Annotated in this window: 49 protein-coding genes and 1 tRNA gene (1 of these 50 only partly in view); 15 read left to right on the forward strand and 35 right to left on the reverse strand. The window is 61.5% G+C overall.

Going from position 1 to position 45,156, the window contains the following annotated elements:
- The 4 genes in view from ACSQ3I_RS17760 to ACSQ3I_RS17775 are tightly spaced (at most 46 nt apart) and all read right to left on the reverse strand, a layout consistent with a single transcriptional unit that may run on beyond the window.
- Window positions 1–466: the 5' portion of a lysophospholipid acyltransferase family protein gene (locus ACSQ3I_RS17760; protein ID WP_436001086.1), read on the reverse strand. The gene continues 194 nt to the left of window position 1, outside the view; 466 of the gene's 660 nt are visible here — the first part of the coding sequence; it begins with the start codon at window positions 464–466; its stop codon lies off the left edge, out of view.
- Window positions 460–897, reverse strand: coding sequence for a hypothetical protein (locus ACSQ3I_RS17765; RefSeq protein ID WP_436001088.1), 438 nt, complete (start codon window positions 895–897; stop codon window positions 460–462). Before ACSQ3I_RS17765 ends, ACSQ3I_RS17760 begins: the two co-directional genes overlap by 7 nt.
- Before the next feature lie 10 nt (window positions 898–907).
- Window positions 908–2,185, reverse strand: a complete 1,278-nt coding sequence (locus ACSQ3I_RS17770) for a phosphatase PAP2/dual specificity phosphatase family protein (protein WP_436001202.1) — start codon at window positions 2,183–2,185, stop codon at window positions 908–910.
- A 46-nt stretch (window positions 2,186–2,231) separates the two neighbouring features.
- Complete coding sequence (locus ACSQ3I_RS17775) at window positions 2,232–4,013, reverse strand: bifunctional alpha/beta hydrolase/class I SAM-dependent methyltransferase (protein WP_436001090.1); 1,782 nt, start codon at window positions 4,011–4,013, stop codon at window positions 2,232–2,234.
- Window positions 4,014–4,172: 159 nt separating this feature from the next.
- On the opposite strand from ACSQ3I_RS17775, the gene ACSQ3I_RS17780 reads away from it, so the two are divergent.
- From ACSQ3I_RS17780 to ACSQ3I_RS17790, 3 genes are all read left to right on the forward strand, one after another.
- Complete coding sequence (locus ACSQ3I_RS17780) at window positions 4,173–4,784, forward strand: CDP-alcohol phosphatidyltransferase family protein (protein ID WP_436001092.1); 612 nt, start codon at window positions 4,173–4,175, stop codon at window positions 4,782–4,784.
- Window positions 4,785–4,970: 186 nt separating this feature from the next.
- On the forward strand, window positions 4,971–5,414 hold the full coding sequence (locus ACSQ3I_RS17785; RefSeq protein ID WP_436001094.1) for a hypothetical protein: 444 nt from the start codon (window positions 4,971–4,973) through the stop codon (window positions 5,412–5,414).
- Window positions 5,415–5,605: 191 nt separating this feature from the next.
- Entirely contained in the window at window positions 5,606–5,824 is a 219-nt protein-coding gene (locus ACSQ3I_RS17790; RefSeq protein ID WP_436001096.1) for a hypothetical protein, read from the forward strand.
- A 13-nt stretch (window positions 5,825–5,837) separates the two neighbouring features.
- On the opposite strand, the gene ACSQ3I_RS17795 is transcribed toward ACSQ3I_RS17790, so the two are convergent.
- From ACSQ3I_RS17795 to ACSQ3I_RS17820, 6 genes are all read right to left on the reverse strand, one after another.
- Window positions 5,838–6,572 carry an SURF1 family protein gene (locus ACSQ3I_RS17795; protein WP_436001098.1) on the reverse strand — a complete coding sequence of 245 codons (735 nt, stop codon included), beginning with the start codon at window positions 6,570–6,572 and terminating at the stop codon, window positions 5,838–5,840.
- A gap of 15 nt (window positions 6,573–6,587) precedes the next feature.
- On the reverse strand, window positions 6,588–6,989 hold the full coding sequence (gene cyoD / locus ACSQ3I_RS17800) for a cytochrome o ubiquinol oxidase subunit IV (RefSeq protein ID WP_436001099.1): 402 nt from the start codon (window positions 6,987–6,989) through the stop codon (window positions 6,588–6,590).
- The gene (gene cyoC / locus ACSQ3I_RS17805) at window positions 6,989–7,606 is read right to left on the reverse strand and encodes a cytochrome o ubiquinol oxidase subunit III (protein WP_436001101.1); all 618 of its coding nucleotides are present in this window, start codon (window positions 7,604–7,606) and stop codon (window positions 6,989–6,991) included. The genes cyoD and cyoC overlap by 1 nt, the downstream gene beginning before the upstream one ends.
- A 4-nt stretch (window positions 7,607–7,610) precedes the next feature.
- Window positions 7,611–9,614 (reverse strand): cytochrome o ubiquinol oxidase subunit I, encoded by a 2,004-nt coding sequence (gene cyoB, locus ACSQ3I_RS17810; protein WP_436001102.1) that lies wholly within the window; start codon window positions 9,612–9,614, stop codon window positions 7,611–7,613.
- Between the two features lie 50 nt (window positions 9,615–9,664).
- Window positions 9,665–10,762: a ubiquinol oxidase subunit II gene (cyoA, locus tag ACSQ3I_RS17815; protein WP_436001204.1), complete on the reverse strand. Its 1,098-nt coding sequence runs from the start codon at window positions 10,760–10,762 to the stop codon at window positions 9,665–9,667.
- 81 nt (window positions 10,763–10,843) lie between these two features.
- The gene (locus ACSQ3I_RS17820) at window positions 10,844–11,170 is read right to left on the reverse strand and encodes a hypothetical protein (protein ID WP_436001104.1); all 327 of its coding nucleotides are present in this window, start codon (window positions 11,168–11,170) and stop codon (window positions 10,844–10,846) included.
- Window positions 11,171–11,225: 55 nt separating this feature from the next.
- Here ACSQ3I_RS17820 and ACSQ3I_RS17825 point away from each other — a divergent pair, with 55 nt between their 5' ends.
- Window positions 11,226–12,560, forward strand: a complete 1,335-nt coding sequence (locus tag ACSQ3I_RS17825) for an MFS transporter (RefSeq protein ID WP_436001105.1) — start codon at window positions 11,226–11,228, stop codon at window positions 12,558–12,560.
- Between the two features lie 201 nt (window positions 12,561–12,761).
- Here ACSQ3I_RS17825 and ACSQ3I_RS17830 read toward each other — a convergent pair whose 3' ends face one another.
- On the reverse strand, window positions 12,762–13,682 hold the full coding sequence (locus ACSQ3I_RS17830) for an FCD domain-containing protein (protein ID WP_436001107.1): 921 nt from the start codon (window positions 13,680–13,682) through the stop codon (window positions 12,762–12,764).
- 130 nt (window positions 13,683–13,812) lie between these two features.
- On the opposite strand from ACSQ3I_RS17830, the gene ACSQ3I_RS17835 reads away from it, so the two are divergent.
- The 6 genes from ACSQ3I_RS17835 to ACSQ3I_RS17860 are packed head-to-tail and all read left to right on the forward strand — an operon-like array spanning window position 13,813 to window position 20,022.
- A complete protein-coding gene (locus ACSQ3I_RS17835; RefSeq protein WP_436001108.1) occupies window positions 13,813–14,997 on the forward strand; it encodes a C45 family autoproteolytic acyltransferase/hydolase in 1,185 nt (394 codons plus the stop codon).
- Window positions 14,979–15,920: an ABC transporter permease gene (locus tag ACSQ3I_RS17840; protein WP_436001110.1), complete on the forward strand. Its 942-nt coding sequence runs from the start codon at window positions 14,979–14,981 to the stop codon at window positions 15,918–15,920. The genes ACSQ3I_RS17835 and ACSQ3I_RS17840 overlap by 19 nt, the downstream gene beginning before the upstream one ends.
- On the forward strand, window positions 15,917–16,750 hold the full coding sequence (locus tag ACSQ3I_RS17845; RefSeq protein WP_436001112.1) for an ABC transporter permease: 834 nt from the start codon (window positions 15,917–15,919) through the stop codon (window positions 16,748–16,750). The genes ACSQ3I_RS17840 and ACSQ3I_RS17845 overlap by 4 nt, the downstream gene beginning before the upstream one ends.
- A gap of 3 nt (window positions 16,751–16,753) precedes the next feature.
- Window positions 16,754–18,415 (forward strand): ABC transporter ATP-binding protein, encoded by a 1,662-nt coding sequence (locus ACSQ3I_RS17850; RefSeq protein WP_436001113.1) that lies wholly within the window; start codon window positions 16,754–16,756, stop codon window positions 18,413–18,415.
- Entirely contained in the window at window positions 18,412–19,281 is an 870-nt protein-coding gene (locus tag ACSQ3I_RS17855; RefSeq protein ID WP_436001114.1) for an alpha/beta hydrolase, read from the forward strand. The genes ACSQ3I_RS17850 and ACSQ3I_RS17855 overlap by 4 nt, the downstream gene beginning before the upstream one ends.
- 3 nt (window positions 19,282–19,284) lie before the next feature.
- The gene (locus tag ACSQ3I_RS17860; RefSeq protein ID WP_436001116.1) at window positions 19,285–20,022 is read left to right on the forward strand and encodes an MOSC domain-containing protein; all 738 of its coding nucleotides are present in this window, start codon (window positions 19,285–19,287) and stop codon (window positions 20,020–20,022) included.
- Here ACSQ3I_RS17860 and ACSQ3I_RS17865 read toward each other — a convergent pair.
- The 10 genes from ACSQ3I_RS17865 to chvE form a co-directional block, all read right to left on the reverse strand.
- Entirely contained in the window at window positions 20,003–21,097 is a 1,095-nt protein-coding gene (locus tag ACSQ3I_RS17865) for a C45 family autoproteolytic acyltransferase/hydolase (protein WP_436001118.1), read from the reverse strand. The genes ACSQ3I_RS17860 and ACSQ3I_RS17865 overlap by 20 nt on opposite strands.
- 277 nt (window positions 21,098–21,374) lie before the next feature.
- The gene (locus ACSQ3I_RS17870; protein WP_436001120.1) at window positions 21,375–22,919 is read right to left on the reverse strand and encodes an ABC transporter substrate-binding protein; all 1,545 of its coding nucleotides are present in this window, start codon (window positions 22,917–22,919) and stop codon (window positions 21,375–21,377) included.
- A gap of 33 nt (window positions 22,920–22,952) precedes the next feature.
- The gene (locus ACSQ3I_RS17875; RefSeq protein ID WP_436001122.1) at window positions 22,953–23,804 is read right to left on the reverse strand and encodes an alpha/beta hydrolase; all 852 of its coding nucleotides are present in this window, start codon (window positions 23,802–23,804) and stop codon (window positions 22,953–22,955) included.
- Window positions 23,805–23,996: 192 nt separating this feature from the next.
- On the reverse strand, window positions 23,997–25,589 hold the full coding sequence (locus tag ACSQ3I_RS17880) for a PAS domain S-box protein (protein WP_436001124.1): 1,593 nt from the start codon (window positions 25,587–25,589) through the stop codon (window positions 23,997–23,999).
- A gap of 193 nt (window positions 25,590–25,782) precedes the next feature.
- On the reverse strand, window positions 25,783–27,522 hold the full coding sequence (gene araD / locus ACSQ3I_RS17885) for an L-arabinonate dehydratase (protein ID WP_436001126.1): 1,740 nt from the start codon (window positions 27,520–27,522) through the stop codon (window positions 25,783–25,785).
- Between the two features lie 59 nt (window positions 27,523–27,581).
- Window positions 27,582–29,015, reverse strand: coding sequence for an aldehyde dehydrogenase family protein (locus tag ACSQ3I_RS17890; protein WP_436001128.1), 1,434 nt, complete (start codon window positions 29,013–29,015; stop codon window positions 27,582–27,584).
- A 76-nt stretch (window positions 29,016–29,091) separates the two neighbouring features.
- The gene (gene araD1 / locus ACSQ3I_RS17895) at window positions 29,092–30,087 is read right to left on the reverse strand and encodes an AraD1 family protein (RefSeq protein ID WP_436001130.1); all 996 of its coding nucleotides are present in this window, start codon (window positions 30,085–30,087) and stop codon (window positions 29,092–29,094) included.
- A 100-nt stretch (window positions 30,088–30,187) separates the two neighbouring features.
- Window positions 30,188–31,393: a multiple monosaccharide ABC transporter permease gene (gene mmsB, locus ACSQ3I_RS17900; RefSeq protein WP_436001132.1), complete on the reverse strand. Its 1,206-nt coding sequence runs from the start codon at window positions 31,391–31,393 to the stop codon at window positions 30,188–30,190.
- The gene (gene mmsA / locus ACSQ3I_RS17905; protein ID WP_436001133.1) at window positions 31,393–32,928 is read right to left on the reverse strand and encodes a multiple monosaccharide ABC transporter ATP-binding protein; all 1,536 of its coding nucleotides are present in this window, start codon (window positions 32,926–32,928) and stop codon (window positions 31,393–31,395) included. Before mmsA ends, mmsB begins: the two co-directional genes overlap by 1 nt.
- Window positions 32,929–33,044: 116 nt before the next feature.
- A complete protein-coding gene (gene chvE, locus ACSQ3I_RS17910) occupies window positions 33,045–34,115 on the reverse strand; it encodes a multiple monosaccharide ABC transporter substrate-binding protein (protein WP_436001134.1) in 1,071 nt (356 codons plus the stop codon).
- 261 nt (window positions 34,116–34,376) lie between these two features.
- Here chvE and ACSQ3I_RS17915 point away from each other — a divergent pair, with 261 nt between their 5' ends.
- Both ACSQ3I_RS17915 and ACSQ3I_RS17920 read left to right on the forward strand, forming a co-directional pair.
- Entirely contained in the window at window positions 34,377–35,381 is a 1,005-nt protein-coding gene (locus tag ACSQ3I_RS17915) for a LysR family transcriptional regulator (protein ID WP_436001135.1), read from the forward strand.
- 53 nt (window positions 35,382–35,434) lie between these two features.
- Entirely contained in the window at window positions 35,435–35,878 is a 444-nt protein-coding gene (locus ACSQ3I_RS17920; protein WP_436001136.1) for a hypothetical protein, read from the forward strand.
- A 144-nt stretch (window positions 35,879–36,022) separates the two neighbouring features.
- On the opposite strand, the gene ACSQ3I_RS17925 is transcribed toward ACSQ3I_RS17920, so the two are convergent.
- Window positions 36,023–36,286, reverse strand: coding sequence for a hypothetical protein (locus ACSQ3I_RS17925; RefSeq protein WP_436001137.1), 264 nt, complete (start codon window positions 36,284–36,286; stop codon window positions 36,023–36,025).
- Between the two features lie 234 nt (window positions 36,287–36,520).
- Between ACSQ3I_RS17925 and ACSQ3I_RS17930 the strand changes: the two genes are divergently transcribed.
- Window positions 36,521–36,597, forward strand: a tRNA-Arg gene (locus tag ACSQ3I_RS17930).
- Between the two features lie 1,535 nt (window positions 36,598–38,132).
- Here ACSQ3I_RS17930 and ACSQ3I_RS17935 read toward each other — a convergent pair.
- From ACSQ3I_RS17935 to ACSQ3I_RS17975, 9 genes are read right to left on the reverse strand one after another with little or no spacing between them, the layout of a single operon-like run.
- On the reverse strand, window positions 38,133–38,519 hold the full coding sequence (locus ACSQ3I_RS17935) for a hypothetical protein (RefSeq protein ID WP_436001138.1): 387 nt from the start codon (window positions 38,517–38,519) through the stop codon (window positions 38,133–38,135).
- A complete protein-coding gene (locus tag ACSQ3I_RS17940; RefSeq protein ID WP_436001139.1) occupies window positions 38,516–38,755 on the reverse strand; it encodes a hypothetical protein in 240 nt (79 codons plus the stop codon). Before ACSQ3I_RS17940 ends, ACSQ3I_RS17935 begins: the two co-directional genes overlap by 4 nt.
- Window positions 38,756–38,760: 5 nt before the next feature.
- The gene (locus ACSQ3I_RS17945) at window positions 38,761–39,084 is read right to left on the reverse strand and encodes a hypothetical protein (protein WP_436001140.1); all 324 of its coding nucleotides are present in this window, start codon (window positions 39,082–39,084) and stop codon (window positions 38,761–38,763) included.
- The gene (locus ACSQ3I_RS17950; protein ID WP_436001141.1) at window positions 39,081–39,317 is read right to left on the reverse strand and encodes a hypothetical protein; all 237 of its coding nucleotides are present in this window, start codon (window positions 39,315–39,317) and stop codon (window positions 39,081–39,083) included. Before ACSQ3I_RS17950 ends, ACSQ3I_RS17945 begins: the two co-directional genes overlap by 4 nt.
- Complete coding sequence (locus tag ACSQ3I_RS17955; protein WP_436001142.1) at window positions 39,314–39,637, reverse strand: hypothetical protein; 324 nt, start codon at window positions 39,635–39,637, stop codon at window positions 39,314–39,316. Before ACSQ3I_RS17955 ends, ACSQ3I_RS17950 begins: the two co-directional genes overlap by 4 nt.
- Complete coding sequence (locus ACSQ3I_RS17960) at window positions 39,634–40,407, reverse strand: hypothetical protein (protein ID WP_436001143.1); 774 nt, start codon at window positions 40,405–40,407, stop codon at window positions 39,634–39,636. The genes ACSQ3I_RS17955 and ACSQ3I_RS17960 overlap by 4 nt, the downstream gene beginning before the upstream one ends.
- Complete coding sequence (locus tag ACSQ3I_RS17965; protein ID WP_436001144.1) at window positions 40,404–40,967, reverse strand: hypothetical protein; 564 nt, start codon at window positions 40,965–40,967, stop codon at window positions 40,404–40,406. The genes ACSQ3I_RS17960 and ACSQ3I_RS17965 overlap by 4 nt, the downstream gene beginning before the upstream one ends.
- A 44-nt stretch (window positions 40,968–41,011) precedes the next feature.
- Entirely contained in the window at window positions 41,012–41,401 is a 390-nt protein-coding gene (locus ACSQ3I_RS17970) for a hypothetical protein (protein ID WP_436001145.1), read from the reverse strand.
- 58 nt (window positions 41,402–41,459) lie between these two features.
- Window positions 41,460–41,819 (reverse strand): hypothetical protein, encoded by a 360-nt coding sequence (locus ACSQ3I_RS17975; RefSeq protein ID WP_436001146.1) that lies wholly within the window; start codon window positions 41,817–41,819, stop codon window positions 41,460–41,462.
- A 107-nt stretch (window positions 41,820–41,926) separates the two neighbouring features.
- On the opposite strand from ACSQ3I_RS17975, the gene ACSQ3I_RS17980 reads away from it, so the two are divergent.
- Both ACSQ3I_RS17980 and ACSQ3I_RS17985 read left to right on the forward strand, forming a co-directional pair.
- On the forward strand, window positions 41,927–42,169 hold the full coding sequence (locus ACSQ3I_RS17980; protein WP_436001148.1) for a helix-turn-helix domain-containing protein: 243 nt from the start codon (window positions 41,927–41,929) through the stop codon (window positions 42,167–42,169).
- A 5-nt stretch (window positions 42,170–42,174) separates the two neighbouring features.
- Window positions 42,175–42,582, forward strand: a complete 408-nt coding sequence (locus ACSQ3I_RS17985) for a hypothetical protein (RefSeq protein ID WP_436001150.1) — start codon at window positions 42,175–42,177, stop codon at window positions 42,580–42,582.
- Between the two features lie 332 nt (window positions 42,583–42,914).
- Here ACSQ3I_RS17985 and ACSQ3I_RS17990 read toward each other — a convergent pair whose 3' ends face one another.
- The 4 genes from ACSQ3I_RS17990 to ACSQ3I_RS18005 form a co-directional block, all read right to left on the reverse strand.
- Window positions 42,915–43,316: a DUF5615 family PIN-like protein gene (locus ACSQ3I_RS17990; protein ID WP_436001152.1), complete on the reverse strand. Its 402-nt coding sequence runs from the start codon at window positions 43,314–43,316 to the stop codon at window positions 42,915–42,917.
- Complete coding sequence (locus ACSQ3I_RS17995) at window positions 43,313–43,957, reverse strand: DUF433 domain-containing protein (RefSeq protein WP_436001154.1); 645 nt, start codon at window positions 43,955–43,957, stop codon at window positions 43,313–43,315. Before ACSQ3I_RS17995 ends, ACSQ3I_RS17990 begins: the two co-directional genes overlap by 4 nt.
- 121 nt (window positions 43,958–44,078) lie before the next feature.
- Window positions 44,079–44,372: a hypothetical protein gene (locus ACSQ3I_RS18000; protein WP_436001156.1), complete on the reverse strand. Its 294-nt coding sequence runs from the start codon at window positions 44,370–44,372 to the stop codon at window positions 44,079–44,081.
- A gap of 313 nt (window positions 44,373–44,685) precedes the next feature.
- The coding region (locus tag ACSQ3I_RS18005; protein ID WP_436001158.1) for a DUF4214 domain-containing protein at window positions 44,686–45,156 on the reverse strand (471 nt) is incomplete at its 5' end.

A 45,156-nucleotide genomic window follows, 5' to 3' on the forward strand; every position in this document is an offset into this window, starting at 1 on the left:
GTTCGACATCCGGCCGGGCCGTGGCGAGGTTGTAGAGGCCGGAGCGGAAACGCAGGATCGGCTCCTCCGTCATGTTGCGCGTGCCTTCGGGAAAGAGGATCAGCGATTCTCCCTGCTCCAGCGCTCCCAGCATCACGGCCATCGGGTCCTGGCTGCGCTCCACCCAGTTACGTTCGACAAGCACGGTGCGCAGCAGGTATTCGGAGAGGAAACGGCGTAGGCGCCCGCGGCGCCAGTAGTCGGCGCCGGCGACGGCGCGGGTACGCGCCCGGTCCTCCGGCCGCAGGCAGGAGGAGAGCAGGATGAAATCGCCGTGGCTTGCATGGTTGGCGAAATAAATGCGCTGCCTTTCCGACGGCGCGCTGCCGACCCAGATCGGAATGACGCCGGTGATGGCACGGGACAGGCCGGCCAGGAAGGCGCCGAACAGCGATTGCGACAATGCCTTGTGATCGAATGTCAGCATGCGACCGGCCCCTCGATCGCGTCGATGAGCAGGATACCGTAGACAAGCAGGCAGGCCGCCAGCGCGAAACGCTGCCGCCAGACGATGCCGCGAGTGCCGGACAGGCGGGCGGCGAGCGGGCGTGGTTCGGGTGCGGCGGCGCGCAAGCCAAACCGGGCGAGACTATCATCGACGGCGGCAAGGCCGGATCGTTCGTGGGGATGCGAGCCGGCCAACCGGAACAGCAGGGCATCGAACAGCAGGTGCAGCGAGAAGGCGAGTGCGGCAAGCGTAAAGGCGAGCAGCAGCCACCAGCCGAGCGGCTTGGTAAAACCATGCGCGCCGGCAGTCACCGGGGCGAGGGCAAAAACGAGCAGGCAGATCACGATCCCGAACAGGCCGTTGCGGCGAAGACCGGTCGATGTCTGCGTGGCGGTGGATGTCCAGTCCAAGGCGTTCCTCTCAGGTGACGATCATGTCGGGCTGCAGATGGATGCGACGGCCGGCTTCCACGATACGGGCGATGGCGGCTGAGGCATCGGCCGCGCGGCCGGTTGCCACCAGCCACGTGCCGATGACGGCGGCGCTGCGCTGGAAGCCGAGGGCGCAGCAGACCAGCACCGGCCCCTCCGGTCGCGACGTCTCGATCAGCCGGGCAGCCTCCGTTGTCGATCCCGGCGGTGGTCGGATGAGGTCGAGGGTCGGGAAGGCGTGCCAGCGGCTTTGCATCTGCCGTGGGGCGCAGAGTTCTCCGGTCATGTCGATGACGGTCGCGAAGGCGGCAGCCTCCCGGCCTGTCGGAAACCGGCCGAGATAGACGCCATCGGCAATTTCCACTGCTGCCGGCGCCCCTTTCGTCCACCAGCCAATGTTGACGACAACGCCGAGCCTGTAGGGGGCGAGCAGCCAGCGGCTGGCGAGCGAGGCGCGGCCATCGGCGCGCTTCTGGAAGATTTGCGGCCCGGCACCGAAATAACCGGCGGCGACGATCGCCATGGCAATCGCTGGCCACATCAGCAACAGCGCCGCGCCGGAATGGAACGTGCCGAGAATGGCGAGAGCCAGAAAGCCCAAGGCCGCGCCGAGATAATAACTGCCGAGCTTGCGCGCCTTGGCATCTGTGGTCAGGCGGAAGCCGGCAAGCGGCGAGGAGGCATTGCGCGGAAACAGCCAGGCGGCAAAAAGGCCGAGCAGCAGGCCGGTCGGAATGTCGATGCTGTGATGCTGCCATGTCGTCAACACCGAAATGCCGATGAGGAAACACCAGACGTGCCAGACAAGCCGGGCGGCACGCGGCAGCTTTCCACGCAGATGGTCCCAGATCACCACCAGCAGGGCGATGTGCAGTGACGGCGCCTGGTTGAACGGTTTGTCGAAGCCGCCGAGCACCTCGAACATGAAACCCGGCAGGCCATGGGTTTCCGGACGCACGAAGATCGCCTGCAGCGGAAAGGCCACGAAGCAGGAGACGGCGATCAGCTGGATCGTCAGATAACGCCTGCCGAGTGTGTCCACCTCCGCCGGCCTGTCGTTGATGAACAGGCAGAGCGCGTAAAAAAGGTTGATCGACCAGTAGGGCACGATCGTCCAGGCGAGGAAGGGGATCGCTCCTTCCCAGCCGAAGGCGAGGTTCGGCACGGCGGATCGCTGCGAGGCAAGCCAGTTGGCGGTGCCGTAAGTCAGGTAGAAGAACGGCGCCAGGAAGGCGAGCCACAGGGCGGCGCGGCGGAGCACCGCCATGCGTACCGGCAGGGGGGAGGGAATCGATGTCTCCGCCACGGTCGCCTCAGATCCGCTCGGCGATGGACACGGTGAAGATGCCCCAGGGATCGATGCGCTGCTCCAGCTTGCGGAAGCCGGCGGCGGCGACCAGCCGGTCCATTTCCGCCTGGGTGCGGCGGCGCATCACCCACGCCTCGCCGCCGCGATGCGAGGTCAGTGCCCTGGCGATCATTTCGAGCTGCGGATGCCATGGCTGGTTGGTGTAGACGAGCAGGCCGCCCGGCGACATCGCCCGGGAAATGCCGCCGAGCGAGCTGCGGATCAGGCCGTTGTCGGCAAACAGCTCGTAGAGGCCGGAAACGATGGCGAGATCGGGGGCGGGATCGGTCGTCGCCAGCCGGTCGCCGTCGAAGGCATCCTGCTGGTGGAAGCTGGCAATGTCGGTGAGACCCCGCTCACTGATGCTCTTGCGGCCGGCATCGACGTTGATCGGCGAATAGTCCTGCAGCCGCACGCTGTCTGCCCGGATGTCCGCGCGGGCGATGGCGTCGAGCACATAACGGCCGTGGCCGGCGGCGATGTCGAGCACATGCTTGCTGTGCCCGGCCTCTTCCAGCCGGCGGAGCGCGATGCCGATCAGCTCCTCCAGATGCAGCTTGCGCTGGCGGATGCCGCGCCAGCCGATGGCTTCCAGGAAGATCTTGTCGATCAGCCGGCCACCGGGGCCAACGCCGCGCGGCTGGTTTTCGTAGACATAATCCAGCGTCGAGCCGGAATCGAAGCCTGTCCGTATGCCGGTGGCGATGCCGTTCGACATCAGGCCGCCGAGGTGGATGTTGGCGCGGCTTGCCGCCCAGTAGAGGCCGCGCGGCGAAAGAGCCCCGAGCGGCGTCGCCAGCCGGTCTGCTTCGTCGCGTGTGAAACCCTGGCGATCGGCGTCGAGCAGTACGGCTTCCTCGCGCGGGGCGGCAAAACGATCTTCGATGAAGCTGCGGATTTTTGTGAGCGCAAGATGCCGGTCACGCTCGCCGAGCGTGTCGTGGTAGAAGCCGGGCAGCACATGCCGCTCCTTGGTGCGGCTACCGAGGTTTTCGTAAAAGCGGTGCTGCGGCGCCGGGCGCACCACCCAGTCGCTGCCGGAGATCAGCAGTTGCGTCGGCACGGTGATTGCCCGCGCATCGGCAACGACACGGTCGGCCGCTTCGTAGAGTTGCAGCAGGATGTTGGAGGCGATCGGCCGGGTGATCAGCGGGTCGCTTTCGAAGGAGGCGATGCGCTCCCGGTCATGGGTGAGGAATTTCGCCTTGACGTAGGAATTGACGAAGAAGGTGCCCTTGAGTTTCTGCCACAGCGCGATGCCCTGCCGGGCGAAGGGCACGTAGAGCTTGACGGAGAAGGCCGGAGAGGCGAGCACCAGAGCGCGGATTGGCGGCGCATAGTCGTGCACCCAGGTGGCGGCCAGCACGGCGCCGACGCTCTGGGCGATGACGGCGATGTTCTCGACCGGAACGCCGCTCGTTCGGCTGACATGCCGGACGAAACAATCAAGGTCATGCGCTGAGGCGGCGAAGGAGGGGGAATAACCGCGCTCTCCCGGCGAACGGCCGTGACCGCGCGCATCCCAGGCGTAAAAAGCATAATCCGGCAGGCTCAGTTCCGGCACCAGATGGGCGACGCGGCCGCCATGCTCGTGGCCGCGATGCAGCAGGATGATCGCCCCTTTCGGCGCAGCGTCGGCCGCCGGCCATACACGGTAGAAAAGCCGGGTGCCGTCATGCGTTGCGAACTCCGCTTCTTCGACGGAGCGTGTCCGGTTGGCAGGGGCGGCGTCGGATGTTTGCAGCATGCGGATCTCCGTTGGGCACAGGGAGGCCATTGACAGAAAAGTCGATTTCACGTCAGTTGCACGTGTCTGGGCGGGTATTCATTCGCGGCTGGTTTTAAAAATTCCCCCACGGCAATCTGCCGGTCTTGCGGTCTGATTGCCATAAGCTCATCGAATAGCATGTCCGTCTATCAATTGAAGAGCCGATTTCAGAATATCCTGCGTCCGCTGGTGCGCAAGCTCGCGGCTGGGGGTATCACTGCCAATCAGGTGACGCTGGCCGCGGCCGCCATTTCCCTTGCCATCGGTGCTCTTTTGGTCGTTGTTCCAGAGCCGCGCTGGTTCCTTCTGGTGCCCGTCTGGTTCTTCCTGCGCATGGCGCTGAATGCCATCGACGGCATGCTGGCGCGGGAGCATGGGCAGAAAAGCGTGCTCGGCGCATACCTCAACGAACTGACCGACGTGGTGTCGGACGCCGCACTCTATCTTCCCTTCGCCTTTCTTCACCCGGGCATGTCCTGGTGGGTGGCACTCGTGATCTTCCTGTCCGTGTTGACGGAATTCGCCGGTGTCCTCGGCCAGACGGTCGGAGCCTCGAGACGCTACGACGGGCCGCTCGGCAAAAGCGACCGGGCGGTGCTTTTTGGCGCGCTTGGCGCCTTCGTTGCGCTTGGCGGCACGTTCGGGACGTGGACGATCTGGCTGTTTGCCGCCGCCAGCCTGCTGCTGGCGCTAACGGTCGCCAACCGGATTCGCGCCGGCATCCGCGAGGTCGCCGGACAGGCCGGGTAATTTTCTCAGGTTGTAGAATTTTGCGAATGCTGTTCCTGCGGGAACCGGTCGCCTGTCGTTTCCCGGCTATGACAACCCGGCAACCAGGGCCGGCCATGCATGCCCATGGCAAAAATCCCGGTCGGCCCTGGTGCGGAGCATGAACCTGCCATGATGGCAGGTGTCTCCGCACCCAAGGAGTCTGTCATGCAAAGCATTCAAGCATCCATCTTGAGCATGTCCGGCCGTCTCCGCCGCCCGTTGCTCGCCTTCATTGTCCCTGTCGTCGCCCTGGCGTGTGTCCTGGTGTCGATCCTGTCCCTTTCGGAAGAAGCCGATGCCGTCGCCGTCAAGACCGACCCGGCGGATATCGAACTGGTGCAGGAACGATACTGCAACTTCGCCATCGAAACGCTGCAGGGCGATGCCATCTCCAGTTACGTTGCCGCCCGCCCCAACAAGGATACGGTGGTGATGTTCTTCGATACGGAACATCCCGGCAGCATCCGCTGCGAGTTCCAAAGGGTTGAATCCGGCAGTCTCCTCCGCCTGAATGCCGTTCTGTTCGATACCGGCTACCTCGACCGCAAGGCCGTGGACGACATCAACAGCGCCTTCGCCGGCAGCAAGGTGAACGACATGGGCAGCTGAGTTTCCAGCCGTTCCGAAAGCCTGGCAGGAGATCGAGACATCCTGTCAGGCTCCTTTTAAACATCGTTAAGTACACCTCAGCCGCTGGCGGCTATCATCGAGCGAGACGTCAAGTCCTCGCTTGCGCGGTCGTTGCATGTAACGTACGCTATCGATATCCCCAATGCGTCGAGTTCGTGTAGGAGACTACCATGTCCTATGCCTCGTTTCCGCGCGTCATGCCGGTTCTGAGTTCGGAACAGATTGCCATGATCGCTCAGATCTTCGAGCGCGTTTGCGACGATTGTGACGAGCCGAAAACCACTCTTACAGCGGCGCGGTGCGCCGCAACCCTTATTCGTTCCTATCAGCGCGGCATCCTCGAAGAAGAGCTGCTGATCGACATCGGTCACGCCGTGTTGCGTTCGTAGCGCTTCCGATGGTTCAAGCCGAACGGCGGCGCACGTAAATGAGGGCGCCGACGAGACCGGCTGCCATGGCGTACCACGTCAACGCATAGACGAGATGGCTATTGCGGAACCTGACGACCGTCAGGCCGCCGATCGGCAGTCCGCCCGGATTTTCCGTCGCATCGGCATCGATGAAGTAGGGAGCGACATTGCCGAGCCCCTTTGCAACGGCAATGGCCGCCACATCCCGGGAAAACCACCGGTCACCCGCCGGATCGTTGGCGCGTAAAAAGCCGCCACCCGGTTCGCTGATCCGCAACAGGCCCGTCACGGTGAACGGCCCGGCGGCCAATTCGCTGCCGAGGCGGGCGTCCCGCGCGCTCCGGTCGGCGGGCACGAAACCGCGATTGACGAGGATGGTGGCTGCATCGTCGGCGCGCAGCGGGGTCATCACCCAGAAACCGGCGCCGCGTTCGGTAACGGCCTGGACGAGCACCGTCTTGTCGTGTTCGAAGAGGCCCGTGGCGGTGACATGGCGATATTCGTCTTCGGCCGGGTCGATTGCGCCTGTCGGCGCCGGCACCGGATCGGCGTGGACGCGGGCATCCACCCGGGCGATCAGGTCCAGCTTCCAGAAGAGCCGCTGCACCTGCCAGGTGCCGAGGGCCGTGAATACCGCCACGAGGAGAATGAGGAAGGCCGTAAGGAGCCTGCGGGCGCGGAGAGACGGTTGCCTCTCCGCATCTCGCCATTGCTGATCGCTCTGCATTGCCGGCACGGCCCGTCAGGGCATGTTCTTCATCATCTCGGGGCTCATCGGCATCATGTTGACGTTGAGGTGATGCATGACCCAGAGCGAACCGGAGAGCGCGATGGCGACCAGCAGCAAGGTGAAGATCAGCGCGAGTATCGTCCACCCGCCTTCCGACTTGGTGTTCATGTGCAGGAAGTAGATCATGTGCACGACGATCTGGACGGCACCGAAGCCCATGATCAGCGCGGCGGTGACCAGGCGGCTTTCGAAGACGCCGGCCATTACCAGCCAGAAGGGAATGGCCGTCAGGATGACCGACAGAATGAAGCCGGTGACATAGCTGCGGAATGTGCCGTGGCCGGCTTCGTGCCCATGGCTGTGGCCGTGATGGGCCTCGTGGGCATCCTCATGCGCGGGGGCTTGCGAACTCATCAGAGAACTCCCATCAGGTAGACGAAGGAAAAGACGCCGATCCAGACGACGTCGAGGAAGTGCCAGAACATCGACAGGCACATCAGCCGGCGGCGGTTTTCCGGGATCAGTCCGTGCTTCGACACCTGCACCATCAACGTGATCAGCCAGATGATGCCGAAGGTGACGTGCAGGCCGTGGGTGCCGACCAGCGTGAAGAAGGACGACAGGAAGGCGCTGCGCGTCGGGCCGGCGCCTTCATGGATCAGGTGATAGAACTCGTAAAGTTCCAGCGCCAGGAAGATCGCCCCGAAGACACCTGTCACGCCGAGCCAGAACAGCGTTTCCGCCTTGGCGTTGCGCTCCATCTGCAGCATGGCGAAGCCATAGGTGATGGAGGAGAACAGAAGCATCGCCGTGTTGATCGCCACCAGCGGCAGGTCGAACAGATCGGCCGGCGAGGGGCCGGCCGCATAGTTGCGGCCGAGCACGGCATGGGTGGCGAACAGCACCGCGAAGATCAGGCAGTCGCTCATCAGGTAGAGCCAGAAGCCCAGATTGGTGCTGTTTTCCGGGTGGTGGTCCTCGGTGAGGTAAAAAGTCGGCTTTTCGCCCGTTTCTACTGTCGTTTCGCTCATCGGGTCAGGCCTGTTTTTCCAGCAGTGCGCTGCGCTTGTCTTCGGTTGCGGTCACCACATCGGCGGGGATGTAGAAGTCGCGCTTGTAGTTGAAGGTGTGGCCGATCGCGACAGCGATCAGCGCGACGAAGGAGACGACGACGAGCCACCACATGTACCAGATCAGGCCGAAGGCGAGCACGACGCTGATGCCGCTCAGGATGATGCCGGTGCCGGTGTTCTTCGGCATGTGGATCGGCCGGAAGCCTGCAAGCGGCCGCTCGTAGCCGCGGTTCTTCATGTCCCACCAGCTGTCGTGGTCGTGCACGACGGGCGTGAAGGCGAAGTTGTAGTCCGGCGGCGGCGAGGAGGTCGACCATTCCAGCGTGCGGGCGTTCCACGGATCGCCCGACGTCTCGCGCAGCTGGTCGCGCTTGAGGAAGCTGACGACGAGCTGGATGATGAAGGAGGCGATGCCGATGGCGATCAGCGCGGCGCCGAAGGCGGCGATGATGAACCAGATCTGCAGCGACGGGTCCTCGAATTGCGAGACGCGGCGGGTGACGCCCATCAGGCCGAGCACGTAGAGCGGCATGAAGGCGAAGAAGAAGCCGATCTGCCAGAACCAGAAGCTCATCTTGCCCCAGAACATGTCGAGCTTGTAGCCGAAGGCTTTTGGCCACCAGTAGACGATGCCGGCCATCAGGCCGAACAGCACGCCGCCGATGATGACGTTGTGGAAGTGGGCGATGAGGAACAGCGAGTTGTGCAGCACGAAGTCGGCCGGCGGCACGGCGAGCAGCACGCCGGTCATGCCGCCGATGACGAAGGTGACCATGAAGCCGATCGTCCAGTACATCGGCAGCTCGTAGCGGATGCGGCCGCGATACATGGTGAACAGCCAGTTGAACATCTTCGCCCCCGTCGGGATCGAGATGATCATCGTCGTGATGCCGAAGAAGGCGTTGACGCTGGCGCCCGAGCCCATGGTGAAGAAGTGGTGCAGCCAGACGATGTAGGACAGGATGGTGATGACGACGGTGGCATAAACCATCGAGGCATAACCGAACAGGCGCTTGCCGCAGAAGGTGGCGACCACTTCGGAGAAGATGCCGAAGGCCGGCAGCACCAGGATGTAGACCTCCGGATGGCCCCAGATCCAGATGAGGTTGACATACATCATCGGGTTGCCGCCGAGGTCGTTGGTGAAGAAGTTGGTGCCGGCGTAGCGGTCGAGGGAAAGCAGCGCCAGCGTTGCCGTCAGCACCGGGAAGGTGGCGACGATCAGCACGTTGGTGCACAGCGACGTCCAGGTGAACACCGGCATCTTCATGAAGGACATGCCGGGGGCGCGCATCTTGACGATGGTGGCGATCAGGTTGATGCCCGACAGCGTCGTCCCGACACCCGCCACCTGCAGCCCCCATATGTAATAATCCACCCCGACGCCCGGACTGTAATCGGCCCCCGACAGCGGCGGATAGGCAAGCCAGCCGGTGCGGGCGAACTCGCCGACGAACAGCGACATCATGATGATGACGGCGCCGGCCGTCGTCATCCAGAAGGAGAAGTTGTTGAGGAAGGGAAAGGAGACGTCGCGGGCGCCGATCTGCAGTGGCACGACGTAGTTCATGAAGCCGGTGACGAAGGGCATGGCCACGAAGAAGATCATGATCACGCCATGCGCCGTGAAGATCTGGTCGTAGTGGTGGGCGTTGAGATAACCCTCGTTGCCGTTGAAGGCGATGGCCTGCTGGATACGCATCATGATGGCATCGGCAAAGCCGCGCAAAAGCATGATGATCGCCAGGATGATGTACATGATGCCGATCTTCTTGTGATCGACGCTGGTGAACCATTCATGCCACAGGTAACCCCAAAGCTTGAAGCGGGTGACGAGGGCGAGAACGGCGAGGCCGCCGATGGCGACGGCGATGAAGGTCGCGACCAGGATGGGCTCGTGGTAGGGGATCGCCTCGAGCGTCAACCGGCCGAAGATGAACTTCTGGAGGTCAAAATTGGAAAACATGGAATTACCCGTTCATTGAGGGTCTCGCCGGTCGGCGAGGCGGTTCAATGTCAATTGTTGAGCTGTGTCGGTGCCGGATCGCCGGAACTGTCGTCGGTGCCGGGCGCCGAGTGCCCGTCATGGTTCATGTTGTGCATGTCGTGGCCCTGATGACCTTCCTGGACGCTGGTGCCGACGGTGCTGTTGCTGTCTTCCTCGCTGCGGGCCGGCGTGCCGGTGGCAGGGAAGGTGGCGCCGGGCGTTTCCGCACCGCTCTTGGCGTGGCGGTTGTCATATTCCAGCCGCTCGCGGTTTTCGGCACTTTCCTTGCCGGCGCCGCCCATCATGTCGATGTGCATCATTTCGTTCATGCACATCTTGCCAGGCGCGGCGCAGAGGTTGAGCACGGCTTCGTAGAGGCCGTTCTCGACGCTGGAATAATAGCGCACCGGTTCGCGTTCGCTGGGCTTTTCAAGCTTCAGATAGGTATCGCGGTTGAGCGCCGTGCCCATCTGTTTGACGCGGGCGATCCAGTCGTCGAAACCCTGCTGGTCGAGGCCATGGAACTTGAAGCGCATGTGCGAAAAGCCGTCGCCGCTGTAGTTGGCGGAAAAACCTTCGAACTCGCCCGACTTGTTGATGACGGCGTGCAGCTTGGTCTGCATGCCGGGCATGGCGTAGATCTGGCCGGCCAGCGCCGGAATGTAGAAGGAGTTCATCACCGACGACGCGGTGATCTTGAAGTTGATCGGCACGTCCACCGGCGCCGCCAGTTCGTTGACGGTCGCGATGCCGTAATCCGGATAGAAGAACAGCCACTTCCAGTCGAGCGCCACGACTTCGACGGTGAGCGGCTTGGTGTCCGCCGGGATCGGCCGTTCCGCATCGAGGCGGTCGAGCGGCCGGTAGGGGTCGAGCTTGTGGGTGCTGATCCAGGTGATGGCGCCGAGCGCGATGATGATCGCCAGCGGTGCCGACCAGATCACCACTTCGAGCCGCGTCGAATGGTGCCAGTCGGGGTCGTATTTCGCTGTGCTGTTCGAGCGCCGGTAATGCCAGGCGAAATACAGCGTCAGGAAGATCACCGGCACGATGATCAGAAGCATCAGGAACGTCGATACCAGGATCAGGTTTGCCTGCTGGTTGGCGATGTCGCCGGAGGGCGACATCACGACCAGGTCACAACCGCTCAAAAAGAGGAGCGGGAGAACTGTGAGGAAGCGGGCGGACAATATGAATTTTTGCACGGCTCAAAGCTCTTGTTGGTTCGTTCCGTCCGCGACTAAAGCACTGGGACGGTTAGGAATATGAGGTGTTTGGTCGCACTGCAGCAATTTGCCGCGCCGCGACAAAGAGCACTCCAAAGCCGCTTTGAGGAAAACCTGAAGAAAATCGAAGGTTTTCCGGCGAGCCGTCCATTTGATCGCGTAAAATAGAGCGTATCCGGGTGTCGGACCAGCCCGGAACGCTGTTTTTTCGCGATTTCCGGCCAGGCGGGTTTTGTGTCGGTGGATGAAAAAAATTGATGAACAAATTCGCGCCTGCGGACTTGATAAGTGCATGAGTTTGTTCATCATCGCTGATGAGGTGCTTTGTCGCAGGCGCCTTGGAAACGAGGGAGGCGTTTTTCTTATGAGTTCGACCACACATTTCGGGCCTTCGTCATCGACTTTGGAGCGCGACGCGCGCCGTATCCACGATGACAAGCCCGTCTCTCCCGGCAGCATCGCGATCGGTGTCATCATCGGCCGCATGTCGGAATTTTTCGATTTCTTCGTCTTCGGGCTTGCTTCGGTTCTGGTGTTTCCAAAGCTGGTCTTTCCCTTCGCACCGGATGCGCTGACCGCGACGCTCTATTCCTTTGCGATCTTCTCGCTTGCCTTCATCGCCCGCCCGGTCGGTTCGATCGTGTTCATGACCATCGACCGCTGGTATGGCCGTGGCACGAAACTGACCATCGCGCTCTTCCTTCTGGGCGGATCGACCGCCTCGATCGCATTCCTGCCTGGCTATGACGTCATCGGCGTCTGGTCGATCTATCTTTTGGCGCTGTTCCGCCTCGGCCAGGGTTTTGCGCTCGGCGGCGCCTGGGACGGACTTGCCTCACTGCTTGCCCTCAACGCCCCGCAGAACCGCCGCGGCTGGTACGCAATGATCCCGCAGCTCGGCGCGCCCATCGGCTTTGCGCTGGCCAGCACGCTGTTCGGCTATTTCGTCGCCAATCTTTCCAGCGAGGACTTTTTGAGCTGGGGCTGGCGCTACCCGTTCTTCGTCGCTTTCGCCATCAACGTCGTGGCGCTGTTTGCCCGGTTGCGTCTGGTGATGACCAAGGAATTCGGCACGCTTCTGGAGCAGAACGAGCTATCGGCCGCCCCGATCCCGGACGTGTTGCGTGTTCATGGCGGCGATATCCTGATCGGTGCTTTCGTGCCGCTTGCCAGCTTCGCCATGTTCCATCTCGTGACCATCTTCCCGCTCGGCTGGATGAACCTCTTCGGCGACCAGCCGATCGGTACCTTCCTCGTGGTCCAGGTGATCGGCGCGGCGGTGGGTATTCTCGGCATCATCCTGTCGGGATTGCTGGCTGACCGCATCGGCCGTCGCGGGCAGCTGGCCGTCTGTGCCATCATCATCGCGATTTTCAGCTTCATCGGCCCGATGCTGCTCGCCGGCGGCAATGCCGGCCAGGATGCCTTCGTGATCATCGGTTTCGGCGTGCTCGGTCTTTCCTTCGGCCAGGCGGCGGGTTCGGTGTCGTCCCGTTTCGGCAGGGCCTACCGCTATACGGGTGCTGCGCTGACATCGGATCTCTCCTGGCTGATCGGCGCCGGTTTTGCACCGCTCGTCGCACTCAGCCTCTCCAGCAGCTTCGGCCTGCCGTTCGTCGGCTACTACCTGCTCTCGGGTGCGGTCTGTACGCTGCTGGCGCTCGCCTTCAGCGAAAGATTGAAGGCACGAGACGCCTGAGCGCGGTTGGTGCGTGTCTTAGCTGTAGAAAATGCCCCTCATCCGCCTGCCGGCACCTTCTCCCCGTTCTGACGGGGAGAAGGGGATATGCTGCACCCTTTCGGCCACGCTCGACGCCGCGTGAGGCAAGTCCCCTCTCCCCGCAAGCGGGGAGAGGGTTAGGGTGAGGGGCAGTGCCGCCCGGCCCCGCCCAAAACAGTATCACCCCGCCTTGCTCGCCCCGAATTCCGAGGCTTGCTTGAGATGCTGGCGCAGCAGCGCCTCGGCCCATTCCAGATTGCCGCCTTCCACCGCACCCAGGATCGCCAGGTGCTCACGACAGGACTGTTCGATGCGTTCCGCCGGCAGTTCGAAGAAGGCGGCGGATTCCTGCATGCGGCGCAGGTTGTTCTGGTGGCGGATGGCGTCCGTCAGGAAGCGGTTGCCGGAAAAGCCGGCGAGGTTTTCGTGGAAGAAGGCATTGACGCGGAACCACTCGTCGCTGCCCGAGCGGCTGGCCGGATCGCGGAGGATGCGTTCGTGCGAGCGGCGGATCTGCGCGGCGATCTCGGCATCCACCTTGAAATTTGGTGTCCGCAACGCCGAACATTCGACGATGGCGCGAAACTCGTAGCTTTCCCGGTAGGCGTCCTCGCCCACCAGCGTATCGACGAACCGCCAGCCATGGCCGGGCAGGCGTTGCGCCAGGCCTTCGGCCGCAAACCGCATCAAAAGCTTGCGCACGATGCCGCGCGACACGCCGTAGCGCGGCATCAGTTCCGCTTCGGAAACCTCCTGCGGAAGCTGGTCCTGCGCCCGCTCGCGCAACATCTGTCGGTAAAGCTCCTCGATCGGTGAGTTTGGCAGGATTTCGCTCAGGTCCAATGTCGAGATGTCGCGCGCCAGCCGGAGGCCGCGTTTCTCCATCGGCTGCAACACGCCCTTTTCCACCAGAAGTTCCAGCGCGCCCGATATCGGCGAGCGCGAAACACCGAAAAGCCGGGCCAGTTCCGGCGCCGAAATGCGTGTTCCGACACTCATCTCCGCATCGCGGATCCTGTCGATGATCCGGCGGGCGAGATCGAGCTGCAGCGTGCTCGGTCCGTCCGCCTGCTCCGTGTCCTGACTATCCATAACGTCCATGATGCCCTCGTCTTTGCTGCATTATACCGCGAACACAACGCAGCGCGACTCCCTAGATTTGCAATTTTAATGCTTTTCATTTCACCAAAATGCATTATGTTCGAAAAAAGACAGACAACAAGGCAGAGCTATGGCAGAGATCACTCCCTTTCCCCTCGTTGAAATCAGCGGATCGCCGCGGGAGCGCGGCCGGATGTATGGCGAGAAGGCGCGCGAGCGCATCCTGCTCTCGGCAGGGCTCTACACCGACCAGCTTCACCGTCTCGGTTTCGACGACGCCAATATCGAGCGGCTCGTGACGGCCTTCCTGCCACGCATTCGCGAGTGGGCACCGGATCTGGTGACGGAGATGGAGGGCATTGCCGAGGGGGCGGGGATCGACCTTTCGGCGATCGTGCTGATCAATGCGCGCACCGAGGTCCTGCAGCTTGCCCGGCTCGAAGCCGGCGTCGGCGATGACGATCCGGATGGCTGCACCGGCGCCGTGCTGCTGCCGGAGGTCACGCAGGACGGAACCGTCATCCACGGCCAGAACTGGGATTGGCGGGCCGAATGCGCCGATAGCTCAATCGTGTTGCGCATCCTGCGCGACGATGGCCCGGACATCCTGACGTTCACCGAGGCTGGCGGCCTGGCGCGCAGCGGCTTCAATTCCGCCGGCATCACCATCACCGCCAATTATCTCGAGAGCGAGCGCGATTATCGCGACATGGGCATCCCGTTGCCGTTCATCCGCCGCCGGGCGCTGGAGGCGCAACATTTCGCCCTGGCGCTGCGCGTCGTGGCCATCACCCCGAAATCCGGCTCTAACAACATGATGCTGTCGACGGCGGAAGGCTTTGCCGTCGATCTCGAATGCGCCCCGGACGAGGTGTTCCCGATCTACCCGGAAAACGGCATGATCGTGCATGCCAACCACTGGCAGAGCGGCGTCGCCCTGTCGAAACTCAAGGAAACCGGCCTCGCCAGCGTTCCCGACAGTCTTTACCGCGACCAGCGCGTCTGGAAGGTGCTGAAAGAGGGCGGCGAAAAGCTCGGTGCCGACGACCTGAAGCGCGCCTTCTTCGACGATTTCGGCTCGCCCTTCTGCGTCTGCCGCGCGCCGCTGGCGAAGGAGGGCGGCAATCTCTCCGCCACCGTGGCGATGATCATCTGCGAACCGGCCAAGGGTTTCATGGACATCGCGCCGCTGCCGGCGCTGAACCGCACTTTCACGCGCTATGAACTGGCCATGGACGAGGCGGCGCTTGCAAAAGCGGCCGGCGCGACCGTCGATGCAGTCGGGAAAGGCAAGCGATGGTCCGCTTCATCCTGACCCGGATCGCATCGTCGATCCCGACCCTCTTCCTCGTCTCGGTCGCCGTCTTCGCCCTGATGCGGATGATCCCGGGCGATCCGGCGACGCTGATGCTGGGCGATCTCGCCCAGCCCGGCCAGGTGGAGGCGCTGCGGCGGGAGATGGGCCTCGACCAGCCGATCGCGCTGCAATATCTCTACTGGCTAGGCAATGTGCTGACCGGCGATTTCGGCCAGTCGATCTCGACGCGGCAGCCGGTGCTGCCGCTGATCCTCGAACGCTTCTCCGTCTCGGCGACCATCGTTCTCGTCGCCGTCTTCTTCGCCACCTTCATCGCCGTTCCCGCCGGCATGTTCGCCGCCTGGCGGCAGAACCGGTCGGGCGATATCGCCGTTATCGCCACATCGACGCTGCTCCTTTCCATTCCGAGCTTCTGGCTTGGGCTGATGCTGCTTTTGATCTTCGGCCTGCAGCTCGGCTGGCTGCCTGTCGTCGGCTATGTGCCGTTCAGCCGCGATTTCGGCAGCGCGCTGCTCTACATCATCATGCCCGTGGTGACGCTGGTGCTGGTGGAATCCGGCTCGATCACCCGCATGGCCCGCGCCAGCACCATCGAGGTGGCGCGGCTGGAATACATCACCCATGCCCGCGCCAAGGGCCTGTCGGAAGCGACTGTCATGTGGCGGCACGCCTTCAAGAACGCCTTTGCCCCGACGATGACGCTGATCGGCCTGGTTCTCGGCAGCCTGCTCGCCAACATTGCCGTCATCGAGACCGTCTTCACCATTCCCGGCCTCGGCCGCATGCTGGTGGACGGCATCTATGCCCGCGACTATCCGGTGGTGCAGGGCTGCATGCTGTTCACCGCCTTCATCTATGTGGTGGTCAACCTGCTGGTCGATCTCCTCTATCCGCTTCTCGATCCAAGGGTGACGGCATGATCGCTCGGGCGCTCGGTTTTCCCGCATTGCGTTTCAACGGCCTGATCGGCATTCTCATCGTCGGCCTGCTCCTGTTCGTCGCCGTCTTCGGCCCCTGGCTCTCGCCTTACGATCCGCTGAAGCTGGACCTGCTCGCCCGCCTCAAGGGACCATCGGCCAGCCACCTGCTCGGCGCCGACGAGTTCGGCCGCGACATGCTCAGCCGGCTGATGTACGGCGCACGAACCAGCGCCTGGATCGCCTTTTCTACCGTTGTCTTCGCCATCGTCTTCGGCACGATCCTCGGCATCCTCGCCGGTTTCCTGCGCGGCTGGACCGACCGCATCCTGATGATGGTCAATGATGCGCTGCTCGCCTTTCCCGGCCTGTTGCTGGCGCTCGGCTTCATGGCGGTGTTCGGCGCCAGCCGCAATGGCATCATCATCGCGCTCGGCATCGCCTATGTGCCGGTCGCCGTGCGTGTTGTGCGCGGCACGGTGCTCTCGATCCGCGAGCGGGAATTCGTCGAGGCCTCGCGGGTGATGGGCAACAGCGAGATCGTCACCATGCTGCGGCATGTGCTGCCGAATTGTATCGCGCCGATCATGGTGCTGGCGACGACGATGTTCGGCTGGGTGGTGCTGTCGGAAAGCGCGCTCTCCTTCCTCGGCCTCGGCGTGCCGCCGCCGGCGCCAAGCTGGGGCAACATGCTCTCCACCGGCCGCCCCTACATCAACCAGGCGCCGCACATCATCATTCTGCCCGGCCTTTGCATCTCGATCACGCTTCTCGGCGTGAACCTTCTCGGCGATGCGGTGCGCGACTGGCTCGACCCGAAGATGCAGGATTGAAACATGGCTGGGACAAACGAAAAACGGGCCCTGTTGACCGTCGAGAACCTCTCCGTCCGGGTCGGGACGGTTGGCGTCAAGGTCGTCGACGATCTGAGCTTTATCTTGCCTGCCGGCGAGATGCTGGCGCTGGTCGGCGAATCCGGCTCCGGCAAGACCATGGCGGCGCGCTCCGTGCTCGGCCTGCTGCCGCCGCCCTTTCAGGTAACGCCTGAAAGCCGCATCCGTCTGCGCGACACCGAACTGACCGGATTGCCGCCGGCAAAGCTCCGTGAAATCCGTGGCGCCGAGATCGGCATGGTGTTCCAGGAGCCGATGGTGTCGCTCAATCCGTCGATGACCATCGGCCAGCAGATGGCGGAAGGGCTGGCGCTGCACCGCAAGCTCGGCAAGGCCGAGATCCGAGATCGCAGCCTTGCCATGCTGGAGCGCATCCGCATCCAGAATCCCGAGCGCTGTCTTTCCGCCTATCCGCACGAATTTTCCGGCGGCATGCGCCAGCGCATCATGCTTGCCTCCGTCATGCTGCTGAAGCCGGCGCTCCTGATCGCCGACGAGCCGACCACGGCGCTCGACACGCTGATCCAGCGCGACGTGCTCGACCTGATGGTGGAGCTGACGCAGGAAAACAACACCTCCGTGCTGCTGATCAGCCACGATCTCGGCATGGTCTCGCATTACGTCCGCAACGTCGTCGTCATGCACAAGGGCAGGGCGTTGGAGCAGGGCGACAGCACCGAGGTGCTGCATGCGCCGAAACACGATTACACTAGGCGCCTCGTCGATGCCCTGCCGCGGCGTAGCGCCGGCGGCATTCGCTCCGCGGGGGCGGCCGGCGAGCCGCTGATCGAGCTGAAGAACGTCGTCATCGATTATCCCGGCCGCGCCAGGCTGTTTGGCCGGACGGAAGGAAAGCGCGCCGTCCACGGCGCCGACCTGACGATCAACACGGGCGAGACGCTGGCGCTGGTCGGCGCTTCCGGTTCCGGCAAGACGACGCTCGGCCGGGCGATCGTCGGCCTGGTCACGCCGTCCTCCGGCACGATGCGGTTTCGCGGCCTGCCGCTGGCTTACGGGCGCGATGCGGCCAGCCGCAGCCTGCGGCAGGCGATCCAGATCGTCTTCCAGGACCCCTATTCCTCGCTCGATCCACGCCAGCGCATTGCCGATATCGTCGAGGAGCCGTTGAAGCTCGATGCGCGGATGGACCGCCGGCAGCGGCAGGAGCGGGTGAGGGAGGTCTTCGCCGAAGTCGGCCTGGCGCCGGAATTCGCCCGGCGCTTTCCGCACCAGCTCTCCGGCGGCCAGCGCCAGCGCGTGGCGATTGCCCGCGCCATCGTCAGCCGCCCGGCCTTCGTGGTTGCCGACGAGCCGGTCTCGGCGCTGGACATGACGGTGCAGAAGCAGATCCTGAAACTGTTCCGCGACCTGCAGGCGCGCTACGGTTTCGCCTGCCTGTTCGTCTCCCACGATCTTGGCGCCGTGGAGCAGGTGGCCGACCGGGTCGCCGTGATGGAAGATGGCCGTATCGTCGAGATTGGCGGGCGCGACGATGTCTTCGACCGGCCGCAGCATACCTATACACGCCGGCTGCTCGATGCCGCCATGCTGCTGGACCGCAGCTTTGCCGGTGGCGCGGCGCAGAAACAGGTGGCCGGATCATGATCTTCGCGCCGCAGCCGTTGCGGGAAGGCGGCACGGCCGGCCGCCTCGGTTATTACGATCGCGGCCGCACGCCCTATTTTGCCAGCCGCCTGGAGCCGCGGCTCTCCTATTGCCTCTACGTGCCGCACGACTACGACGAGCATAGCGGCGAGGCCCTCGATCTTGTCGTTCTCGTTCATGGCACGGCACGCTGGGCGGAAACCTATCGCAACGGTTTTGCGGATTTTGCCGAGCGCGAGCGCGTCATCATCCTCGCGCCGCTGTTTCCGGCCGGTATGTCGGCGCCGGGGGAACTGTCGAGCTACAAGCTGATCCGCCACGGCGGCATCGCCTACGACCTTGTGCTGCTCGACATGGTGGCAGAGGTGGCGGAACGCTATCGGCTGCGCTCGGAGCGTTTCCTGCTGCACGGCTTTTCCGGCGGCGGTCATTTCGCGCATCGTTTCCTCTTCATCCATCCCGAACGGCTGCTCGGCGTCTCGATCGGCGCGCCGGGTATCGTGACCCTTCTCGATCCCGATCATGATTTCTGGGTGGGCATCCGCAATTTCGAAACGGTGTTCGGCAAGCGGCTGGATATCGACGCCATGCGGCATGTGCCGGTACACATGGTGATCGGCGGCGAGGACAAGGAAACATGGGAAATCCGCCTGACACCGCAGGATAGCTGGTGGATGGCCGGCGCCGAACGCCTGGCGGAGGCCAACCGGCTGGAGCGCCTGGCGGCCTTGCGCCAAAACCTCGAATCCCATGGTATAGGCGTCATGCAGGATATCGTTCCCGGCGTCGGTCATGACGGCCGGGCGATGGTGGCTGCCGTTCAGGGCTGGTTTTCCACGGTCCTCGCCGTTTCAAGGAAGGAATGACGCATGCAATCGCTCGGCCGTATCATCGAAATCTGGCGCTATCCGGTCAGTTCCATGGGGGGCGAGCAGATGCAGGAGGCGCTGATGGCTCCCGGCGGTCTTGAGCATGACCGGCTCTGGGGCATCGTCGAAAAGGAAAGCGGCGAGATCGCCGCGCCGGAAAACCGCAAGCCATGGCGCCCCTTGCCGAACCTGCGGTCTCGGATCGGTGCAAACGGCATAGAAGTGGGAAACGGCGAAGGTGAGTGGTTTGCCGTCGAGACCGCGGAGGCCGAGGCGATGGCCAGCCGTTTCCTGGATTTCCCGGCCACCTTCAAGCCGCATGTGCCCTATGGTGCCGAAGGCGAGGGCAAGGTTGCGCCGCGCTACCAGCGCGCCGACATCCACCTCTTGACCACCGCCTCGATGCGCGAGCTCGGTGATCTCCTCGGCAAGCCGGAGGAGGTGCATCCGCGCCGCTTCCGCCCCAACATCGTCGTCGAGACGGAGCCGGGTTTTACCGGATTGGTCGAACACCAGTTGATCGGCCGAAAACTCATGATCGGCGATGCGGTGATCACCTTTACCGAACCCTGCGCCCGCTGCACCTTCACGGCGCTTGCCCAAGGCGAGCTTTCTTTCCTGCCGGCGGTGCTGCACAAGATCAGCCAGCACGGCGAGGGCGGTTTCGGCGCCCTCTGCAAGGTGGAGGGCACGACGACGATCCGCGTTGGCGACCGTCTCAGCCTTGCCGAAGCGTGATCTTCTTCCAGCCTTCGACGCTTGGCGGACCGGCGGCAACGGACAGCGATACGGTTTCTCCGATTTCATAGATGACGGCGCCGACCGTCATCGATTTCATCAGGCCGAGTTTCGTGTGTGCATTCGCCGGGCCTTTCGGCACCATCGACACGGCGCCGCCTTTGCGGCAGGCGGAAAGCGCTGTTTTTATCCTGTCGAGATCGACCGGCCTGCTGCGGGCGAAATCGGTGTGGAGGCTGCGTAGCCGGTTTCGCGAATTGCTGCTGCCTTCCATTTTCGCGCCGGGAGCGGCGTCGGTGCTGGCCAGCGGATGGTTGGTATGCAGCGACCGTCCGTTCTCGACCGTCAGCACGGCAGCGCCGCCGGCGGAGCATTCGAGGGTGCGGACACCTTGCCGGTCGCCGATCTGGTAGTTCTGGCCCGAGGCATGGCGTACGCGCGAAAGGAATGCCGCCGCCGCTTCGGCATTCGCCTGCGCCAGCGCGCCGCGCATGGCAAAGGCCACCGGCAGGCCGCGCCGGCTGGTGGCAAGCTGCGACAGCGTGTTGACGCAGATGCCGAGACCGCGGCTGGAAACACCCATCAGGCCGACCATGCCGGCGGAGGTATAGACGAGTGTTTCGTTGTCTCCGTCTTTGAGGCGCAGCAAGGCTTGTGCATGATCGTGCCAGCGCGGCAGGTCCATGGTTTGGCCGACCAGCGTCGGCTGGCCCTCGGCCGGCGCAATCGCAAGGCTGCTGCAATGGCCGTCGCCCTTTGTCTTGCCGAACCACCATTCCTCGTCCATCAGCTGCAGGGCGAAAGCCGTCTCTTCCGCAATCCCGGCGCCTTCGGCAATGCCGTGGACCTCTTCCAGCAGCTCGGGCGTGAATTCGGCCACTGCCGGCCGGAAATCCGTGGCGGTCAAAAAGGCCGGCAGGAAGGTTTTGGCCGGCTGGCCGTATGATTTGCCGATGGCTGCCTGCCAGCGCTCGATCTTTTCGGCGATAACACCGCGCAAGGCTTCGCCATGCGCCTGCCCGCGGGCACGCGGCGCCTTGGGGCAATCGACGATCGGCAGGTCTTGGGTATGCATGGTTTCCTCCGGGAGTATGGCAACGGTTCCGGCAAAAGGCACGGGCGCCGGTCATGGCTGCGGACCTTACTGCAGTGGAGCTATGCGGGGAACTGTTTGCGCAAGAGAGGATGGGGAAACTTCAGGTCCGAGTGGTGCGAACCGACCACCGAAAAACCTCTCCTCCGTCATCCTCGGGTCAAGCCCGAGGATGACGTCGGAGGGAGGGAAAGCCCGAACCTCAACCGCGGCCGAAGGCGGGACGCTCCCCGCCTTCGGCCTGCGCTGATACGAAGTCTCAGTTCTTCTTCACACCCCAGGCCCGCTCCTTGTCGGCCGGCCAGACGGCGTAACCTTCGATCTTGGCGCCAACCGCGGCGACCACCGGCTCGTAATAGAGACCGAGGATCGGCACGTCCTTTGCCATCAATTCGTGGATCTGCTTGAAGATCGCCTTGCGCGCCTCGAAATCGGTGGTTTTGGTCGACTTGAGGTAGAGGTCGTAGGCCTCGGTGCTGCCCCACTGCGCCGTGAGATCGGTCTTCTTGTCGCCGATGATGATGCCGTAGAACTGCGAGGGGTCGAGGCGGGCGGAATAGCCGAAGGACTGCATCTGGAACTTGCCGGCAAGATAGTTGTCGAGCTGGGCCGCCCAATCCAGCACTTCCAGCTCGGCATTGATGCCGGCGCCGGCCAGCATCGCCTGCACCAGCACGCTGTTTTCATACATGCCCTGGTAGCGGGTGTTGGTCTGGATCTTGATCGTCTCGCCCTTGTAGCCGGCCTCGGCCAGCAACGCCTTGGCGGTTTCCGGGTTGTAATCGGGCCACTTCAGGAAATCCTGGTCGAAGAAGGCGCTGGCCTGCGGCACGCCGGAGGGGTTGAATTCCGCAAGCCCCGCCGTGCGGGCAGCGGCGATCTGCTTGAAGTCAATGGCGTGGGCAATCGCCTGGCGCAGCTTGACGTTCGACATCAGGGGATCGTTGGTTTGGATCAGAAGCGGCGTCAGCGAGAGCCCGGCGGTGGTCATCACCTGCAGGCCGCGGCCCTTGGCGTCCTCGATGCGTTGCGATTCGAAGTTCGGCAGCACGTCGACCTCGCCGGCAAACAGCGCGGTTTCAGCGGCCGAGGTATCCGGAATGATCATGAATTTCGCTTCGTCGACCAAGGCCGTACGGTCGCCGGCATATCCGCTCGCCTTTTCCTTCAGCGGCTTGTAGTCGGCATATTTCTCCAGCGTGATGTACTGGCCCTTCTGCCATTCCTTCAGCTTGAAGGAACCGCTGCCGATGGCGCTGTCGGCAATCCACTTGCCGTCGGCGCCGACATTCTTCGGGCTGGCGATCCAGCCGTTGCACTGGATGTTGGCAAGCTGCGCCAGGAACAGCGCATTCGGCTCGGCGATCTTGAAGACGACGGTGCGCGGATCGGACGTTTCCACTGCATCGACCTTCAGGCCCTGCGACCCGTCGAAGAAGGCGTTGCAGAACCATTCGGCGCCGGCCGCGACACGCCGGTCCCAGTTCCACTTGACATCGGCCGAGGTGACGGGATCGCCGTTGTGGAAGGTCGCGCCGTCGCGGAGCGTGAAGGTGTAGGTCTTGCCGTCGTCGGAGACACTCCAGGCTTCCGCGAGCGCCGGGCCGATGGTCAGGTCGTCGCGGAAGCCGACCAGCGTTTCGAAGACGTGGTGCAGGATGGTGTCGGTGTTGGCGTCGCGGTTGAGGCCTTCGGTGCCGCGGATATCGGCATTGATGCGGATGTTCAGCGTATTGGCCTGCGCTCCGGCGCCAAACAGCAGACCTGCTGCCAGCGCCGTCGAAATCAAGAATGTCCGGTTCATGGTTGTCTCCGATTGTTCCCCGCTTTGTTATCGTCAGGAGCGCGCGCGGATTGCGTCCAGCGTTTGTGCAAAGAAGTCCTTGACCTCGGCGATCAGCTCCCGGTCGTCATGGGCGATACCGGGCACGATGTCGTGGCGCACGGCGATGCCATGCTTCTCGAAGCTGTGTTTCAGCGCCCGCATTCGGTCGTTGCGGGTGGCGCCGGCCAGATCGGCGCCCGGCATGTACCAGGCGTCGTCGGGTGTGATGGTGATTTCCCAGGTTTCGAGATCATCGCCGCCGATGACCATCTGCACCGCGACCTTGCGCATTTCCGCAAGGTCGATCGTCTTGCCGAAGACCTTTTCGAAATCGCGCACGCCGACCCAGAAGTCGTGGTCGAAGTCGAGCAGGGTCACGACGCCGGGCGCGCCGATCGAGGCGGCCAGCAACCGCTCGGGGTGGAGGTAGAAGAACCGGTGGGTGAAATGGCCGCCGCCGGAGAAGCCATACATCATCACCCGGTCGCCCTCGATGCGGTATTTTTCCTGCATCTCGGCGATCATATCGAGCATGACGGCATCATAATGCAGGTCGCCTGCTCTCAGCATTTTGTAGGATGAAAGATCACCGGGGAAGCAGATGTTTGCTGGAAAGAGCGGGCAGAGAACGATCACGCCATTGGCCTCGGCAAAATCGGCGAACGCATCGCGGTAGGCAAGCATGCCGCGCTCGGTACCGTGCACGATCACCGCCAGAGGATAGGTCTTTTCGCCGTCTTCCTCGTAGTCATCGGGCACATAAGCACAATAGGGGAAGCGCTGATCGAAGCGCGAGGCATAGACCGTCGTATGCCCGAAATCGTAATAGGAAAGTTTTTTACCGTGACCGCTGACGTTACGCATGCAACTGGCTCCCTCCTGATGAAGGGGACTATTTCATAATTTTGTGTGCATGAAAAGCGTTTTTAGGAGAATTGAAAACAACCGGATCGATGACGATAATCCCACTGCCGGCTGAATGGAGGCAACGGAAAGCGGACGCGCCGGACGGCATGTTCGTCCGGGCGGCACGTTCGGTTCTTTCTGGAGGAAGGGTCAGTCCTGCAACTGCCGTGCGGGAAGCGTCATGCGGATGATCAGGCCGGTGGTCTGCCAATCGCGCTCGATGGTGGCATTCATGCCGCGTTTCAGCGTTTCTTCGAGACGGCTTCCGAAGCCACCGACATTTTCGGCGGGACGGGCCGGAGGGCCGTCGGCCTCGACCCATTTCAGTCGCAGTTCGTCCTGTTCCAACTGACAATCGACCTGCAACTTGCCGTTCGGTGTCGATAGCGATCCGTATTTCGCCGCGTTGGTCATGAATTCATGCAGCAGCAATGCAAGGTTGGTCACCTTTCCTGTGCCGATGCGCATATCGGTGCCGGCAAGGCAGACACGATCGCGGTTTGTATTCTGATAGGGTGCAACAAGGGCGTTCAGCAGGGTGAAGATCGTCGTGCCGGCTTCGAGAAGCGTGCCATCGGGTTGCATCGGCGGCAGGGTCATTTCGTGCGCGCGGGCCAGCGCGGTAAGGCGTTCCTTCAGGGATCGTGCAAGATCGGTTGGCGTTTCGGCACTGCGGGCCGCAAGCGAAACCAGCCCTCCAGTCAGGGCAAACAGGTTCTTGATGCGATGGTTCATTTCCCGCAGCAGCAGCCCCTGGCGTTCCGCCGCCCGCTTTCGCTCGGTGATATTGCGTGCCACCTTCGATGCGCCGATGATGGTTCCGTCGTCGCCGCGGATCGGGGAAATGGCCAGCGAAATGTCGATCAGGGTGCCGTCCTTGCGCAGGCGCACCGTTTCGAAATGCAGGACGTGTTCCCCCTGGCCGACCCGTGCCAGAATGGATTTTTCCTCGTCCATCTTGTTTTCGGGGATGAGAATGGTGATCGGTTTGCCGATCGCCTCCGCGGGCTTGTAGCCGAAAATATGCTCGGCGCCCTGGTTCCAGCTGGTGATCGTTCCCGCCAGCGTCTTGCTGATGATGGCGTCTTCCGACGATTCGACGATGGCGGCGAGCAGGGCAGAAGACTCGTGTGCCTTGCGCCGGAATTCGGCCTCCGCCTGCGATGCGCGGAGCAGCCGGGCATTGTCGATGGCGATTGCCGCGTGCGAGGCGACGGCCTGCACCAGTTCCTCATGTTCGTCGGAGAACATGCCGGGCAGGTCGTGGCCGAACAGCAGGCCGCCATGGACTTCGCCGGTGCGCGAAATCACCGGAACGGCGAGGTAACTGACAACGGGGAGATGGCCCGTCGGCATGCCCTGCAGCGGCTCGTTCTTCGCATAACGGGGATCCTGGCGGATATCGTCGGACCGAACGACGCCGGTACCGTCGAAGGTCGGGGCAAAGACCGCCGTCTTGCGCGGCAGGCCAAACCGCTCGAACGCCGATCTCGGTGCGCCGGAAAGCGTGTAGAGGCTGAAATGAGGCCCTTCGACGCCGGGGATGTTGTAGAAGAAGGCACCATATTTCGCACCGGTCAGTTCCGTCGCGCCATCGGTCACCACCTGCACGATGCGATCGAGATCCAGATCGCTGGAGATGGCCTTGGTGATGGCATAGAGCGTGCGCAGAAGCCGGACGTCCAGCCGGGATGCAACCGATTCGGGCTGCCGATCCATGCCGGGCGGTACCGTTTCATCCATCCCACAAAGCTCCTTTGGCTCGGAGCGCGGAAGCATCCGCCGGCTCTTACAGATCAATACCTTAATCCGCTCCCCGGTCCGGGTCAAATTGACGCTTGTTCGTTTCCCGGCCGGTCGGTGTCCGCCCCGCCGAAACGAAAAAAGCGGGACCAGAGCCCCGCCTTTCATCGATGCGTTGTGACGCGATATGCGTTTAGTGGCTGTCCTTGCCGACAGCGTTGCCGCGACATCCCTTGAGGAAGCCGAGGTCGGCGCCGGTGTCGGCCCCTTGCACCTGCTGCTGGTGCAGCCAGGCATAACCGGAGGCCGGCAGTTCGTGGTTCGGCTGCCATTCGGCAAGCCGCGCCGCCAGCTCTTCCTCGGAAATATCGAGGTGAAGGCGGCGATTGGGCACGTCGAGTTCGATCATGTCGCCGTCCTTGACGACGGCGAGCGGGCCGCCGACCGCCGCTTCCGGCGAGGTGTGCAGCACGACGGTGCCATAGGCCGTGCCGGACATGCGGGCGTCGGAAATGCGCACCATGTCGGTGATACCCTTCTTCAGCACCTTCGGCGGCAGGCCCATGTTGCCGACTTCGGCCATGCCCGGATAACCCTTCGGGCCACAGTTCTTCAGGACCATGACGCAGGTCTCGTCGATGTCGAGATTGTCGTCGTTGATCTTGGCCTTGTAGTCGTCGATGTCTTCGAACACGACCGCACGGCCACGATGGACCAGCAGATGAGGGGAGGCGGCCGACGGCTTGAGCACCGCGCCCTTGGGCGCCAGGTTGCCGCGCAGAACGACGATGCCGCCCGATTGCGTCAGCGCCTTCTCGGCCGGCAGGATGACGTCCTCGTTCCAGTTGACGACGTCCTTGACCTCGTTCCACATGGTCTCGCCGGAAACGGTCATCGCATCCTTGTGCAGCAGGCCGGCCTCACCCAGACGCTTCAGCACGACGGGCAGGCCGCCGGCATAGAAGAACTCTTCCATCAGGTATTTGCCCGACGGCATCAGGTTGACGATGGTCGGCACGTCGCGGCCACAGCGGTCCCAGTCGTCGAGCGTCAGGTCGATGCCGACGCGGCCGGCGATGGCGAGCAGGTGGATCACGGCGTTGGTCGAGCCGCCGATGGCCGCATTGGTGCGGATGGCGTTCTCGAAGGCCTGCTTGGTCATGATGTCGGACGGCGTCAGGTCGTCCTTGACCATCTGCACGATCCGGCGGCCGGTGAGCTGAGCCATGACCTTGCGGCGGGAATCAACGCCGGGGATGGCGGCGTTGCCGGAGAGTGCCATGCCGAGCGCTTCGGCCATCGACGCCATGGTCGAGGCGGTGCCCATGGTGTTGCAGGTGCCCGAAGAACGGCTCATCGAGGCTTCTGCCTCGAGGAACTCGGCCTGCGTCATCTCGCCGGCCTTGACCATTTCGGAGAATTTCCAGAGGTGCGTGCCGGAGCCGACGCGCTCACCGCGGAAATAACCGTTGAGCATCGGACCGCCGGTGACGACGATCGAGGGCAGGTCGACCGAGGCCGCACCCATCAGCAGCGACGGCGTGGTCTTGTCGCAGCCGACCAGCAGCACGCAGCCGTCCATCGGCTGGCCGCGGATCGCTTCCTCGACCGCCAGAGCGGCGAGGTTGCGATACATCATTGCCGTTGGGCGGAACGTGTTTTCGGAGGCCGAGAACACCGGCACCTCGAGCGGGAAACCGCCGGCTTCCCAGACGCCCGCCTTCACCTTTTCGGCGAGTTCGCGCAGATGGCCGTTGCACGGGGTCATGTCCGACCAGGTGTTGAGGATGCCGATGACCGGGCGCCCGTCGAACAGGTCGTGCGGATAACCCTGGTTTTTCATCCAGCCGCGATGATAGATCACGTCACGGCTGGTGCCGCCATACCATTCCTGCGACCGCAGCTTGCGGGGCCATTCTGCTTTCTTCTTCATTCTCTTACCCTCGTTGATGCCGAGCCGTCTGTCGATGGCGGCCCGGATCGTCGGAAATGTCAGGCCAGCGTGTAAGCGGTCTTGACGGTTGTAAAGAACTCGCTCGCATACTTGCCCTGCTCGCGCGGACCGAAGGAGGAGCCCTTGCGGCCGCCGAACGGCACATGGAAATCGACGCCGGCAGTCGGCAGGTTGACCATCACCATGCCGGCTTCCGAATTGCGCTTGAAATGCGTCGCATGCTTGAGGCTCGTCGTGGCGATGCCGGCCGACAGGCCGAACGGCGTGTCGTTGGCGACGGCAAGCGCCTCGTCGTAATCCTTGACGCGGATCACGGCGGCGACCGGGCCGAAAATCTCTTCACGCGAAATGCGCATGCTGTTGGTCGCTTCGGTGAACAGTGTCGGCTGCAGATAGAAGCCGGGCGTCTCGTTCTTCACCAATTCGCCGCCGAAGGCGAGTTTTGCGCCTTCCGACTTGCCGATCTCGATGTAATCCGTGTCGGTCTTCAGCTGCTTTTCGTCGACCACCGGGCCGATATGCGTGCCGGCCTTCAGGGCGTTGTCGACGGTCAGCGTCTTCAGCTTTTCGGTGAGTGCTGCGACGAACTTGTCGTGGATGCCTTCGGTGACGATCAGGCGCGATGATGCCGTGCAGCGCTGGCCGGTGGAGAAGAAGCCGGAGTTGGCGGCCGCTTCGACGGCGACGGTGAGGTCGGCATCGTCGAGCACGATCATCGGGTTCTTGCCGCCCATTTCCAGCTGGAACTTGCGGTTATGCTCGATGGAGGCAAGTGCGACACGCTTGCCGGTGCCGGTGGAGCCGGTGAAGGTGATGCCGGCGAGATCCGGGCTGTCGAGCATGGCCTGGCCGACGACGGAGCCCTTGCCCATGACGAGGTTGAGCACGCCCTTGGGCAGACCGGCGCGGTGGAGGATGTCGACGATGGCCCAGGCGCAACCCGGGACGAGGTCGGCGGGCTTGAAGACGATGGTGTTGCCATAGGCAAGCGCCGGGGCGATCTTCCAGGCGGGGATGGCGATCGGGAAGTTCCACGGCGTAATGATGCCGATGACACCGAGCGGCTCGCGGGTGATCTCGACGCCGATGTTGGGACGCACGGAGGGCAGCACCTCGCCGGCAAGGCGCAGGCATTCACCGGCGAAGAAATCGAAGATCTGGCCGGCGCGGATGGTTTCGCCGATGGCTTCGGGCAGGGTCTTGCCTTCTTCGCGGGCGAGCAGGCGGCCCAACTCTTCCTTGCGGGCGATGATCTCGTCGGAGGCCTTCTTCAGGATCGCATGGCGCTCCAGAATGCCGGAACGCGACCAGGCCGGGAAGGCGGCCTTGGCGGCGGCAATCGCAGACGCGACGTCGGCGGCGCTACCGCTGGCGTACTGGCCGACGATGTCGTTTGTATCGGACGGGTTGATGTTGGCGGTGGCGTTTGTGCCGATCCATTCGCCGGCGATCAGGTTCTGATAGATGGTCATGGCTCCGGGAGCCTCCTTTTCGGATAGGGGGAAGAGGTCCGCCGCCTTGGGAGGATACGGCGGACCTTTCGGTGAACTAGAGCTGCCGCACCACGATCTCTTCCTCGGCGGCGACCGCCAGGGGATTGCGCAGCGGCAAGCCGAATTCGCTCACCTCGATTTCGAAGACATCGCCCGTCTGGGGCTTGATGCCATCGGCGAAAGACAGGGTGGCCGTACCGAACATATGGACGTGGATATCGCCCGGTGCGCGGAACAGGCCGTACTTGAAGTGGTGGTATTCCAGGTTGGCGAAGGTGTGCGACATGTTCGCTTCGCCCGACAGGAACGGCTTTTCGAAAATCACCTCAGCGCCGCGCTTGATGCGCGACAGGCCGCGGATATCGTCCGGAGCCGCGCCTATGCGGATTTCGGGGCCGAAGCTTGCCATGCGCAGCTTGGAATGGGCGAGGTAGAGGTAGTTGATGCGCTCGGTGACGTGATCGGAGAACTCGTTGGAGAGCGCAAAACCGATGCGGAACGGCGTGCCGTCGTCGGCGATCACATAAATGCCGGCCATTTCCGGCTCCTCGCCGCCGTCCAGCGCGAAGGAGGGGGAGATCAGGTCGGCGCCTGGGGCAGCGGCCTGGGTGCCGTTGCCCTTGTAGAACCATTCCGGCTGCACGCCTTTTTCGCCGGCCTTCGGCTTGCCGTTCTCGATGCCCATCTTGAACATCTTCATCGAGTCGGTCAGCGTTTCTTCTGCCGCCTCGGTGGCCTTCTTATGCATGGAATCGCGGGTTGCTGCCGAGCCGAGGTGGGTCAAGCCGGTGCCGGTCAGGTGCAGGTGCGCCGGATCGGGATGGGTGATCGGCGGCAGGAACCGACCTTCGGCATAGGCTTTTTCGAGATCGACGGTTTCACCGAGACCCTTGGCGGCGATCACGTCCGCCAGGCTCTTGCCGGCATTGGCCGCTTCCATGGCCAGCGCGTAGACGCTGCCGGCGCCGATGACGGCCTTCGCTTCGCCACCGACTTCACGCACGGCGACGACGATGGTGCCGTCCGTGCCCTTGACCTGAGAAATCAACATGCGTTCGTTCCTTTTCCGGGTCGAGAGGAGTCAAAGGGATCCCGTTCCGCCCGAAGGCGGCCAACTCCACACTCTTGCTATTTGGGGCTGGCCGTTCGGCTCAGCCCTTGTTCTTGTTGTAGACGTCGAAGAAGACGGCTGCGAGCAGCACCAGGCCCTTGACGAGCTGCTGGTAATCGATGCCGAGGCCCATGATCGACATGCCGTTGTTCATCACGCCCATGATGAAGGCGCCGATGACCGCACCGGTGATCTTGCCGACGCCGCCGGAAGCCGAAGCGCCGCCGATGAAGCACGCCGCGATGACGTCCAGTTCGAAGCCGACACCGGCCTTGGGAGTGGCCGAATTCAGGCGGGCGGCGATGATCATGCCGGCGAGGGCAGCGAGCACGCCCATGTTGACGAAGGCGTAGAAGGTCAGCCGCTCGGTATTGATGCCCGAAAGCTTGGTTGCCTTTTCATTGCCGCCGAGCGCGTAGATGCGACGGCCGATGGTCGAGCGGTTGGTGATGAAGGTGTAGAGCGCGATGAGGAGCGCCATGACGACCAGCACGTTCGGGAAACCGCGATAGGTCGACAGCTGGAAGCCGATGAAGATCGCGACGGCGCCGATGATGGCCATCTGCAGGGCGAAGAACACCATCGGCTCGTTTTCCGAACCGTGCAGCTCGTTGGTGCGGCGCTTCTTCAGGCCGAAATAGACGGCGGCAATGACCAGGGCGACGACGACAACGAGGGCGAAGAAGTTGGTGACGACGGTCGGCGCCGGGTTGGCGAAAGACAGGAGGTCCGGAACGAAACCGGTCGACAGCAGCTGGAAGTCCTTCGGGAAGGGGCCGATCGGGCGGTTCTGCAGCACGAGATAGGTCAGGCCGCGGAAGACAAGCATGCCGGCCAGCGTCACGATGAAGGACGGGATCTTCTGGTAGGCGACCCAATAACCCTGCATCGCACCGGCAACGCCGCCGAGGATCAGGCAGATCGGTACGACGATAGAGAAATGCAGGCCCCATTTCACCAGCATGATCGCCGACAGGCCGCCAATGAAGGCGACGATGGAGCCGACCGACAGGTCGATATGTCCGGCGACGATGATCAGCAGCATGCCCAGCGCCATGATGACGATGAACGAGTTCTGCAGCACGAGGTTGGTGATGTTGACCGGCCGGAACAGCACGCCCTGGGTGATGACCTGGAAGAACACCATGATCACCACGAGCGCGACCAGAAGGCCGTACTCGCGGATGTTGTTTCGAAGGTAGCTTCCGATCGAAGCGGTGTTTGAAGCGCTGGTTTCGCCGGACATTAGTTTTTCTCCCCAGAGCGCATGATGGCGCGCATAATCGATTCCTGGCTTGCCTCTTCCTTGGGAAGCTCGGCAACGATGCGCCCTTCGTTCATGACGTAGATGCGGTCACAGGTTCCCAGGAGCTCGGGCATTTCCGACGAAATCATCAGGATGCCTTTGCCTTCTGCGGCAAGCTGGTTGATGATGGAATAAATCTCGAATTTGGCACCCACGTCGATACCGCGCGTGGGCTCATCGAGGATGAGTATTTCCGGATTGGTGAACAGCCATTTCGACAGGACAACCTTCTGCTGGTTGCCGCCGGAAAGGTTCACTGCTTCCTGATAGATGGAGTGCGAGCGAATGCGCAGGCGCGAACGGTAGTCCGTCGCGACCTGGGCTTCGCGCCGCGTGTCGATGACGCCGTTGCTGGCCACCGCCGAAAGATTGGCAAGCGAGGTGTTGTGCATGATGTTGTTGATCAGCACGAGACCCAGATGCTTGCGGTCTTCGGTGACGTATGCAAGGCCGGCATCGATCGCCTTCGGGATGGTGGTGACGTCGACGGGCTTGCCGTGCATCGACACTTCGCCGGTGATCTTGTGGCCCCAGGAGCGGCCGAAGATGCTCATGGCGGTTTCGGTGCGGCCGGCGCCCATCAGGCCGGCGATGCCGACGACTTCGCCGGCGCGGACGTTGAAATTGATGTCGTGCAGGAACTGCCGGTCGCGGTGCTGATGGTGGAAGACGTTCCAGTTCTTCACTTCGAGCAGCACGTTACCGATTTTTGGCTCGCGCGGTGGATACCGGTCTTCCATGTCGCGACCGACCATGCCCTTGATGATCCGGTCTTCGCTGATGTCTTCCTTGTGACAGTCCAGCGTTTCGACGGTGCCGCCATCGCGCAGGATGGTGATCTTGTCGGCGACCTTCTTGATCTCGTTGAGCTTGTGCGAAATGATGATCGACGTCAGGCCCTGGTTGCGGAATTCCATGAGCAGCTGCAGGAGCGCGTCGGAATCCGTTTCGTTCAGCGAGGCGGTCGGTTCGTCGAGGATCAGCAGGCGTACCTTCTTCGACAGTGCCTTGGCGATTTCGACCAGCTGCTGCTTGCCGACGCCGATATCGGTGATCAGGGTCGAAGGGGCTTCCTTCAGGCCGACCTTGGCCAGCAATTCGCGGGTGCGGGAAAAGGTTTCAGGCCAATCGATGACGCCCTTGGCGGCGATCTCGTTGCCGAGGAAGATGTTTTCGGCGATCGACAGCAACGGCACCAGAGCCAGTTCCTGGTGGATGATGATGATGCCGAGATGTTCGCTATCGGAAATGGTGGAGAAAGCGCGGACTTGTCCATCGTAATGGATCTCGCCCTCGTAGGATCCGGCGGGATAGACGCCGCTGAGGACCTTCATCAATGTCGACTTGCCGGCGCCATTTTCGCCGACGAGCGCATGGATCTCTCCTTCGCGGACCTTGAAGTTGACGTTGTCGAGCGCCTTCACGCCCGGAAACGTCTTGGTAATATTCCGCATTTCGAGAATGATGTTTTCCATGTCAGTCACATTCCAGGGCGGCCGCACCGTGAGCGCGGGGCCAGCCGGCAATAAAATACCTCTATATCGTACGGGGATCCGCGATGAAACGCGGACCCCCGGCCAAATAGCGAGGATTAGTTGTCGATCTGCTCGGCGGTGTAATAGCCGGACTTCGTCAGGATGTCCTTGGCGTTGGTCTTGTCGACCGCAACCGGCTTGAGCAGGTAGGACGGGATGACCTTGACGCCGTTGTCGTAGGTCTTGGTGTCGTTGACTTCAGGCTCCTTGCCCTGCATCAGCGAGTCGACCATGCTCACGGCAACCTTTGCCAGTTCGCGGGTGTCCTTGAAGACGGTCGAGTTCTGCTCGCCGGCAAGGATCGACTTGACCGACGGAAGCTCTGCGTCCTGGCCGGTAACGATCGGCATCTTCAGTTCGCCGGAACCGTAACCGACGCCCTTGAGAGCCGACAGGATACCGATGGACAGGCCGTCATACGGAGACAGAACGCCATTGACGTGACCGTCGGTGTAGGTCGAGGACAGCAGGTTTTCCATGCGGGCCTGTGCAACGGCACCGTCCCAACGCAGCGTACCGACCTGTTCCATGCCGGTCTGGCCGGACTTGACGACGATGTCGCCGCTGTCGATCAGCGGCTGCAGGACAGACATGGCGCCATCATAGAAGAAGAAGGCGTTGTTGTCGTCCGGCGAACCGCCGAAGAGTTCGACGTTCCACGGCTTTACGCCGGCAAAGTTGGCCTTGAGGCCGTCGACGAGGCTGGTTGCCTGCAGAACGCCGACCTGGAAGTTGTCGAAGGTGGCGTAGTAGTCGACATTGCCGGAATCGCGGATCAGGCGGTCGTAGGCGATGACCTTGACGCCTGCATCGTGCGAGCGCTGCAGGATATCGGACAGCGTCGTGCCGTCGATGGCGCCGATAACGAGAACCTTGGCACCCTTGGTGACCATGTTCTCGATCTGGGCGAGCTGGTTCGGAATGTCGTCGTCAGCAAACTGCAGGTCCGGGGTGTAGCCGGCTTCCTTGAACAGCTTTTCCATGGTCTCGCCGTCCGAGATCCAGCGCGTGGAGGTCTTGGTCGGCATGGAAATGCCAACGACGCCCTTGTCCTGCGCCAGCGCAGGCATGACGAACGACGCGACGCCGATGGCGGTCGCTGCGAACAACGAAAGAAGGGTCTTCATTTCTCTCTCCCTTAGTGATCAATGCGGCGGGTCTTAGTTACACCCGCCTCGAAACTGTGGCCAGTCGAGAACAAGCGCATCAACGGGTCTGAAAGACGCCATGATGATCTCGCCAGCCTTTTTATCTGCTCCCAGCACACGTCCGCAAACTCGTCTTTTTTCCCATACCTGTCAAATCGAATAAATTGCGCCTCCCATATCAAAAATGATATAGTGAACGCATTAAGAATTTCACTGCCGGCCTTCGCCGGAGAGGCTAACATGACAAAGCATTCCCAGCCAGCCTGGCCTGAAAATACACCGCTTTCCGCCGATATCGACGCGCTGGCGCTTCTCAAGTCGGGGCTGAAGCTGACGCATCTCAGCATGCTGGTGACCATCGAGGATCATGGCCAGATCAGCGCTGCGGCCGAAGCCATGAACATCTCGCAGCCGGCTGCGTCGCGCATGCTGTCGGAAATGGAATCGATCCTGCGCACGCCGCTCTGCGAGCGTGTGGCGCGCGGCGTCGTGTTGACCAAATACGGTGCGGCTCTGGCCAAGCGGGCGCGAAAAATTCTCCTGGAACTGCGCGAGGCCAACCGGGAACTGGCGGAGTTGCGTACCGGCAATGGCGGATCGGTGTTCATCGGCGCAGTCACCGCGCCGGCGATCAGCCTGGTGGTGCCGGCGATCCACAAGGTGACGGCGAGTTATCCCGGCATCGAGATCAACGTCCAGGTGGAGACGAGCAACGTGCTGGCCCGCGAACTGCTGGCGGCGCGCCATGATTTCGTCATCGGCCGCATCCCCGACGATCTCAACCCGCGCCTGTTCCATGTGCACGAGATCGGCATCGAGCGCGCCTGTTTGATGGTGCGCGAAGGGCATCCGCTTCTGGACAAGCCGGCGGCCAGCCTGGCAGACCTGCCGGCTTTCGACTGGGTATTCCAGCCGCCCGGCACGCTGCTCAGGCGCACGGTCGAGGATATTTTCGTCACCGCCAACGTGCCGCTGCCGGAAAACATCATCAACACCTCGTCACTGCTGCTGACGGCGGCGGTGATCTGCAAGTCGGATGCGATCGCCCCTGTCGCCGTCGACATGGCGCAGTTCCTGGCCGGGCAAAGTTCGCGGGCCGGCGAGATCCGCATCCTGCCGATCGATTTCGAGATCAACGTCAAGCCTTACAGCCTGATCACCGTGCGCGAACGCGAACTGCCGCCGAGCGCCCGGCTGCTCTACGACATCATTCTGGAGGAAAGCCTGCGCCTGCCGGCCGCATGACCAGCCCGGCGCCATCTCCGGCCGGCATTGTGGCCGCCAACGAAGGAGACGACATGCTGTTCGGCCAATCGCTGTTCCAGTCGGTGCTGGAGCGGCTGGAGCAGGAAAAATCCGAGGAAGAAGAGGAGGCGCCGGCGGCCTCCGCCTATCGCGTGCGCGGTTTTTCCACCGGTTTTGTTGCGGCGACCACGGAAGGTGCCATCGGCAGCCTCCATGCCGAACGATCCTATCTTGATGTTCTGGAGGGTATGGAGCCGCCGCCGGAGGTGGAGCCGGTGATGCCGGAGCATCTCTTGCGGCTTTCGCCGGAAGAGATCGCCGAGGATCTTGCGTTGTCGCCGGCCGACGGCGTGTCGCGGCTCAACGAGAAACGCAGGCTTTTTGCCAAGACCAACCATCCCGACGGCGTACCCGAAAAATTTCGCGACAACGCCACGATCCGCATGACCATCGCCAACCTGATGATCGACGAGGCGTTGCGCCGGTTGGGGGCATGAGGCTGGGCACGCCCGTCGTCCGGATCGCCGCTGCATTTCCGCGCGTGCGAAAACTTCTTGTCTTCTTGTTCCGAGGCAGGATGCGTGTTGCCGGGAATGCTCCGGCGGCGCGCAGTGCCGATGGATGGAGGAGGGGGCTTGCGCTCAGTCCTGCTTTTTTTCGACCGGGGTCTCCTCGTCATCCTCGGGATCGTCGGCGACCGTGCCGGTCGCGGCAGGCGGGTCCTGCGGATTGAAGGTCAGCAGCAGCATGTAGGCAGCATAGGCGCCGGCTGCGCCGGCAAGAATGGCCCAGAACGGCTGCGCCGCCACGAGCTCGACGATCGCCCAGCCGAAACAGGAACCAACGATCGCCAGCCGCACCCAGAGCGGTCGGTAGGTAGGGTGGTTCGGATCGATCAACTGCATGGCGGCTTCCATATTGTTCCTGAGGTGTTTCCGCCCTGTACAGCATGCCGGCTGCGCGGGAAACTCCTTTACGGTTCTGCCGCCGGTCTGCCTGTTTCGACCGCCACCGGCGCACGGCTGCCGCCTGCCGGGCAATCATAGTTCGCCGGGGCGCAATTTTCGCATTGAAGCGCAACCGATCCTGGGTTAAAGAACGCCTCACCAGACGACGAGCGAATCTTTTCGCCGCGGCACGCACCCGTAGCTCAGCTGGATAGAGTGTTGGATTCCGATTCCAAAGGTCACAGGTTCGAATCCTGTCGGGTGCGCCATTTAATCTCGCTATCTATTTGAATTTGAACCTTTTTTAGCTGGATGCGATTTACCCTATCCACCCGTTTATCCCCTTTTCGTTTAACGACGCAGAATTTCCTGCTTTTTTTCCATGGATGTTTGTTCTAGGCCAACCGGCTGAGGAGCGGGCCCATTTTGAAAACAATCCAAAAGTAGATCGAATTTTTGTAAGCTTCCGACACCGGCAGAGGTTTGCTGGGGCCGGCGAGGTGCTGTTACTCTTGCTACTTTGCTACTATCGTTTAAATTCAAAACGTTAGCGCCGGTTTGCAATGCTACTTATTCGCTACCTTTGCTACTTTGATCGGATGTAAGCTTGCATTTTCGTGATTTTGCGAACAATAAATCCGAAATCGGGCGTACGGGGTGAACGATGATGTGCGTGAAACTCCTGCCCGACGGAGACGCCCAGACAATTTGAGTGATTTTCTTAACTCGGGCGAAGGCGGATCGCATTAACGGTCTCCAGCCTTCATGTGGCGCCTCTGGCTGCCCTTGGATGGTGCGGGCGGGCCTGCTGCCTTACGAGGGGCTTGCGGGCTCGCCTTGCACCTGTGAATTTCAGCAAATGTTCATGTATGTTCGCCGCATGTCCCGCCAATCGGCTAGGGGCAGCTTGCCATGTTCGCCGTCGCCACCGGTCGGCTATAGGCGCTGTAACAGCCCTGGCTCAATCTCTTTTGATTTTCTTTGATTGTTTTTCAGAATGGAGGAGAGGGGCGCACCATGACCTGCGGCATGGGCACGGGTCGAAGTGATTAGGGAGAGGGGGGCTTCGCAAGCGGAAGCGTATCGAAAGCCAAAGCGAGGTCGCCGCCCTGAAACATGAATCCGCCGTCGCGTCTTATCGTGCGGGATGAAGCCTCAATCTCCCCGAGAAGCCGCATTGCCAGCCATTCCGATCCGTCCGCATTCTTAACTTCTCGTACCTCGAAATCAGTGACTGGTCGCCATGCGTTGTTCGTGTAAGTCCGAACGTCAATTGCCTTTGCTAAACTAACTGGGAGAGCGCTAGCGCGACAAAGCCAGCCACTGACATCTTGCGACCTTGCTGTCCGCTCCAGTGCCGCAACATGTTTGGCTGTCCATTCTGGATAGCGGCTCGGCACTTCCGCCCAAGGGAAAAACTCGTTCGCCTCGAATGTGAATCTAACCAGCTTCACCATGCCCACTCTGTAAGCATTCCGCACCGTCGCCGTCATGTCTCCTCTGGCTGAAGTCGTTGCCCATATGAAATCTGGCGAAGGGAAATCGGCAACACGTTGCGTCGACTGTATTAGCGCGCCGGAAGCCAGAATCCAGGGAAGGTGCCATGAGGAGGTGAAATGATAGGCGGGCATGATGTCTCCGTGTGCTGCTAGCGTCATGTCTCGTTATCCCTGGTTACAGGCACGATCTGCAAGCCGGCAATGCCGGGGGCAATATGATTTGGTTGCGGCGCCCTCTCTCCGCACAACATACGCAGATCGCGGTTAAGACGCCGGCCTCGAAAGTGAAGATGCTGGAGTATGCGCTATTCGGCTGCATCGTGAGTGCTTGGCATGGCAAGGATGGCGGCGGCGGCCATCGCGTAGTCGTTGACGACTTTGAGGAAGCCGAGCGCAGATGCATCAATCTTGCCGTTATGGTCCAGCGTGCGCGCCATACCCTCGACGATCCATCCGAGAAGGTTGGCATTGCCCAGCGTCGAATGATTGCCGATGAATTCCAGATATTCATTCCCAAGGCGCTGGCCCATCTGAAAGTCAAGCTGGCGCTTGCCGCTGTCGGCGACGGCCCAATAGTCGATGCCGCTGCCGATCGGCTGGAGCCGGCGCATGAAGGACAGTGCATCGGCATGGTGTACGGAGTTGGCAATGGGCTTTTTGATTTCGCCCACGAAGATAAGACGGCCGGTCATTTCGATGTTCCTTTGCTGTGGCGCTCATTGCGGATCTGCATGAGTTCCAGGGTTTCGTGATTGGCTTCGATGAGTTCGCGGGCCTGGCGGATCGTGCCGCCGATGGCTGCAGCAAGCTTGACCGCGTGTTCGGCGCCAGTGCCGGTGTTGAACACCTCGCACGCCGCCTCGGCAGTCAGCAGGAGGCTGAGAGCGCAATGGCTATGGTCGATGGCTTCGGACAGTTCGTCGACCATGGCGGCTACTCCGGATCGGGAAGTAGGAGGGAGGCGACAAACTGATAGATCATCGCATCCCCGCCGTACTCGTCGAAGCCGAAGCACTCGATAAGCGGGGTACGCACGCCCACGCTGCCGGTCAGCAGATAATGGACCTTGGCTTGAATATCGGCGTGCGAACGGCACGGCTCAACGGCGAGCGCTTGGAACGCGGAGGATTCAGCCGCTCCGGTGCGGGCGGCCAGATCCTTCGACAGAGGAGAGCCGTCGTCGTCATAGGATGCTTCATCGACCTGGATTGCTTGCCGGTGAGCGGCTATGGCCTGCAGGATAGAGGGGCCGGTCATCGCCTGCGCGCTCCCCGACCGCCTGCGCATTTCGGCTCCTCCTGCGCGTCCTGCAAATCGTCGATCAGAGCGAGCGCGTCGGATATGCGGTCGCTCACCTGTTCGGCGAGAAGCTGCAACGCGCAGGTATGGGCCGTATTGGTCTCTGCCTCCATCGCGGAAGCGGCCAGGCGGATCGCCGTGGCAAAGCTCATCGCTTCACCTAAGGCGTCTTCGATTTTGGTTTTGCTCATATCCCACACCCTTCCGGCAGTCGGCCGACGTCCTGTTCAAGATCAGGGCCAAAGATGAAGCCGGACAGGCGCGAGGCCGCGGCTTGGTTGAGGTGTTCACTCCAGCCAAGCGATGGCTCCTCATCGGCCGTATCGCCTTCCAGATCGTATTCCAGCCGGCCGTTGCGGTATTTGGGATGGCTGCCAAGACTGGGCTCTTCATCAGCGCCGTCTTCAAGGTCCGGATCGCCGTCAAGGGTATCGAGGAGGGCAATCATTTCCTCAATGCGGGTTTCCAGCTCGGCGCGACGGAACTGATGGATTTTCGCCCGGGCGTTCATGTGGCACCGCCTTTCGCATGGCGGAGGATCGATGCGGCTATTGAGCCATGCCAATCGCCCTCAACTGCAGCGATGAGGTTGTCCGGCCTGCCCACTCGGTCCCACTCTGCCAATGCCTCGGCTTTGACGATGAGGCCTTCCATGGTCCGGTCATCTTCGGCCATGATAGCGGCTACCTGATCGTACAGGGCGTATAAGGCGGCTTGTTTAGGCCGATTAAGGCGCTCCATTTCTTCTTCGGCGGCGGCCTCAACTTCCTTGAACGTCTTTTCGTATGAGAGCGCTTCGGCGGCATTGGCTTCGAGTTGGGCAAGTTCTTCTTCGGCTGCGAGGAAGTCAGCAATGGCGCCGGCCTTCTTGGCGCGCTGCTTTTTCCGGCGCACGCTCTGGATCTCGCACCGAATTTCAATGGCAGTCGTGAAGATGCGGGAGGGGAACTCTTCTCCTTGCCGGTACAGATAGCCGCCTTGGACGTACATTTCCGTCCTGCCCGGCTGCACCGTCGTTCTCGGGCAGCCTGTGCCTCGCTTTGCGACGGCGTCCGGCGCGAGCGGAGTTGCTTTTCTCCAGTAGCGCCACCGCTCCATATAGGCAGCTTCGGCAGCATGATACGTGTCGGCAATCGCGGGCAGGGCGGCGGCCAAAGCGATGAGCCTTGGATTCTCTTCGACCCTCGCTGCTACAGTCGATGGGGCGGCGGCTGCCGTGGCGGCCGCGGCGAGGCCGAGAAGGAAGCGGCGGCGTCCGGTTTCCATGGTGCTGACGGTCATCGGGAAGCCCTCCCTTTCCACGCTGAGATTTTGGTAAACATGACGGAATGGCCTGCGACTGTGGCCGGCGGCACAAGTGCCTGAACATTTCCGTCCGCGTACTCGTTCAAAGCCGAGGCAAGCTCAAAGGTCAGACGCTCAACGCGATCCAGCGCGATTTCCGGCAGGTCGTTGCCGCTACGAGGGAGCTTCCGCATCTGCAATTCGTTCTTATCCCCACCGGCCGGCAAGACATGAGCCGCCCAAGAGCCTTGGTCACACTTGGCGAGCGCGATAGAGAGTTCACGCATAAGCCGGTGGACTGCCGTCCATGGCTGTTCAGGGATTGATTCATCGAAGAACTCTTCGTTCACCCCGAAACCGATCAGCACCTTGTCCTTGCTTTCCTTTTTGCCGGCGGCAGAAATTCCGACCATGCGGGCGCCCGGCACCGCATCGAGCAACTGAGAGATTTCATGGCCCAGAACGCCAATGCGTTCGCGAGCGAAGGCTTCGGTCATTTGCGGCATGGTGGTCTTAGGCATGGCTTCGCCAGCGGCCTGAACAGCTTTGTTCGGCATTATGGTTTCCTCACATATTGGATTTTTCAGATGATCAGCCGTTGTTACGCCGGCAGGCTTTCGAGGTAGCCGATAGCGGCCCGAACCATTCGCTCGGCGCTATCGCAATCGGCAACGCCGCCGACATCGTCGATGGAGAGGCGAAGCGCCTCAATTGCTCCTTCGCGAGTAACCGCTGGCCCTTCCCACCGATCAATGCGGGCAAGGTGCGGGCCGTAGGTGATATCCGAAAGCCCCTCCCATTCTTGGTCTGTCGTCTCGGCGTAAAAATCTATGACGCCCTGCCGATAGGCTTTGATCAGGTCGAGAAGCGGGTCATGACGTGCGGCGCCGGCTTCGGCTGGCCTGACAGCGGTGGCAACAAGCCCCAGCAGCAACGTGCGGCGATCAATTGTCGGCATAGCTTCGCCGACTGCCGTAGTAGGTTTCGGCATGGTGGTATCTCCATGGTTTGGTGGTGTAGGCGGTCGCCGGGCGGCCGGCGTATGCGGATCAGGCCGGGATGGCGGCCAGTTCCTTCGTCATGGCATCGATACGACTGGCGAGAGCGGCCCGCTTGTCGCCGTCGAGGCGGATCTTGAAAGGGGTAGCGTCGAGGCGCATCAACTCCAGCTTCATTTCCTCGACGCGGGCGGCGGCGCGCTGGTGGACCGTCTTTGTCGCCTGCTGCACTTCGTACTTGGCCGTCATCCATGCGGACTTGAGGGCGACGGACAGTGCAAAGCGGCGATCAGCAGCCGTCTTCATGTTTGGGAAACGCTTGCGGGCAATCTCCCAAGCTGTGCGCATGATTGCTGCCCGATCGAATTTGGGCATGCCTTCGGCGTTGGCCGGAACGATGCTGTTCGGCATTTCCATGTCCTCTTGAAACTTTTGATTTTGACGCTTAACTTGCGTTTAACATAACTTGAGTATCTTTCGATATCAATATCAAACTTACGAAAAAAGAAAGTTTTGTAATGATTGAGCCGTCACAGTGCCGTGCAGCTCGCGCCCTGTTGAATTGGACGCAGTCGGAACTTGCAGAGAAAACCTCGATAAGCACCGTTTCAATCCGGGCTTTCGAGAAGGGCGGAGAAATGCGGGTCAGCAACCTAAAGCTAATCCGCCTTAGCTTCGAAGCTGCGGGCGTAATCTTCTTGGATACGGGCGCCCATCTCGACGGCGGCCCCGGCGTCCGGCTAGCTAAGCCGAAGGTCTAGCGACCATGCAGGCAAAAGATTCTGATGACTCCGACGCACTCATGGAGCGGTTTGCGTCGTTTACGATTGATGACCTAGTTCTCCATGACAAGGTGCTCGACGATTATCCGTTTTTAAGCGCACAAATTCTGAATCGTTGGCTGCGCGACGGACGGATCAGGTATTTCAAAGGGCGAGAGGGGAAAACAGTTTACCCGAAGCAAGATCTATCTTTGGCTTTGCGGCGCGAAATGGAGCGGAGCCGTAACGACAGCTTTGCTGGCGATGAAAGAGGATCGGTTAGACCCGCCTCCGCACCGACGGATGTGGACGCCAGGGTGAGGACCGAAGCGGACGAATTGAGAGAAGAGTTATCTATGCGGTCGATTTTCGGTCCAAGGAAATGCATCAAATCGCTCAGGCGAAAGACCTAGCTCCAATCAAAACAACGACTGCCAGAAGGGGATATATCTCTACCCCTCTGACAAAACCGAAATAACTGACAAAACCTATTAAGTGTTTGTAATAATTTAGTTAAATGGATTGTTGACGTCCTGACAAAACGCTGACAGAACCTGACAAAACCTCTTCATAGGCGTTTCCACGAAGAGGAAGAGCATGCGATTTATGATGCCAATAATTTCGCCATGGGCGGAAATAGTCGCGACAAAGGCGGTCTCCACAGCCCCATTCTAATGGTGGAGCTATGCCAAGGCCGCCAATCGGAGGCCCGATCCACAAAAAGCACCCAATCGGTGACGAATGCCTACCTATACGTCAAAATGTGGTGATTTGTGATTTCGAGCCAGAGACGTTTGGAAACTTTGGCTTGGCTTTCTCGCCATTCGTGCTCGATCAGGCTTAAGGCTTGTTCAACGCGTTTGGCCATCATGACCGCGTTACAGGAGCACATGATGAGATCCAGCTTTTGGAAACGGTCCTCAGTTTTTCCAAATCGTTTCGTGAGCTGCTTCATGTCTGCGTCGACGGCAACGAGAACGGCTTCGTTCTCCAAGGCCGTCTGGCAGACTACAGGGTCTTTCGTCCCATCAGTCAACGCCTCTCGATGGTAGATGACCGGGAAGCCCGCGTCTGTTAAAACCTTCCCAACAGAATCCGGGACGCTCGCATCCAGGAAAAATTGCAAAGGTTTCCTTGGTTTCTTCAAGCGGCATCCACGAAGTTGATTGCTGCGATGATGTCGTTTCGATCCAAGGTCGGGTATTCCTTCATGATCTGCTCGACCGAATAGCCAGCAGCGGAAAACTCCTTGATCGTGGATACAGGAATCCTGGTGCCAGCAATTACAGGCTTGTTGCCGACAGTGCCCTTATGCCGCTCAATTTTCCCAACGGCGCTCTCATCGCGTCGACGCAAGGCGTCCACGGCGCTTTGAAGCTCACCGGTTACGACCTTCAGCGGGATCTGCAAGACGCCTTGACCGGAAACGATCTCCTCTTTCGAATTCGTCTCCGGGTTGTCGAAGATGACCTTCTTGTTGAGTACGTATAGGGTGGTTTTCGACCATGCGTCATCGCCGAGGTGGGCGAGCTTTCGCTTGACCTCGCGTAGATGCTGAAGAGAGACGTTTGATTCATTCCGCAGGGCATTGAGAACCTTGAGGCAGGCAAGGTCTCGGAAGGAATACAGCCGTGAATAGGGGCGGCTGCGGTCCTCATAGGCCAAGCTCGGCGCAAAGAACTTCGTCCGGTCCCAGGTGCGAAGCTGACGCACTGTGACACCGGTTAGGCGCTCCACCTGTTCTTCGGTGAACGCGGCAATGACGTTCTTTGTCGTTCTCTCACTCATAGGCTTGACAATATCATTCCAACTGAGTCCCAGCTATTAACAAATGGTGGCGGATAATCACGTTCCGTTGCGTCGTGTTCCATATGTCATGCTCTGTACGAGTTCCTGCCGGTATCACAATCTACTCAGCATCCAGTATGATTTTCAGCGTCTTAATCATGCTCGCCGCATCGAGGAGTGCCGCCTTGACATCGTCGTTCGACCGCCGGCCGATGTTGACCATCCCGGATACGGTCTGCAAGTCGATCACCGCGTCCGCTTTGTTGTGACTTGGCGGTATGCCCACCTCGTCGCGCATCTCCCGAATGGTCGTTACAGCCCGGTCCAGCAGCCGGCGAAGCTCGAAATCGCCAAGCTTCTCGACCTCATTGGCGGCGCGGATCAGTTCAGCGGCGAAAGACTTCGCTTTGGTCATCGGATTAGGCTCCCAAGGCCACGATATCGCGATTTCAAGGGAAAGCGATTCCGTCAAAGGGCCAAATAACCGAAAGCTCGAATTGTGTCCAAGGTACAGCTAGGTAAACGGCACCCACTGCAGCCGCCGTTCATCTTTCCCGCCTTCATCGTGGATGTAGGTTTTCGATCCATCCAGGCCGATGATTGTTGGATTGGCGATGATCCAATCGGGCGGCGTCAGGCCCGCCAGGTACATATGCGATGGACGCTGCGCGGCTTTTGCTCACGCGAGACTTGTTATTGGGATTGGCCTTAACCGATCATACCATCGATTAGGTGTACCAGATCCCGTCGGCAATCGCCGGGGCAACACCGGCAATGTTTTCGGCGCTTTCTGAGAACCCGGCCAGCACCTCAGCCCGAGAAACACCGTTTGTCATTCGGTCGGTCCAGAAATCGATACCGGCCTCCTCACCTGCACGGCCGAGCACGTTCTGGTAAAGCTGCTCGACAAAGGCTTGGTTGGAAATATTTGTCCCATAGAGAGTCTGGAACTCAGTGGAGGTGACAAAACCGTCCGCGGCGCCCAGTAAACCCTTGCCTGCATCGAGCGTTTTGACCCAAAAGGTAAGGCCCGCAGCATCAGGTGTGCGATCGAATGCGGCCTGATAAATGCGATAGGCTTGGCCCGCGTTTCCGTCCGTATCGAATGCAAGGGTGCCATCAGCAAATCGGACGCGCTCTATATTGGATAATCGGTCCATCCCATCACGACCGCTTATGTTGTCAGCAATGTCGATGAC

This window comes from Rhizobium sp. LjRoot30 (assembly GCF_964253915.1).
Lineage (GTDB): Bacteria > Pseudomonadota > Alphaproteobacteria > Rhizobiales > Rhizobiaceae > Metarhizobium.

Excerpts from the sequence above, each read along its gene's own strand:
- ACSQ3I_RS17915 (WP_436001135.1), top strand. The coding sequence starts at position 34,377 with ATGACAAAGCATTCCCAGCCAGCCTGGCCTGAAAATACACCGCTTTCC.
- cyoB (WP_436001102.1), bottom strand. The coding sequence starts at position 9,614 with ATGTTTTCCAATTTTGACCTCCAGAAGTTCATCTTCGGCCGGTTGACG.
- ACSQ3I_RS17870 (WP_436001120.1), bottom strand. The coding sequence starts at position 22,919 with ATGAACCGGACATTCTTGATTTCGACGGCGCTGGCAGCAGGTCTGCTG.
- ACSQ3I_RS17890 (WP_436001128.1), bottom strand. The coding sequence starts at position 29,015 with ATGACCATCTATCAGAACCTGATCGCCGGCGAATGGATCGGCACAAAC.
- ACSQ3I_RS17790 (WP_436001096.1), top strand. The coding sequence starts at position 5,606 with ATGTCCTATGCCTCGTTTCCGCGCGTCATGCCGGTTCTGAGTTCGGAA.
- ACSQ3I_RS17950 (WP_436001141.1), bottom strand. The coding sequence starts at position 39,317 with ATGAGCAAAACCAAAATCGAAGACGCCTTAGGTGAAGCGATGAGCTTT.
- ACSQ3I_RS17945 (WP_436001140.1), bottom strand. The coding sequence starts at position 39,084 with ATGACCGGCCCCTCTATCCTGCAGGCCATAGCCGCTCACCGGCAAGCA.
- ACSQ3I_RS17980 (WP_436001148.1), top strand. The coding sequence starts at position 41,927 with ATGATTGAGCCGTCACAGTGCCGTGCAGCTCGCGCCCTGTTGAATTGG.
- ACSQ3I_RS17970 (WP_436001145.1), bottom strand. The coding sequence starts at position 41,401 with ATGCCGAAACCTACTACGGCAGTCGGCGAAGCTATGCCGACAATTGAT.
- ACSQ3I_RS17995 (WP_436001154.1), bottom strand. The coding sequence starts at position 43,957 with ATGAGTGAGAGAACGACAAAGAACGTCATTGCCGCGTTCACCGAAGAA.
- ACSQ3I_RS17775 (WP_436001090.1), bottom strand. The coding sequence starts at position 4,013 with ATGCTGCAAACATCCGACGCCGCCCCTGCCAACCGGACACGCTCCGTC.
- ACSQ3I_RS17875 (WP_436001122.1), bottom strand. The coding sequence starts at position 23,804 with ATGCGTAACGTCAGCGGTCACGGTAAAAAACTTTCCTATTACGATTTC.
- ACSQ3I_RS17795 (WP_436001098.1), bottom strand. The coding sequence starts at position 6,572 with ATGCAGAGCGATCAGCAATGGCGAGATGCGGAGAGGCAACCGTCTCTC.
- ACSQ3I_RS17880 (WP_436001124.1), bottom strand. The coding sequence starts at position 25,589 with ATGGATGAAACGGTACCGCCCGGCATGGATCGGCAGCCCGAATCGGTT.
- ACSQ3I_RS17780 (WP_436001092.1), top strand. The coding sequence starts at position 4,173 with ATGTCCGTCTATCAATTGAAGAGCCGATTTCAGAATATCCTGCGTCCG.
- cyoA (WP_436001204.1), bottom strand. The coding sequence starts at position 10,762 with ATGTCGCCCTCCGGCGACATCGCCAACCAGCAGGCAAACCTGATCCTG.
- ACSQ3I_RS17955 (WP_436001142.1), bottom strand. The coding sequence starts at position 39,637 with ATGAACGCCCGGGCGAAAATCCATCAGTTCCGTCGCGCCGAGCTGGAA.
- ACSQ3I_RS17825 (WP_436001105.1), top strand. The coding sequence starts at position 11,226 with ATGAGTTCGACCACACATTTCGGGCCTTCGTCATCGACTTTGGAGCGC.
- ACSQ3I_RS17835 (WP_436001108.1), top strand. The coding sequence starts at position 13,813 with ATGGCAGAGATCACTCCCTTTCCCCTCGTTGAAATCAGCGGATCGCCG.
- ACSQ3I_RS18000 (WP_436001156.1), bottom strand. The coding sequence starts at position 44,372 with ATGACCAAAGCGAAGTCTTTCGCCGCTGAACTGATCCGCGCCGCCAAT.
- ACSQ3I_RS17925 (WP_436001137.1), bottom strand. The coding sequence starts at position 36,286 with ATGCAGTTGATCGATCCGAACCACCCTACCTACCGACCGCTCTGGGTG.
- ACSQ3I_RS17935 (WP_436001138.1), bottom strand. The coding sequence starts at position 38,519 with ATGACCGGCCGTCTTATCTTCGTGGGCGAAATCAAAAAGCCCATTGCC.
- ACSQ3I_RS17845 (WP_436001112.1), top strand. The coding sequence starts at position 15,917 with ATGATCGCTCGGGCGCTCGGTTTTCCCGCATTGCGTTTCAACGGCCTG.
- ACSQ3I_RS17770 (WP_436001202.1), bottom strand. The coding sequence starts at position 2,185 with ATGGCGGTGCTCCGCCGCGCCGCCCTGTGGCTCGCCTTCCTGGCGCCG.
- araD (WP_436001126.1), bottom strand. The coding sequence starts at position 27,522 with ATGAAGAAGAAAGCAGAATGGCCCCGCAAGCTGCGGTCGCAGGAATGG.
- araD1 (WP_436001130.1), bottom strand. The coding sequence starts at position 30,087 with ATGTTGATTTCTCAGGTCAAGGGCACGGACGGCACCATCGTCGTCGCC.
- cyoC (WP_436001101.1), bottom strand. The coding sequence starts at position 7,606 with ATGAGCGAAACGACAGTAGAAACGGGCGAAAAGCCGACTTTTTACCTC.
- ACSQ3I_RS17830 (WP_436001107.1), bottom strand. The coding sequence starts at position 13,682 with ATGGACGTTATGGATAGTCAGGACACGGAGCAGGCGGACGGACCGAGC.
- ACSQ3I_RS17850 (WP_436001113.1), top strand. The coding sequence starts at position 16,754 with ATGGCTGGGACAAACGAAAAACGGGCCCTGTTGACCGTCGAGAACCTC.
- ACSQ3I_RS17975 (WP_436001146.1), bottom strand. The coding sequence starts at position 41,819 with ATGCCGAACAGCATCGTTCCGGCCAACGCCGAAGGCATGCCCAAATTC.
- ACSQ3I_RS17985 (WP_436001150.1), top strand. The coding sequence starts at position 42,175 with ATGCAGGCAAAAGATTCTGATGACTCCGACGCACTCATGGAGCGGTTT.
- cyoD (WP_436001099.1), bottom strand. The coding sequence starts at position 6,989 with ATGAGTTCGCAAGCCCCCGCGCATGAGGATGCCCACGAGGCCCATCAC.
- mmsB (WP_436001132.1), bottom strand. The coding sequence starts at position 31,393 with ATGTCCGGCGAAACCAGCGCTTCAAACACCGCTTCGATCGGAAGCTAC.
- ACSQ3I_RS17965 (WP_436001144.1), bottom strand. The coding sequence starts at position 40,967 with ATGCCGAACAAAGCTGTTCAGGCCGCTGGCGAAGCCATGCCTAAGACC.
- ACSQ3I_RS17920 (WP_436001136.1), top strand. The coding sequence starts at position 35,435 with ATGCTGTTCGGCCAATCGCTGTTCCAGTCGGTGCTGGAGCGGCTGGAG.
- ACSQ3I_RS17820 (WP_436001104.1), bottom strand. The coding sequence starts at position 11,170 with ATGATGAACAAACTCATGCACTTATCAAGTCCGCAGGCGCGAATTTGT.
- ACSQ3I_RS17785 (WP_436001094.1), top strand. The coding sequence starts at position 4,971 with ATGCAAAGCATTCAAGCATCCATCTTGAGCATGTCCGGCCGTCTCCGC.
- ACSQ3I_RS17840 (WP_436001110.1), top strand. The coding sequence starts at position 14,979 with ATGGTCCGCTTCATCCTGACCCGGATCGCATCGTCGATCCCGACCCTC.
- ACSQ3I_RS17860 (WP_436001116.1), top strand. The coding sequence starts at position 19,285 with ATGCAATCGCTCGGCCGTATCATCGAAATCTGGCGCTATCCGGTCAGT.
- chvE (WP_436001134.1), bottom strand. The coding sequence starts at position 34,115 with ATGAAGACCCTTCTTTCGTTGTTCGCAGCGACCGCCATCGGCGTCGCG.
- mmsA (WP_436001133.1), bottom strand. The coding sequence starts at position 32,928 with ATGGAAAACATCATTCTCGAAATGCGGAATATTACCAAGACGTTTCCG.
- ACSQ3I_RS17960 (WP_436001143.1), bottom strand. The coding sequence starts at position 40,407 with ATGACCGTCAGCACCATGGAAACCGGACGCCGCCGCTTCCTTCTCGGC.
- ACSQ3I_RS17855 (WP_436001114.1), top strand. The coding sequence starts at position 18,412 with ATGATCTTCGCGCCGCAGCCGTTGCGGGAAGGCGGCACGGCCGGCCGC.
- ACSQ3I_RS17865 (WP_436001118.1), bottom strand. The coding sequence starts at position 21,097 with ATGCATACCCAAGACCTGCCGATCGTCGATTGCCCCAAGGCGCCGCGT.
- ACSQ3I_RS17940 (WP_436001139.1), bottom strand. The coding sequence starts at position 38,755 with ATGGTCGACGAACTGTCCGAAGCCATCGACCATAGCCATTGCGCTCTC.